The following is a 55387-nucleotide window of genomic DNA, read 5'->3' on the forward strand; positions in this document are numbered from 1 at the left end:
CCCGGCGGGTGATGCCGCCGGGACCGCGATGGTGCGGACCGGTCAGATCACAGGCACAGGAGGTTGCTGTGCGAGCTGTGCTTGTCACAGAGCAGCAGGCTCACGCTGCTCTCGCCGCCACCGCCACCGCCGCCGAAGTCCTCGGACTCCTCGGTCTCAAGCGTCTGAAGGTCGAGCAGTGTCATGGTCGTTCCTCTCTCTCAATATCCCTGGGGATGGGTTTTCTTGCGATTCCTTGCGTTTTCTTGCTGCGACCCCCTTGCGGGGGCCGGTCCTAGGGCCGCCGGAGCGGCGGCAGGAAGGGCAGGCCGACCGGTGCGGCGTGCGGCGGCGCGCAGGCCGCGCCGAGCGCGAGCAGGCAGCCCGCGGTTCCGGTGGCCAGATCCATCGAAAGGCGCATCATCTGCTCGCCGGGGAAGGCCAGTTGGCCCTGGTACGGCACGGCGTACCAGCCCAGGCCCGCGATCTGCGCGGCGAGCCGTTCGGGCGCGAGGTCCGGGGTGGTGGTGCGGGCGAGGTGCAGGACCATCCCGGCGCGGCCGTTGAACAGCCCCGGCTGGGCGTAGTAGCGCAGCGACGCCGCGGCCGCGATGCCGCCGCGTACCGCCTCGAAGTCGTCGTCGGCGCGGTGCGCGAGCCAGCTGTCGAGGACCATCCCGATCCCGACGCTTCCCGTGCCCAGGTACGGCATGCTGCGGAACCCCTCGTCGACGAGCAGGGTGCCGTGCCGGTCCCGGACGCAGCGGTCCAGGTCCTGGCGGAGCACGGTGGCGGCGAGGTCGAGCAGCGCCGGGTCTCCGGAGTGCTCGTACAGCCGCAGGAAGAGCAGCGCCGGGCCGGTCGCGCCGTGCAGCAGCCCGGCCCGCTTGCCGGTCAGCCGCGCCCCGGCTGCCCCGGCGGCCCTGGCTGCCCCTGCCGCCCCTGTTGCCCCGTCCAGCCGGTCGGCGAGCAGCCGCGCCGCTTCGTCGGCCCGCTCGCGCAGCCCCGCCTCGCCGGTCGCCCGGGCGAGGTGGTCCAGCGTCAGGCCGACGCCCGCGAGGCCACCGTGCAGATCCGGCGCAAGCCGCTGCCACTTCTCGTCGAGTACCCGCTCGACGATCTCCAGCGCGCGCTCGGTGTGGCCGAGCCGTTCCAGGACGTACGCCACGCCCGCCAGCCCGTCGTAGAAGCCGAGCGGGGTGCCGCGCGGGGGCGGGGCGGTGTGCTCGAGCAGCCACTCCTCCCCCGCCTCGAACCGCCCGGCGCCGGTCCGGTCGAGCACGTGGAGCACACCCGCCGCGCCGTGCGCCACCCCGAGCCCGCCGCCGTCGGCGAACTGGCCGATGTCGCCCGGGAAGAGCCGGTCGTCGCGCTCGGGCGTGGCCGAGGCGCGGATGGCGCGGGCCATCGAGTCTCGGCTGCGGGGCCAGTCCGCGGGGTCCACGGGCACGTACGAACCGCCGCCGCGGCCCGTCGCCCCCGTGGACCCTGCCGCCCCCGTCGTCCCCGTCGTCCCCGCCGTACCCGTCGTCCCCGCGGCGATCACCTCCACCGCCTCGTCCAGGAAGGCCCGGTCCACCGGGAACTGCCCGGCCGCCACCTCCGCCAGATGCGCCGCCTTCCCGCGGTCCACCACCAGCAGCGTGGTCATCGGTACGAAGAGGGCGAGCCGTAGACACGCGAGGGCGTAGCGGTCCACCTCGAAGCCGCGGCGGTCGAGCGGGGCGACGAAGCCGGGGTGGGCGATGGCCTGCCGCCGCCCCTCGCCGATATGTGCGGCCGCCTCGAAGTCCAGCAGCATCACGGACAACTCGTCAGGGCTGACCATGATGTTGAACATGTGCAGGTCGTTGAAGACCACCCCGCGCCCATGGACCGCGGCGACGGCCTCCTCGACCGCGCTGTGGATCCGCAGCGCCCAGCGGGTGTACTCGGCGACCGCGGCCGGATCCGGCTCGGCGGCCAGCAGCGGATGGCGCTGCGCGAAGAAGGAGTTGAGGGTGCGGCCCGCGATGTGGTCCATCACCAGGAAGCGGTGGTCGCCGAGGGTGAACCAGTCGCGTACCTCGGGCGCCACGCCAAGACCCGACAGCCGCTCCAGCGCGGCCTTCTCCCGCTCCAGGCGGGTGACGGCGTCCGCCCCGTCGGAGGCGAGCCCGGCGTACGGGCGGGCCTCTTTGAGGACCACCTTCGCGCCGGTGCGGGTGTCCGTCCCCACATAGACCCCGCCGCCGTTGGAGAAGTGCAGGGCCTTCTCGATGCGGTACGGGAGGTCGGCGACCGTGGTGGCGTTGCGGGCGGCCAGCTGCGGCGCGAGGAAGTCGGGCAGCGTCACCCACTCGGGGACGTGGAAGGCGGGGTCGCGGCGGTCCGGGACGAGCCTGCCGGACGGGTCCTCGATGGCGGGCACCAGCGTGCCGCCGGCGCCGGAGCCATCGGCATCAGCCGCGTCGTCGACGCAGAAGCGCTGCGCGAAGCCGCCGTATCGCACATACAGCGGGCCTTCCTGCCAGCGCAGATCGGTCAGGATGTACGGACCGGGCTCGCCCGCCAGCAGCTCGCCCAATTCATGGAGAATGGTGTGGAGTTCTGCCTCGCCGGCCGGGTAGATGGTGGCGAACTTCCCACTGGAGCCGCGTCCCGCGTATTTGGAATTGCGCAGGTGCAGCGCATGCGCGGTGGGCACGAATTTAAAAGGTATTTCCCGTGGAACGCAGTAGTCCCAGACCTTGGCCGCGGTCTTTTCCGCATTGTCGAGACAGGCCGAGACATGGACCTTCCAGCCCTGGTTCGGCCGGCCCGGCCGAGGGGTCCCATCCTCCCGTACGGGGTTGACGTGCAGCCAGTCCCCGGAGACGAAGGTCTCCCACCCCTCGGGGGCGGCCCGCTGGGCGGCCTCGTAGCGGGATCCGGAATCCCCGGCATCGGCGGACAGTCGGTCCGGGGTCTCATAGAAATATCTGTCGGCAAGACAGAAGACCTCATACCTCTTGTCCATCGCGTCCCCCTCGGCGTGATGGGCTAGACATTTCCACGCCACCACCGAGGGGGAACAGTCACATCCGTCATGAAGAGACCGTGCAATACGCATGAGTAAGTTCGATGAACTGAAGTTCGAAACTGTGAACTACAGTTCGACACTACGGTTCGACATTACTACTCGTCCGGGGGGAATACCTGCTCGCCGCCGATGAGCCGGATGGCGATGGCCTCGACCGGGCATCCCTCGGCCGCCGCCAGCACCGCCTCCGACGCGTCCGTCTCCGCCGCGACCGGATGCGACTGCCGGGCCCCGTCGAGCCGGAACCCGCCGGGCGCGAAGCCCACACACAGCCCCGAGCCGATGCAGACGTCGCGGTCCACCTCGACATGCCAGCGATCGCCCATCAGCCCTGCTCCCCGTCCCAGCCCTGCGGCAGATGGATCATCTTGTGCTCCAGGAACGAGGAGAAGCCCTCGGGCCCGAACTCCCGCCCCAGACCGGAGTTCTTGTAGCCGCCGAACGGCCCGAGCATGTCGAGGCTGAAGGTGTTGACGGAGTACGTACCGGTGCGGATCCGCCGCGCGATCTCGATGCCGTGCGCCACGTCCGCGGTCCATACGCTGCCGGACAGGCCGTAGTCGGAGTCGTCGGCGATGCGCACCGCCTCCTCCTCGTCCCCGTACGGCAGCAGGCAGATCACCGGTCCGAAGATCTCCTCGCGGGCGATGCGCATACCGTTGTCGACGTCGCCGAACAGCGTCGGCTCGACGTACCAGCCCTTCTCCTGGGCCGCTGGGCGCCCGCCGCCCGTCAGCACCTTGGCGCCCTCCCGCTGCCCGGTGGCGATGTAGTCGAGCGACCGCTGCTGCTGGCGCCGCGCCACCAGCGGGCCGACCTGGGTCGCGGGGTCCAGCGGGTCGCCGACGACCAGGGCCGAGGCGGCGGCGGCGAAGCGGTCGGCGATCTCGTCGTAGTGGCCGCGCGGGGCGAGGATACGGGTCTGGGCGACGCACGCCTGGCCGTTGTTCATCCACGCGTTGGGCACGATCCCGGCGACCGCCGCGTCCAGGTCGGCGTCGGGCAGGATCACCGCGGCGGACTTCCCGCCCAGCTCCAGCGTCACCCGGGTCAGATTGCGCGAGGCGACCTCCATGACCCGCTTGCCGCCCGCGACCGAGCCGGTGAAGGACACCTTGTCCACGCCCGGGTGCCCGACCAGGTACTCGCTGACCTCGCGGTCCGCCGGGAGGATCGACAGCACCCCCTCCGGCAGCCCGGCCTCGGCGACGATCTCCGCCAGGATGTAGGAGTCCAGCGGGGTCTCGGGCGACGGCTTGAGGATCACCGAACACCCGGCCAGCAGCGCGGGCGCCAGCTTCGCCGCCGCCGTGAACTGCGGAACGTTCCACGGCACCACCGCCGCGACCACCCCGACCGGCTCGCGCCGCACCAGCAGCGGCCCCAGGACCCCGGCCCGCCGCTCCTCGAAGACGAAGTCGCGCGCCACCGTGATCGCGGAGTCCCACACCATCAGCGCGCCGAGCGCCTGGCCCAGCACGCTCCAGGAGTACGGAGAGCCGTTCTGCGCGCTGATGGCCTTGGCGATCTCCTCGTGGCGGACGGCGACGGCGTCCTTGATACGGGTGACGACCGCGATCCGCTCCTCCAGCGACGCCCGGGCCCAGGGCCCCTGCTCGAAGGCGGTGCGCGCCGCCGCGACCGCCCGGTCCACGTCCTCGCGCGAGGCGTGCGGCACCCGACCGATGACCGCCTCGGTGTGCGGCGAGACGACCTCGATCACATCCGTGCCGGCCGGATCGGCCAACGCGCCGCCGATGAAGAGCTGTCCGTGCTCGATGAGGTCGCTCATCGCCGGGCCTCCCGCCGCTCGTCTGGATCTGACGCTGCATCAGAACTGATACCAGTTCTAGTTATAGTGGGCAATGCTTGCGATGCTTGCGTTGCTCGCAGCAGCGGTCTGAGAGGGGGCGTCCATGACGGGGGCAGAGGCAGCGGGACCAACAGGAGCGGCAGCAGAGGTGACGGACCACGGCGGCGGGGTGTGGAGCATCCCGGTCCCCATCCCGGACAACCCCCTCGGCCACACCCTCGTCCACCTCCTGGACACCGACCGCGGCCCGGTCCTCGTCGACACCGGCTGGGACGACCCGACGGCCTGGGACACCCTCACCGCCGGCCTCGCCGCCTGCGGCACCTCCGTTTCCGACGTCCACGGCGTCCTCATCACCCACCACCACCCCGACCACCACGGGCTGTCCGCCCAGGTGCGCGAGGCTTCCGGCGCGTGGATCGCCATGCACGCCGCCGACGCCGAGGTCGTACGCCGCACCCGCGAGGCCGAGCCCACCCGCTGGCTCGACTACCTCGCCGTGAAGCTCGCCGCCGCCGGAGCCCCCGAGGAACACCTCGCCCCGCTCCGCGCCGCCCGCGCGTCCGGCGGCAGAGGCGCCCTCCCCGGCAGGCGCGCCGCCCAGCCCGACCGCCACCTCACCCCCGGGGAACTCCTCGATCTGCCCGGCCGCCGGCTGCGCGCCATCTGGACCCCGGGCCACACCCCCGGCCACGTCTGTCTGCACCTCGAAGAGGCCCATCCGGCGGCCGGTGAAGGCCTGGCCAGTGAGGGCCTGACCGGCCATGGCCGACTGTTCTCGGGCGACCATCTGCTCCCCGAGATCAGCCCGCATATCGGCCTGTACGAGGACCCCGACGACACCACCGTCACCGACCCCCTCGGCGACTACCTGGACTCCCTGAGACGCATCGCCGCCCTCGACCCGGCCGAAGTGTTCCCCGCCCATCAGTACGCCTTCACCGACGCCCCGGGCCGGGTCCGGGCGCTGCTGCGCCACCACGAGGAGCGCCTGGCCGGGCTGCGCGCCCTGCTGCTCGGAGCGCCGCTGACGCCTTGGCAGTTGGCCGAGTCCATGCAGTGGAACCGCCCCTGGGCCGAGATCCCGTACGGATCGCGCAACATCGCGGTCTCGGAGGCCGAGGCGCATCTGCGCCGCTTGGTGAAGCAGGGCCGGGCGGAGCCGGTGCCGGGCACGGACCCGGTGGCGTACCAGGCGGTTTGAGTCTCGCTCAGGGGTGGAGGCACCGGTGATCCGCAGCTAGCCTTACCCCGCCCGGTCGGGCCGTACGGCGTGGTTGCCGTACGGAATCGAGCCGCGCCCACCCCCCGCCATGACGCTGTCATGCCCTGTTCATCCCAGCACCATCCAGGAGTACGTGTGCCGACCTCCACCCCTGACTCCGGTCCGACCCCGCCCCCCGGCTGCCCCGCCCACACCGGGCAGGGCCGGGCACCGGGGCTGCCCGAGTCGCTGTACGGCGCCGAGTTCGCCGAAAACCCGTCCGCCGTCTATGCGCGGCTGCGCGCGTACGGGCCCGTCGCGCCCGTGGAGATCTCCCCCGGCGTCCACGCCTCGCTCGTCACCAGCTACTCCACCGCCCTGGAGGTCATGCGCAACACCGAGACCTTCCCCAGGGACCCGCGCCGCTGGGAAGCGCTCAACAACGGCACGATCCCCATGGACAGCCCCGTCGTGCCGATGATGATGTACCGGCCCAACCCCATGTACACCGACGGCGAGGAGCACGACCGGTACCGCGGCGCGGTCTCCGACACCCTCAACCGGCTGAACCCGCACGCCCTGCGCACCTACGTCGAGGAGAGCGCCGACCTGCTCATCGACCTCTTCGGTCCCGAGGGCGAGGCCGAACTGCTCAGCGAGTACTGCGCCCGGCTGCCGCTGCTGGTCTTCAACCAGCTCTTCGGCTGCCCGCCCGAGCTGAGCGAGAAGCTGGTCAAGGGCATGGCCTCGCTGCTGGACGCGGGCGAGGACGCGGTGGAGGCCAACAACGTCCTCATCGAGACCATGCTCGCGCTGATCACCCTGAAGCGGCGCGAGCCCGGCGCGGACATCACCTCCTGGCTGCTGGCCCATCCCGCCCGGCTCAACGACGAGGAGATGATCAGTCAGCTGATCCTCCTCACGGGCGGCGGTGTCGAGCCCGTGAAGAACCTGATCTGCAACGCGCTGCGGCTGCTGCTGTCCGACGACCGGTTCGCGGGCGATCTGTCGGGCGGCACCATGCCGGTCGACGAAGCGCTCGACGAGGCGCTGTGGACCGATCCGCCGCTCGCCAACTACGCCACCCACTTCCCGGTCCGCGACGTCACCATCGCCGGACACCGGGTGGGCAAGGGCACCCCCGTCCTCATCAGCATGGCCGCCGCCAACAACGATCCCCAGCTGATCTCCGACCGCCGCGGCAACCGCGCCCATCTGGCGTTCGGCGCGGGCCCGCACGCCTGCCCCGCGAAGGACCCGGCGCGGATCATCGCCTCCACCGCCGTCGAGAAGCTTCTCGACCGTGTCCCGGACATCGAGTTGGCTGTCGACGCCGATCAACTGCTGTGGCGCCCGGGCCCATTTCACCGTGCTTTGGTCGCTCTGCCTGTGCGTTTCCCGCCGGTGGCCGCCAAGTACGATGCGACGGGCGCCGCCGTGAACGACCCGACCACGGGAGACAACGCATGGAGCAGCAGCCCAGATCCCTCGACCACAGCCCCCTTGTCCTCGACCCCCAGGGGCGCGACGTCCACGGGGAGGGGGCCCGGCTCCGGGAGCGCGGCCCAGCGACCCTGGTGGAACTCCCTGATCACGTGGTGGCGTGGGCGATAACCGACCCCACCCTCCTCAAGCAGCTGGTCACCGACCCGCGCGTCTCCAAGGACCCCCGGCAGCACTGGCCGAAGTTCATCAACGGTGAGATCCCCGCGACCTGGCCCCTGATCGCCTGGGTCGCGGTGGAGAACATGTTCACCGCGTACGGCGCCGACCACACCCGGCTGCGCAGGCTCGTCGCCAAGGCCTTCACCGGCCGCCGCACCGCCGCCCTGCGCCCCCGTATCGAGCACCTGGTATCCCGTTTCCTCGACGACATCGCAGCCCTCGCAGCCGGCGGGCCCGACACCGCGGTCGACCTCAAGGCGGCGTACTGCCACCCGATCCCCATAGAGGTCATCTGCGAACTGCTCGGTGTCCCCGAGGGCGAGATGCGCGAGCGCGAGCTGGAATTCGTCAGCACCTTCTTCCGTACGAACGCGGCGCCCGAGGAGGCCGACGCCGCCTACCAGGGCCACCAGGCGCTGCTGCGCGAACTGGTCGCGCTCAAGCGGCACTCGCCGGGTGACGACATCACCAGCGACCTCATCGCCGTCCGTGACGAGGACGGTTCGCACCTCAACGAGCAGGAACTCGCCGACACCGTCGGCGTGTTGATCGCCGGGGGGTTCGAGACCACCGTCCAGCTGCTCGGCAACGCCGTCCACGCCATGCTGACCCACCCCGACCAGCTCGCCCTGGTCCGCTCGGGCCAGGCCTCCTGGGACGACGTGATCGAGGAGACCCTGCGCGCCCAGCCGCCGCTGGTCAATGTGCCGCTGCGGTACGCCGTCGAGGACATCGGGCTCGAGGGCGTCACCATCAAGCAGGGCGACGCGATCATCCTCTCCCTGACCGCCGTCAACCGCCACCCCGAGGTAAACGGCGAGGACGCCGACCGCTTCGACATCACCCGTGCCGTCAAGGAGCACCTGGCCTTCGGCCACGGCGTCCACTACTGCCTGGGCGCCCCGCTGGCCCGCCTCGAAGCCCGTATCGCCCTCCCGGCGCTCTTCGACCGCTTCCCGGAGCTCCGACTCGCGGTCCCCGCACAGGATCTCCGCCCCGTGCCCACCCTCATCTCCAACGGCCACCAGGCCCTTCCGGTGCGCCTGAGCGGGGAAGCGGAGCTGACGGGCTGACAGCACGTCCGCGTCCGTCGCGGCCGTGGCTGCCACAGCCATGGCCGTCACGGACGCGGGAAGGCGCGCAGCTCGGACGCGGTTGCTACGATCACACCGACGCGAGAGACGCGTGATCACGTCACGAGGAGGTTGATGAATATGGCCGCCGTCGGCCCTCATCGGCATGTCCTCGTCCGGCCCGCGCCGTAGCGGAGCGCGGCCCGGGTCGTTCCAACAACCAGGAGTGACACGTGTCTTCCACTCTCTCGACTTCTCACGACGATCTGACCACCGACCGCCTCGTCCTTCAGCGGTGGAGCATCATCGAGGCCGCCGCGGTCATCGACAACACCAGGTCGGCGTACTGGGCGGACGACTTCCCCGCCGACGGCGACCGGGTGATCGCGAACCTCTTCGAGCAGCACCCGGACTGGCTCGGCGCATACGGCCACCGCCTGATCATCGAGCGTGACAGCGGCTTGACGGTGGGCTCGCTCGGCCTGTTCTGGCCGCCCAGCGAGGGAATCCTCGAAATCGGATACGGCATCGTGGCCTCCCGCCGCGGCCGGGGCTACGCCACCGAGGCCACCCGGGCCCTGGCGGAGTTCGCCCTCACCGCGCCGGATGTGCACACCGTCTCCGCCGCCGTGGAGCTGCCGAACCCGTCGTCCCTCCGTGTGCTGGAGAAGGCGGGCTTCCACCATGTGGCCACCGAGGAGGACGTGGCCCGGTTCAGGCTCACGAAGCCCGACCTCGACCGGCAGTGACCCGGTAGGGCGCGGTGGGGCCGGCGGCATGCCGTCGGCCGTCGGCCCCACCGCGGCCGCGGTCAGCCGTCCGCATCGGCACAGTCGGCGAGCCGGCGGGCCAGGGCGCGTACGTGGTCACGTAGCGCGTCCGGATGCTCGATCGCGAACGGAAGGTCCAGCCAGGCGAGCACGGAGGCGACCCAGTCCAGCCGCTCGGCGCGCAACAGGATCCGTACCCACCTGACGTCCTCCCCCGCCTCGGGGTCGGCCGGGAGTTCCCGTACGGTGGCGATCCCGGCCGGGAGCCGGGAGCGGACCTGCTCGGCGGTGCCCCGGACCCGCAGCGACACCTCGTGCAGATACGGCACCTCGGCGAGCCCGGACAGCACCCGGTCCGTCGCGTCGAACCCCACGGGCACCTCGTACGACCCCGGCAGCTCCGTCGCCGCCTCGATCCGGTCCAGCCGGAACGTACGCACCTCGCCGCTGGCCGAGTCCGCCCCCGTCACATACCAGCGCCCGGAGTGGGCGACGATCCCGTACGGGTGCACGGTGCGCTCGCTGCGCCGCCCGCTCCAGGCGGTGTAGGTGAGTGCGATCGGCCGGCGGTGCCGCACGGCCTCCGCGAGCTTCAGCAGCACGCCCGTCTCCGGGGTGGTCACGGGGCGGGCCGGGGCGGTGAAGTCGGCGGTGGCCAGCAGCGCGTCCAGACGGCGGCCAAGCGCCTCGGGCAGCACCCGGCGCACCTTGGCGGCGGCGCTCTCCGTCGCCGCGACGGACGTGGTCACAAGACCGGCCCGGCGGCCGGCGACCAGGCCGAGCAGGACGGCCAGCGCCTCCTCGTCGGTGAGCATCAGCGGCGGCATCCGGTAGCCGGGGGCGAGCCGGTAGCCCCCGTACCGGCCACGCACCGACCGGACCGGGACGTCCAGGTCGATCAGGTGGTCGACGTAGCGCCGGACGGTGCGCTCGTCCACGCCGAGCCGGTCGGCCAGGTCGGCGACGGTGCGGGTGCCGCCGGTCTGAAGGATCTCCAGCAGGGCGAGCACTCGGGCGGTCGGTCGGGTCATGCGCAAAAGTCTCCCGCGTATACCGGGCGGATCCTGTCCGGTATCCCTCCTAGCGTGTGGGCCATGGCAACTTACGTACTGCTCCCCGGGCTCTGGCTCGGGGCCTGGGCCTGGCGCCCGGTGACAGCCGAGCTGCGCCGCCGCGGGCACGACGTCCACCCGCTCAGCCTGACCGGCCTGGCCGAGCGCGCACACCTGGCCCGGCCCGACACCGGCCTGGAGACGCACATCACCGATGTGCTCAACCTGATCCGCTACGAGGACCTGCACGATGTGGTGCTGGTCGGGCACAGCTACGCCGGTTCGGTGGTGATCCCGAGCGTGGCGGACCGGATGCCGGAACGGATCGCTCAGCTGGTGTTCATCGACAGCGGGCCGCTGCCGGACGGGATGTCCCAAGCGCAGTTCTCCCCGCCCGAGGACCAGGCGCGCAACGCCGAACTGGTACGCACCGCGGGGCACGGCTGGCAACTGCCACCGCCGCCATGGGAGGAGCTGGCCGCCAAGGCGCCCGAACCGCCCGCGCTCCCCGACGGCACGTACGAGCGCCTGGCCCGGCTGTCGACACCACAGCCCTGGGCCACCGTCACCACCCCGGTCCGGCTGACCGGCGCCTGGGAGAAGCTGCCGCGGCTGCACGTACTGTGCAGCTTCGGGATCGAACAGGTCCACGCGATGGCCGCCACCGTCCCCGCCTTCCGGCACATGGCGGACGACGGCTGGACCCACCGGGACCTGCCCGGCTGGCACTGGCCGATGTTCGACCAGCCCGCCGAGCTGGCGGCGGTCCTGGACGAGGCTGCCGAGGCGCACTGAAGCGCCGAAGCGGCCGTACGCCGAGACGGTTGGCGCCCGGTCCTGCTACAGCACCGGGCTGTTTGATCACAGCTCAGTCGGGTCTCTCCACCAGACGAACACCTCGGTGCTCGGCCGGCGTTCGGAGAACCGGCCCGACGGGGAGGCCTCGCGGAGGAGGCGGCGCAGATCCGCCTCGAAGTCGTCGAGGCGCGAGCCGAACAGATGCGGAGCGGAGAACGACATGGAGAACACCCCCGCGACCGCGTCGTCCCACGTACGCACCAGCGCCTGCCCGCCGGGGACGACAAGGCGCTGAGGGCCGGAGAATCCCGCCCGGGCGAACACCGCCGCCTCACCGCCGGGCGTCCCCTGCGGCAGCAGCCCCTGGCCGGCCCGTCGGACCGGCCCCAGGTAGCGCCTGACCAGCTCGTCCATCGCGGCGTAGGGCACGGGCGGGTGGGGAAGGCCGTCGGTGGTTCGGGGCTCGTTCTTCAAGTCCGAGATGTGTACGAGCGCCCCGCCGGGGCGGAGCATGCCCCTGATGGTTGCCGCGACCAGGTCGCGATCCATCCAGTGGAAGGACTGGGCGAAGGTCGCGACGGTGAAGGTGCCAAGGCCCGCGGGCAGTTCCTCGGCGCGCGCCCGCACCCACCGCGTCTTGTCGGCGACTCCCGCCAGCGCGGCCTCGCGCCCGGCTTCGTCGATCATCCCGCTGTCCGGGTCCACGCCGACGACCTCATGGAACAGCCGCGCCAGGCTCAGGGCGACGATGCCTGGGCCGCATCCCACATCGATGAGCCGGCCCCGTCCGTCGAGTTGAAGTGCCTCGGCGAGCGCGTCCGCCAGCCCGGGGGCGTACGGGAGCCTCCCGCGCTGGTAGTAGGCGGCCGTGCCCGAGAACAGCGTGTCGTCCCACTTCCAGCCCGCGGCCATGCCCTCACCCTTACGTTTCGCAGAGAACGAAGGACAGAGAACAGGAATACCTGTCTACTAGGCACCCGGTTTTCTGTGACTCAGTCCTCGAAGCCGTTGTCGCTCAGGATCTTGTCGATACGGGCGCGGTGCGCCGCCTCCCACGCGTCGAGGGATTCGTCGGCCTCCTTGGCCAACTTCGCCTGCGCGGCGAGCCGCACCTCCTCTTGGCGGGCGCGGGGAGTGACCACGATGCCCTCCTCATCGGCCACCACGATGTCACCGGCGTTCACCTCGACACCGCCGCACCGGACCTGGACATTGAGCGGCTGAGCCGCCGCCTTGGTGCCCGGGATGGGGATGACTCCCCTGGCGAAGACGGGGAAGCCCATCTCGCGCACCTCGCCGATGTCGCGTATCACTCCGTCGAGCACGAACGCCGCGATACCGCGGCGCCGCGCGACGGCGCAGACGTTTCCTCCGGCGAGGGCGTAATCCACGTCTCCCGACTCGACGACGATGACCGAGCCGGGCTCCGCACGGTGGATGGCGGCGTGGAGCATGAGGTTGTCGCCGGGAGGGCACCGCACGGTGAACGCGGGGCCGGCGATGCGCGGCGTCGGGGACCAGAGCGGGCCGATGCCGATGTCCATGACCTGGCCGCGGCCCAGGATGTCGGCGAGGGTGGTCGGGGGGACGTTCTCGAAGCCGGTGGCATCGGTCATGCTCTGCCTTCTTCCATCTGCTGCCATGGACGAGGGGGTCCGGCGGACCACCCTCGCCCATGATCGCCCATGGCGGTGGCTATATGACGGCGGTCAGCGGACCGGCTCGTTGTGCCGCTCGAAGCCCGGCAGGGACGGGGGGACGGCGAGCGCTCCGTCGCTCCAGCCGACCTGGTAGCGGGCGGTGCCACCCGAGGGGCAGCAGTTCGGATCGCTGTCGTTGTAGATGGGGCGGGCGAGCGTCACCGTCTTGCCGTCCTGCGCCTCGACCGCCATCGCCCCTGGTCCGTTCGCCTGGCCCACGAACCGGTTTCCGTGGAAGAAGAACACGGCCGCGCAGTTCCCGTCGTAGCTGCCGGTGCACATCCCCCTGACGGCGCGCAGCGGGCCGGGGAGAGCGCCGAGCGCATCGGCCGTGAGGTCGGGGGTGTGGCTGGTGTTCTCGATGAGCCTCAGCGCGGCCGTAGCGTCCAACTGGTCCTGATCACCCTGCGGTTGCGCGGTGCAGCCGACGAAGGAGATCAGCCCGGCCGGGGGCTTCGTCCCGCGGAGGGTTTCGCAGTCACGGAGCCAGTCGGGGTCGTACGGGTCGTCCATGACGGGCAGCAGATGAACACCCGGGAGGAAGTGGCGGGCGTTGCGCTTGAAGACGCTGATCGTCACGGAGTCCGAGTGCGGTGTGTCGGACCAGACGACGGCCGCCCACCCGGGCCAGCACTTCGTCGCGCCCAGATCCACGTTGGCGACGTTGCCGGTGACGGCTGCGACTTCCCTGGTCATCCACGCCTGGGAGGGGCAGGCCACCGCCTTGTTGACGTCGATCTTCTTCGCCTTGGCCTTGACTTCGCCCGGGGCGGATTCCCAGAGCGTACGCGGTTTGGTCACGGGAAACCCCACGTTGATGTCACGACCTCCAGGGGGTATACCGAGCAGGAGACCCGCATCACCAGGTTTGATACTGGCCCCGACCACTAGCTCCTGAAAGTGTCTGACCTTGGCTGAGTCGTTCTTGACATCGATCTTTCCTTCGACAGGCCAGGCGTAGTCGACATAGACGGAGCCGACCAAGAAGTCGATGACGGGGCTCACCTTTAGTTTTACGCGAGCGCCGACCTTCGCCTTCGCCGTGAGATCGGCTACCCCGACCAGCTTGGCCGTGGCCTTCGGAGGCCAGCCGGTGGCGTCGGCCGTAGGCTTCCGGGTCAGGCTCAGCCGCGCATTTCCCTGAAGGTCCACGGGGCTCTCGATTTCCAGCTTTGCTCCGACCGATCCCTTGATCTTCACATTGAGAAACGCAACCAATTCGGGATCCAGGGTGAAAGGCCCGACCCTGAGAAGCTTCACGGGGATGGAGCGCAGGGTCAGCGCGGGAAACTCTTGGTCGTAGATGCACTGTGCGCCCGCCGGAGTACCGACCGTCAGCTTGTACTTCTGCTGCATCTGGAGGTCCACCTTGCTCCAGACGCCCTCCCGCTTGTTCCACCCGAACGTCGAGCCTGCCATGCCGAATTGCATCTGGCTGTGCTCGAATCTGATGAGCGGCATCCCGTTCCCGCATTTCAGATTCTGGCCGAACTTCCCTTTCCCCTGCCAGGTGTCGACCCTGATGGAGAGCTCGGACTGGCTATCGGGCTCGGGGCTGGAGGAGGCAGCCGCCGCAGGCATCCGATAGGCCGCCGGCTGCATCGCGTCCTTTGTCCCGCTCGAGGGGTCCTCGACCCGCAGCACGGCCTTGGGCATCGCCTGCTGAAGCGTGACGTCCTTGGTCCGGACGACGATCCGGTCCTTCTCCCGGGTCACCCCGCGCACCTCGCGCACCAGCCCCTGCGGCGTCCGCTCGCTCTCCGGCGCGACGATGAAAGCGCCCTTCTTCAGTTTGCGCGCCTGCGCCGAGCCCGCGGCGAAGACCAGCTCCGACTTGCCGGGGCGCTTGAGGAGTCCGGAGTCGGCGGAGTCCGGGGCACTCAGGACCGTGGTCTTCTCGGAGAGGGCCACGGCGTAATCGATCACCGCCCGCTCGGTCTCACCGCTGCCCACCGTCCAGGTCGTGGTCTCGTCCGCCGTGTAGTAGATATTTCCCTTCGCATGGCCCGCCTTCGCCGTGATGCGGTAATCACCGGGATCGACGGAGAACGTCTTGTCGCTCGTCAGCTCTTCACTGAACCCGTTCGCCCCGCTGATATGGAGGGTGAAACGCGCCTTGGCCGGAAGGCCCGTGACCTTGACGGCCAGTTTTCCCGGCCGATTGGCCGCCATCTGCCACGCGGTGAGCAGGCCGGCCGAGACGGCCAGCGCGATCCCGGCCGACAGCAAGATACGCAACGACCGCCTGCGCGGCCACCATTTCGACATTCGATGCCCCCGATGTGCTCTGCTCGCGCGCCTGCTACTGGAAATCGCCGGTCTGGAAGTTTCCGCGGAGCACGAAGTCGTCCCCCACCCCCTGCGGAAGCGGCCCCAGCTCCTCCGGCTCCCCGGGCGACGTCAAGCTGGCCCGATACAGCTTGATGCCGCCGTCGTCCAGAGTGTCTTCCGATGCGATGTAGAGATATTGACGATCCGCGGACATGGCCACGGAAAGAATCGTGTTATCCGTCTCGGGGGCGATCTCCGCCTTCACCCGGGCCTCCAGCGGGCCGTCGGGCTTTTTCCCCAGCTCGCTCGCGTCGGCCCGGACGGAGAAGAAGGTGTCGGACGCCCCCTCGCAGAGGATGTCGTCGGCGTTGATCCAGGCCACGGGGTCGCAGTCGCGTACGTCGTCGCCGTCGCGCACGACCATCTGGTCGGTGGGGTCACCGAAGGCCGTGTCGTCGTCGAGCCGGTCCATCTGGGGTGCCAGGAGATCGAGGTCGAACCCGTCGTACGAGTCGATGCCGTCGATGATGGTGCCGGGAGAGACAGCGAACTTCCCGCTCGGGTGGATGAGGCGCGGACAGGTGACGGCCGCCGAGTTCACCGGGCGGTAGAAGCCGTCGTTCCCGGATCGCTCGTCATGGCACGCCTTGCTGATCGGGTGCCGGGAGAGGCTGCCGTTCTCATCCGCCGAGTAGTACGCCTGCTCGTCCCGCAGGAACCACAGCGATCCGTCCGGGGCGAATCCAGGGAACTCGTCGGAGTGTGTCTCCGGGCTGTAGCCCCCTTTCCGCGCGGCCTGGGTGATGTCCGTGAACTCCCCCGTGGCCAGGTCAAGCCACCCCACATGCGACGAGGTGAGGGCGCCCGCCTCGTCCGTGACCACCTCGACCGCGACGCGCCGCCCATCCGGCGAGACCGGGCTGACCCCCAAGTCCGCCGCGCTCTTGCCGTACTGCTGCTTCCCGCAGAGGCTGCGTACGAACGCCCGGTCCGCGTCCCCCTCCTCGGCGATCTCGGCGAGCCGGGACAACAGCGGCTCCTCGGAGTACGTGGCGACCCGCTTGCTGAACGTGTCGTCGAAGGCCGCGACGTGCTCACCCTTGCCGTCGTCGTCATCCCAGCAGATCACCGGCCCGGTGGCCGAGGCCACACGGGAGAGGTCCCTCATCGCCCCGGCGAACCCGGATCCCGCCGCCTCCCCTGAATCCCCTGAATCCCCCGCATCCCCCGAATTCGCCGCGCCCGCCCCCGACTTGCGCCCGCCGCCGTCCGAGACGCCGGATCGCCCGCCGCCCTTCCCCGAGTCGTCGGACGCGCCGCACGCGGTCACGCCTCCCACCGCGAGAACGGTCGCCGCCGCCACCGCGGCCCACCCGCGTACCCCGGCCACATACGCCTTGCTCACCCAGCTCTCCGCCTTCCCCCAAGCGTGACTGCTCTTAGAAACGAGAATAGTATTAACCATGCGACGCACCTTCACGGCAAGTCGGTTGCCCAGTACGTCCGACCGCCGATGAAGGATCATTGGGGCGCACCCGACCACGACCAAGGAGGCGACGGTGTCCGGCACAGACCGAGACGGGGGCGGAGGCGCGCGCATGGCAGGGCTGACCCGGCGGGAGCGGCTACGCGCGGAGCTCGAGCGCGACGCCAAGGCCGCCGCACGCCGGATCACCGCCGCGGAGGGCGTCGAAGGTCTCACCGTGGCCGCCGTGGCCCGCAGCGTCGGCGTGACCTCACCCGCCCTCTACCGCTACTTCGAGGGCAGGGACGGGCTCATCCGCGCCGTCTACGACGATGTGATGGCGGAGTTCATGCAGGTGGTCGCGGCGGCGGTGGAACGGCAGGACCCCGACGACATCAGCGCCCGGCTGCACGCCGCCACCCGGGCCGTATTCGACTGGTCAGTGGGCAATCCGGCGGAGTTCAACCTGCTCATGGGCGCCGCCTACCCCATGGCGGCCGCCGCGTCCGCCGACGACATCCCGCACGCCATATTGCGTGATCTGGGCGGGATGTACGGGCAGCTCTTCACCCGGCTGTGGCGCGAGCAGCAGCTCGCCCACCCGTCCGACGACGAGATCGACCCGGTCCTGGCGCGGCAGTTGCGGACGTACCGCGAGGCCATGGGCATCGAAGTCCCCATCGGTGTCGCGCTCCTGATGATCACCTGCTGGCGCCAGATCTACGGCATGCTCTGCCTGGCCGTCTACAGCCACATGTCCTACGCCCTGGATGACCCGGTGCCGCTGTTCGAGGACATGATGGACCGTCTCCTCGGCATCCTCGGCCTCACCCGCAGTCCTCGCCTGGTGATCTGAGAAGCGGTGATCTGAGGAGCGCCGCCGCGCCCGCCCGTACGGCGGCCCAGTCGGTGGCGTACGCATACCGCCGCGCCCGCTCCAGCCACCCCGCCCGGTCCCGGTGCTGGCCGCGCAGCTGCTCCAGGTCGAGCTCGACCCCCGGCGGCGGCCCCGCCGCCTCCAACTCGCCGATCCGCCGCTCCATCGCCTCCAGCAGCGCGCGGTCGAGCTCGGTCACGGCGGCGACGAAGGCGCTGGTCGGCACGGTGACCAGGCCCGTGGCCGGGCCGGCGAACTCGATCTCGCCCTCGGGGTCGGGCTGGTGCGCCCAGCTGACGTTCACAACGTCCTCCCCCGCGACCGTCCGCCAGCAGCGGATGTACGGCTCGACGCGCAGATATCCCATGTTCAGAGTGCGATCGCCGTGCCACCCCGCCGCGGTCTCGGCCTCCGGGGTGTCCTCCCAGTACCAGTCGGAGGAGTCACTGGCCACGAAGTCGGCCAGGTCCTCGGGCACGGGCTCCAGCGCCGCCGGCAGCAGCGCGAGCAGGTCCTCCCACAGCCGGACCACGTAGTAGTCCACGTACGGATGGGACGGCCCCCCGTCACCCCGTAGCTGCCGCACCGTGCGCTCCGAGTACCGCAGCAGCTCATGCTCGCCGAGGTCGATCACGTACCAGCCGTCGGTCAGCCCGAACCAGTGCAGTACGGGGTGCTCGGGCCGCCCCCACGGCCGTACCTCGGCCAAGGGGGTCAGACCGAAGCGGAACCGGATGTCCTGATCCATACGGAGAGTATGGGCCCGCCCCGCAGCCCGCCCTCAAGGGCCCGACCGCCGTGGAACGTCCCGGTTCGGCGCCGGATAAGGTATCCGTGAAAACTTCATCCGCGTCCGATCGGGGGAAGCCGGTGAGAACCCGGCGCTGACCCGCAACCGTGAGTACGGGCTGCGTACCGCAGCGCGTACGAGCCGGAGCACCTGATCTGGCGCACCGCAGGCTCCCGCCGTCGGCCCGCCCGGCGGCGGCACCGTCGAGGTATGCGGAGCTGAGCCCGGTGTCATCGCGTTCGTACGTCCCTCGGCGTGCGGGGTGGGCGGCCGTGCGTGGCCGCGTACCGATGTCCAGTCACCGCCGAGACCATCGACCGAGAGGCACCCGTCGCCATGAACGTACGCCGCAGCGCCACGGCTCTGGCCGCCCTGGCCGCCCTGTGCACGGCCGCCGCCCCCGCCGCGTTCGCCGACGCCTCGCCCTCCCCCAAACCGTCCGGCGGCTCGGCGGCGCTGCCCAAGGGGCTGTACGGCGCCAAGGACCCCAAGTTCGACGGGGTGTGGCGGCAGTCACTCGCGCTGCTCGCCCAGGACGCGGTCGGGGTCACCCCGGCGAGGTCGGCCATCGACTGGCTGGCCGGGCAGCAGTGCGAGGACGGCGGCTTCGCCGCGTACCGCGCGGACGCCTCCGCGACCTGCGACCCGAAGAAGGGCGAGTTCACCGACGCGACCGCGGCGGCGGTACAGGCGCTGGCCGCGGTCGGTGGGCGCAGCGCCTCGGTCGAGAAGGGCATCGGCTGGCTGAAGAAGCACCAGAACGACGACGGCGGCTGGGGCCTGAACCCGGGCAGCCCGAGCGACGCCAACTCCACCTCCGCCGCCGTCGGCGCCTTCGCCGCCACCGGCCAGGACCCGAAGCAGGTGAAGTCGGCCAAGGGCGGCAAGACGCCGTACGACGTGCTGCTTGGCCTGCAACTGGGGTGCGACGCGAAGGAGGGGCAGCGCGGGGCGTTCGCCTATACGGCGGACAAGGGCAGCGGCAAGCCGGTCGCCAACGACCTCGCGACCGCGGCAGCCGCGCTGGCCACCGAGGGCAAGGGCTTTGTCTTCGAACCGGCCGGCAAGGACGCAGGCAAGGCCCCGAAGCCGCTGGACTGCGGCGGAGGCAAGGGCAGTGACGAACCGGATGGGGCGGCCGAGGCCGCGCAGGCCGCCGCCGCCTATCTGTCGGAGACCATGGCCGGGCACGGCAACCACCTGCTGTCCGCCATGCCCGGCGCCAAGGCCCAGCCCGACTTCGGCAGCACGGCGGACGCGATCGTCGCACTGGCCGCCGGGGAGCACAGCGCGACCGCGGCCAAGCCCCTGCAGTGGCTGCAGAGCGAGAAGAACGGCGCGCTGGCGTGGGCGAAGGGCGACCCGGGCGCCCTGGGCAAGCTGGTCCTGGCGGCACACGCGGCCGGTGCGGACCCGCGCAGCTTCGGCGGCGTGGACCTCGTCCAGCAGCTGAACGTCACGGGCCCGAAGCCGGAGTCGGCCTCCGCGGCCGGGGCGGAGTCGGGCAAGGACGCGGACTCGGCCTCCGGTAAGGAGAAGAGCGACGACAAGGGGGGTGTCGGCGGCGTCTGGTGGACGGTGGGCGTCTTCCTGGTGGCCGGCATCGGCATCGGCTTCCTGATCAGCGGCCGGAAGAAGCAGCAGCTCTGATGGGCCGGCGCGCCGCCCTCCTCTGCGCAGTGCTCCTGTCCGCGTTGGTGTCCGTGGTCGCGCTCGGCACCTCGCCCGCGCAGGCCGCGGGCTACCGCTACTGGTCGTTCTGGCAGCGGGAGCGGGGCGCCGGCGGCTGGACGTACGCCACGCAGGGGCCCGCCACGGCCCGGCCGGGCGACGGCGACATGATCGGGTTCCGGTTCGCGGTGAGCGAGGACTCCGGGGACGCCACCCAGCCGCGCGACTCGGCCGACTTCAAGACGGTCTGCGCGCACACCCCGGCGGAGGACGGCACCAAACGCGTCGCGGTGGTCCTGGACTTCGGCACGGCCGCCGACGCCCCCGACCACCGCACCCCGCCCGAGCCCCGTACGGACTGCGCGCGGGTCGGCCAGGACGCGAGCGCCGGGGACGCGCTGGCGGCCGTCGCCAAACCGCTGCGCTACAACTCCTCCGCCCTGCTGTGCGCCATCGCCGGCTACCCCGCCAAGGGCTGCGGCGAGCAGGTCGGTAGCAGTAGTAGTAGTGGCGGGGACGGCGGGCAGGGCGGACAGGGCGGCGGAGGCGGCCCGTCGGCCGGTCTTGTCGGCGGTCTGGCCGCCGTGGTCGCGCTGGGGGCCGCCGCCGTATGGCAGGCGCGCCGCCACCACCGGCGATGAGCGGCACCGACCGGGCCGCCGCCGCCGGACATCCGCGCACCGCCGGGCACCCGGGCGCCGCCGGGCATCCAGACACCGCCGGACACCCGCGCACCGCGCGCGGCGGGCTGCACGCCGGGGCCTGGTGGCTGTGGGCCCTCGGGCTGGCCACGGCCGCCTCCCGCACCACCAATCCGCTACTGCTGGGGCTGCTCGTCGCCGTCGCGGGCTATGTGGTCGCCACGCGCCGTACGGACGCGCCGTGGGCACGCTCGTACGGCGCGTTCCTCAAGCTGGGTCTTGTGGTGCTGGCGATCCGGCTGTGCTTCGCGGTCCTCCTCGGCTCGCCGATCCCCGGTACGCACGTACTGGTCACGCTCCCCGAAGTCCCGCTCCCCGACTGGGCGCAGGGCGTACGGATCGGCGGCCGGGTCACCGCCGAGGGGCTGACCTTCGCGCTGTACGACGGGCTGAAGCTGGCCACCCTCCTGATCTGCGTCGGCGCGGCGAACGCGCTCGCCAACCCCGCCCGGCTGCTCAAGTCCCTGCCCGGCGCGCTGTACGAGGCGGGCGTCGCGGTCGTCGTCGCGATGTCCTTCGCCCCCAACCTGGTCTCCGACGTCCAGCGGCTGCGCGCCGCCCGCCGGCTGCGTGGCCGCCCCGACCGCGGGGTACGCGCCCTGCTGCAGGTCGGGCTGCCGGTCCTGGAGGGCGCGTTGGAGCGTTCGGTGGCGCTCGCGGCCGCGATGGACGCTCGCGGCTACGGCCGCACCGCCCACGTCCCGCCCGCCGTCGCCCGCGCCACCGCCGTCCTCACCCTCGGCGGGCTGCTCGGCGTCTGCGCCGGTACGTACGGGCTGCTGGCGGCGCAGGGCGCGGGCTTCGGCCTGCCGGTGCTGCTCGCCGGGCTCGCCGCCGCGCTCGGCGGGCTGTGGCTGGGCGGCCGCCGTTCGGTGCGCAGCCGCTACCGGCCGGACCGGTGGAGCGCGCGGGCGTGGCTGGTGTCCGGGTCGGGGGTGGCGGTCGCGGGCCTGATGATCTGGGCCGCCTCGTACGCCCCAGAGGCCCTGAACCCGCCCGCCGTTCCGCTCACCGCGCCCGTGCTGCCGCTGTGGCCCGCGGCCGGGGTGCTGGTCGGGCTGCTCCCGGCGGTCGTGGCCCCGGCGCCCGGGCCGGGGCCGGCCCCGGCAGTGCCCTCAGCCCGGAAGACCATTCAGGAGGCCACACGGTGATCCGCTTCGAGCAGGTGTCCGTCACCTACGACGACGCGGCGCGACCCGCCCTCCAGGGCGTGGATCTGACCGTTCCGGAGGGGGAGCTGTGTCTGCTCGTCGGCCCCTCGGGAGTCGGCAAGTCGACTCTCCTGGGCGCCGTCTCCGGTCTGGTGCCGCACTTCACGGGCGGCACGCTGCGCGGGCGGGTCACCGTGGCGGGCCGCGACACCCGTACCCACAAGCCGCGCGAACTGGCCGATGTCGTGGGCACGGTGGGCCAGGACCCGCTGGCCCACTTCGTCACGGACACCGTCGAGGACGAACTCGCCTACGGCATGGAGTCGCTGGGCGTCCCCCCGGACACCATGCGCCGCCGGGTCGAGGAGACCCTGGACCTGCTCGGCCTCGCCGCGCTGCGCGACCGGCCCATCGCGACGCTCTCCGGCGGACAGCGGCAGCGGGTCGCCATCGGCTCGGTGCTCACCACACACCCGCGCGTCCTGGTCCTCGACGAGCCGACATCGGCGCTCGACCCCGCGGCGGCCGAGGAAGTCCTTGCGGTGCTGCAGCGGCTCGTACACGACCTCGGCACGACTGTGCTGATGGCCGAACACCGCCTGGAGCGGGTGGTCCAGTACGCGGATCAGGTGATCCTGCTGCCCTCCCCCGGCGCGGCCCCCGTCGTCGGGGACCCGGCCGAGGTGATGGCGGTCTCGCCCGTCCAGCCGCCCGTGGTCGAGCTCGGCCGCCTCGCGGGCTGGACCCCCCTCCCGCTGTCCATACGGGACGCCCGCCGCAAGGCGGCCCCGCTGCGGGAGCGGCTGACACCGCTGACACCGCTCACGCCGCTCACGCCGCTCACGCTGGGCGAAGATCCGCACGAGGGAGGCGGTGAGCCCGTCGCCGAGGCGGTGCGGCTGTCCGTACGCCGCGGTCGAATCGAGGCGCTGCGCGGCGTGGACCTGACAGTGCGGCCGGGCGAAACGGTGGCGCTGATGGGCCGCAACGGGGCGGGAAAGTCCACCTTGCTGTCCACGCTGGTGGGGATGCACACGCCCGCCTCCGGTTCGGTACGCGTCGGGGGCGGCGGAGGTGGCGGGCGTGGCGGAGGTGGCGGGCGTGGCCGGGGCGTCGACAGCCGCGGCGTCGTACCGCACCGCACCCGACCCGCCGAACTGCTGCGCCACGTCGGCCTCGTACCGCAGGAGCCGCGCGACCTGCTCTACGCCGACACCGTCGCGGCGGAGTGCGCGGCGGCCGACCGCGACGCGGGCGCGGCCCCGGGCAGCTGCCGCGAGCTGGTCGGCCAGCTGCTGCCCGGCGTGGCGGACTCGGCGCACCCCCGCGATCTGTCGGAGGGCCAGCGGCTGGCGCTCGCGCTGTCGGTCGTCCTCACCGCGCGCCCGCCGCTGCTCCTGCTCGACGAGCCGACCCGCGGCCTGGACTACGCGGCGAAGGCCCGCCTGATCGAGATCCTGCGCGCGCTGGCCGCCGACGGCCACGCCACCGTCCTGGCCACGCACGACGTGGAGCTGGCCGCCGAACTCGCCCACCGGGTGGTGATCCTGGCCGACGGCGAGGTCGTGGCCGACGGCCCGACGGCGGAGGTGGTGGTGTCCTCCCCCGCGTTCGCCCCTCAGGTCGCCAAGGTGCTGGCCCCGCTGCCGTGGCTGACGGTCCGGCAGGTACGGCGAGCCCTGGAGGACCGGGAGCGGGCGACATGAGGCCACGTGGCGGCGCCGCCGGGCCGGACCGACCCGGCGCGCGGAGCGAGCCCGGCGCCGACCGTCAGGGCGGCCGCGCGGGGGCGTGCGGGCCTGGCCAAGCGAACGAGGCGGCCGGTGCGAGCGGTGCGGCCGGCGCGAACGAGGCGGCCGGTGCGAACGAGGCGGCCGGTGCGAACGGTGCGGCCGGCCGGACGCGCGCGGTCCGCCTCGGCCCCCGCTCCGTCGCCGCCCTCGCCCTCGTCTCCGCGATCGGCGTCGCCGCGTTCGGCTGGCCGCTGCTGGCCGACTCCGCCTCCGGACTGGCCCACTCCGCCGACGCGCCGTGGCTGTTCGCCGCGCTGCTGCCGCTCCTGCTGGCCGTCGTCGTGGCGACGATCGCCGACACCGGTCTCGACTCCAAGGCCGTCGCGATGCTGGGGGTGCTGGCCGCCGCCGGGGCCGCGCTGCGGCCGCTGGGCGCGGGGACGGCGGGCATCGAGCCGATGTTCTTCCTGATGGTGCTGTCCGGGCGGGTGCTGGGCCCCGGGTTCGGCTTCGTACTCGGCGCGGTGTCGATGTTCGCCTCCGCGCTGCTGACGGGCGGGGTCGGGCCGTGGATGCCGTTCCAGATGCTGTCCATGGGGTGGGTGGGCATGGGCGCGGGCCTGCTGCCGGGGGCGGATCGGCTGCGCGGGCGCGGGGAGCTGTTCCTGCTCGCCGGGTACGGGGCGGTCGCGTCCGTCCTGTACGGCACGGTGATGAACTTGCAGGGCTGGCCCTATATCGCGGGGATGGCTTCGGGCGTGTCGTTCGTACCGGGCGATCCGCTGTCGCACAACCTGGCCCGCTTCGTCGCGTACTGCCTGGCGACGTCCCTCGGCTGGGACCTCCCGCGCGCGGTGGTGACGGTGGTGCTCACCCTCACCCTCGGCCGTACGGTGCTCAGGGCCCTGCGCCGTGCGACCCGCCGGGCGGCCTTCGACGCGCCGGTCGCCTTCAAGGAGCCGTGAAGCCGTGAAGCCGCGAACGGGCGGTACCGATGAGCGTGCATCGGTACCACCCGCGACTTCCGGGAGCGGCTAGCCCTGGTGGTACACGTTCACCGACCAGTCAGCGATCCACTTCCCGTCCCCGTACTGCAGCTTCGCCGTGCACTTGTACGTGTTGCCGTCACAGGTCAGCCCCGTGACCGGCACCGGCGCCGCCGCACTCCGCACCGACGACGGCCCCGACGCCACGCCCTGGTGGTACACGTTCACCGACCAGTCAGCGATCCACTTCCCGTCCCCGTACTGCAGCTTCGCCGTGCACTTGTACGTGTTGCCGTCACAGGTCAGCCCCGTGACCGGCACCGGCGCCGCCGCGCCCCGCGCCGACGACGACTCCGACCCCGACCCCACACCCTGGTGGTACACGTTCACCGACCAGTCGGCCAACCACTTCCCGTCCCCGTACTGCAGATTGGCCGCGCACTTGTAGGTGTTGCCGTCGCAGTTGAGCGCCGTGACCGGCACCGGCGCGGCGACGGCCGCCGGGGCCAGGGCGGATGTGGTCATGAGCAGGGCTCCAAGCCCCAGAAACGTACCGGTGAGCATGCGGCGAGCTGACATGTTTGTCGCTTCCCTTCGACTCGGTCGGCGTTGACCAAGGCGTAAGGAAGCAGACGGCCCTCGCGACCGACTCGAGCCCCCGGGCGACTGCCGTGCTGACCGGCGGCGCTATCCGCCGAGCGCGGCGACGAGGTCCGGCAGGCGGTCGGTGGCAGCGGCGACGCCGAGTCCGTCCATGTAGTCGCGGGTGTGGACGATCAGACCGTCCCGGACCCGGATCACCAGGATCCCCGGGACGGTGACGGGGCGGCCGGTCGGCGCCAGCGCCCCGACCACGGTCTGCTCGACGACGACCGTGCCCGCCTCGGCGGTCTCGTGGATCGCCACATCGCGGATCGTCTCGGGCTCCACGGGGGTCGCGCCCCACATCGCCCGGTAGCCCGCCCGGATCTCCTCGCGCCCGTCGAAGCAGGTGGGCAGCCCGGGGAACAGAAACGGGAACTCATGGCGGGCGTCGACCGCGTACAGATCGGCGAGGTCGTCAGCGGACTTGTTCAGCATCGCGCGATGGAAGCGCTCGACGATCTCACGCGGCGCGGCGGCGGTGGTTTCGGGCATGACGATGCGCTCCGTTCACTCGTACAGGTTCGCTCAACGTGTGTTGACTCAACGAGTGTAGAGCGAGGGTGCCGCCCTCAGTCAACAGCCGTAGAGCGATCGGTAGAGTCGGAGACATGACCGCAGCAGCCGGACCCACCCGCGCCGAGCGCCGCCGCAACACCGAGCAGCGCATCCTCGCCGCCGCCCGCGAGCTGTTCGCCGAGCGCGGCTTCGAGCGGACCACGATCCGCGCGGTCGCCTCGGCGGCGCAGATCGACCCCGCGCTGGTCATGCAGTACTTCGGCTCGAAGCAGGAGCTGTTCTCCCAGGCCGTACGGATCTCGGTCGCGGGGGCGGGGGCAGGGGCAGGGGCGGAGGGTCGGCCGCGGAGCGGCGACCCCGAGGCGCTGACGGATTCGCTGCTGGCGTCGCTGGAGTTGAAGATCGGCGGGCTGCCGGAGGCCTCGCTGGCGATGCTGCGCTCCATGCTCACCCACCCGGAGGCGGCGGAGGCGGCCCGCGCCGCCCTCGGCCATCAGATCACCGAGGTCGCGGCCGCCATCTCAGCCGGGCACGAGGGCGAGCATCAAGACGGGCACCACCGGGCCGAGGACGACGCCCGGCTGCACGCCGCGCTGGCCGTCGCCACCATGGTCGGGGTGACCATCGGCCATCAGCTGCTCGGCATCGACGATCTGCGCCGCGCCTCCCCGGAGCAGATCGCCGCCGCCCTGCGGCCCGCCCTGCACGCCCTGGTCACAGGCACTGAATGAGCGTCGGTCAAAGGCGCTGAATGATCGTCCCGGTCGCCAAGGCGCCACCCGCGCACATCGTGATCAGCGCGAACTCCTTGTCCGCCCGCTCCAGTTCATGCAGCGCCGTGGTGATCAGCCGGGCGCCGGTGGCCCCCACGGGGTGCCCCAGCGCTATCGCGCCGCCGTTGACGTTCACCTTCTCCAGGTCCTGTTCGAAGACCTGCGCCCACGACAACACCACCGACGCGAACGCCTCGTTGATCTCGACGACGTCGATGTCCTTGAGCGTCATCCCCGCCTTGCCGAGCACCGCGCGCGTCGCGTCGATCGGCCCGTCCAGGTGGTAGTGCGGATCGGCGCCGACCAGCGCCTGGGCGACGATCCGCGCGCGCGGCTTGAGTTTGAGCGCCCGCGCCATACGCTTGGACGCCCACATCACCGCGGCCGCGCCGTCCGAGATCTGGGAGGAGTTGCCCGCGGTGTGCACGGCGGTCGGCATGACCGGCTTGAGCCCGCCGAGCGCTTCCATGCTGGTGTCGCGCAGCCCCTCGTCGCGGTCGACGAGCCGCCACATGCCCTGTCCGGCCGCCTGTTCGTCCTCGGTCGTCGGCACCTGCACCGCGAAGGTCTCGCGCTTGAAGCGCTCCTCCGCCCACGCCCGGGCGGCCCGCTCCTGCGAGAGGAGGCCGAGGGCGTCGACCTTCTCCCGGGTGAGCCCGCGGCGGCGCGCGATCCGCTCCGCCGCCTCGAACTGGTTGGGCAGATCGACGTTCCACTCGTCCGGAAACGGCTTACCGGGCCCGTGCTTGGAGCCGCTGCCGAGCGGCACCCGCGACATGGCCTCGACGCCGCAGCCGATGCCGACGTCGATGACGCCGGTCGCGACCATGTTGGCCACCATGTGGTTGGCCTGCTGCGAGGAGCCGCACTGGCAGTCGACGGTCGTGGCCGCGGTCTCGTACGGCAGGCCGCAGGCCAGCCAGGCGTTACGGGCGGGGTTCATCGACTGCTCGCCGGCGTGGGTGACCGTGCCGCCGACGATCTGTTCGACGCAGTCGGGCTGGATACCGGTACGGGCGAGGAGTTCGCGGTATGTCTCACCGAGCAGATAGGCGGGGTGCAGATTGGCGAGTGACCCTCCGCGCTTGCCGATGGGCGTGCGTACGGCTTCGACGATGACGGGTTCCGCGGCCATGACTCGTCCGTCCTCTCTGATTCCGCGGGGCTCCCGGCAGCGCCCGCGACAGAACTAGTACGCGTTCTAGTTCTTCAATCAGTCTGCTGAGACCCGGCCCGGCGACGCAAGGGGCTTGCATGCCCGTTATTGAGCCGCCCCTCACGCATGTGCGCCCGTTGTGCGCAACAAAGGCGGCCATGACACTTGCCACTTGTAGAACCCGTTACTACCTTCTCCGACACTTCTGATAGACCGTCAGATCTGGAGTGGCCGATGTCCTGCCCAGCGCTTCCCGAAGGATTCGACTTCACCGACCCCGACCTCTACCAGCAGCGTCTGCCGTTCCCGGAGTTCGCTCAGCTGCGGCAGACCGCCAAGGTGTGGTGGATCCCCCAGCCACACGGAGTCGCGGGCTTCGACGACGACGGGTACTGGGCCGTCACCCGCCACGCCGACGTCAAAGAGGTGTCGACCAAGCCGGAGATCTTCTCCTCCCACCTCAACACCGCGATCATCCGCTTCAATGAGCACATCCACCGCGACCAGATCGACGTCCAGAAGCTGATCATGCTCAACATGGACCCGCCCGAGCACACCCGGGTCCGCCAGATCGTCCAGCGCGGCTTCACCCCGCGCGCGATCCGCGCGCTGGAGAACGCGCTGCGCGAGCGCGCCACGCGGATCGTGGCCAGGGCCAAGGAGGACGGCAGCGGGGACTTCGTCACCGATGTGGCCTGCGAACTGCCGCTGCAGGCCATCGCCGAGCTGATCGGCGTTCCCCAGCAGGACCGCACCAAGATCTTCGACTGGTCCAACAAGATGGTGGCGTACGACGACCCGGAGCTCGCCATCACCGAGGAGATCGGCGCGGAGTCGGCCATGGAGCTGATCTCGTACGCCATGAACCTGGCCGCCGACCGCAAGGCCTGCCCGGCCAAGGACATCGTCAGCCAGCTGGTCGCCGCCGAGGACCAGGGCAATCTGGCCTCCGACGAGTTCGGCTTCTTCGTCCTGCTCCTCGCGGTCGCGGGCAACGAGACCACCCGTAACGCCATCAGCCACGGTATGCACGCCTTCCTCACCCACCCCGACCAGTGGGAGCTGTTCAAGCGCGAACGCCCGGCCACCGCCGCGGACGAGATCGTACGGTGGGCCACCCCGGTCATGTCCTTCCAGCGCACCACCACCCAGGACACCGAACTGGGCGGACAGCGGATCGCGGCCGGTCAGCGGGTCGGCATCTTCTACTCCTCCGCCAACCACGACCCGGAGGTCTTCGACCGGCCCGAGGACTTCGACATCACCCGCGACCCCAACCCCCACCTGGGCTTCGGCGGCGGAGGCCCGCACTTCTGCCTCGGCAAGAGCCTCGCGGAGCTGGAGATCCGCCTGATCTTCAACGCGATCGCGGACGCCATGCCGGACATCCGGCTCGCGGGCGATCCGAGGCGGCTGCGGTCGCCCTGGCTGAACGGAATCAAGGAGCTGCAGGTGAACTACGGCTGACCGCCGGTGACCCCTGACGCCCCGCCCCGCCCCGGGAGTGCCGCTGCAGCCCCGCACGGGGGCACACTGTCCGCCATGAACGACACGAGCGGCACGAGCGGCACGCCCGGCGCACAGCATGAGCACGAGTTTCGAAGACTCTTCGACTTCATCGCCTTCACGGCCCGGCTACGGGAGATCGAGCGCCCCAACAACGCCACGCCGACGCGCCGGGAGAGCGTGGCCGAGCACTCCTGGCATCTGGCGATGGTCAGCTGGATACTGCACGCCGAGTTCGAGCGGGAGGCCGGCCACTGCCTCGACCTGACCAAGATGCTCAAGCTCTGCCTGATGCACGACCTGGTCGAACTCGACGCTTCAGCCGATCCCAATGCCGCGGATGACGTCACTGAAGACCCCTTCGCCTCGCTGCCGGGCGCGCTGCGCCCCGAGTTCCTCGCCCTGTGGCACGAGTACGAGGAGGGCCGTACGCCCGAGGCCTGCCTGGTGCGCGGGGTGGACCGGCTCAACCCCGCGCTGATGCGGTACCTCACCGGCCAGGGCTGGCACGATGTCCCCACCGACACCAACGCCGCCATGGACGCCGACGCCCTGGACCGGCTGCAACTCCCGCGGGTGGCCGTCAGCGAGACGCTGCGCGCGCTGTACGAGGAGGTCCGCGACGCGTCGGTGCGGCGCGGGCTGCTGACCCCCGCGCCGCTGACGCCTTGACGCGCGTGCCTTGACACAGGCCTTGACGCGTTATCCCTTGAACGGCACCTTCACGCACGCCACCCGCGCGCCCGCCTCCCCGGCATGCCCCTTGTGCGTGGCGGTCGCATGCTCGTGGAAGACGAGGGAGCGCGCCTCCGAGTCCCGGAAGCGCCAGTTCACATGGGTCATGGCGTGGCCGTCGCCGTCCTTGTCGGTGGTGACCTGCAGCCACACCTCGTTGTGGGGATTGGCGTACTTCGGGTTGGTCGACGGCTGCTTCGGGTCCTTCATGTTCTGATAGTGCGGGCCCGAGTCATTGGGCATGGTCCCGCAGGTCTTCGTATGGACATGCACCCCGAAGGTGTGGTTCGCCTTGAGGCCGCGCACCCACACCATGACCCGGGTGCCCTTGCCCTCGCCCTGCGTACCGTGCGGGCTCGGCGTACCCGTCGGGCTCGGTGAGGTTTGCGTGCCGGTCGGGCTGGGCGTGGTCGGGGTGCCCGTCGGGCTCGGTGTGGTCTGTGCGGCCTGGGGGGCGCCTTGCCATTGATGGTGGTGGCGGTATTCGCCCCCACCGTGCCACTTACCCAGGAACTGCACGACGACGACCTTGGCGGAGACGGGCACCAGTTTGGTGTTGTACGTCACCGCCTTGTGGCTACTGGCCTCTGCGGCCGGTGCGAACTTCGCGTGGACCACCACGAAGGGACAGGGCGACACCGCAGGGGATACCGCGACCATCGATGCCGCGGCCGCCGCCGTGACCGCCATGGCAAGAGACATGGGGGATCACTCCTCCAAGCGTGGGCCCCCCTTGATTGGCCCCCGGGCGCGGGCCCCGCGCCACATCCCGCCCGGCCGGACCCGTCCCCTGCTTTCCACGCTAAGGCCGTTCGTCACACCCTTCAACGCGAGCCCGGCCCGGCCACCTCTGTCGGCTCGGCGGTCTCGGGGAGGACGGGCGCCTTGGCCTGCCCCGGCACCGAGGCGACGGGCGCGGAAGCAGACTCCTCCGCGGGCTCCGGCTCCCGCTTGCGGAGCCTGGGGAGCCTGGGGAGCGGCGGCCACAGCGGACCGGCGGCCTCTTCCTTGGGCCGTTTCCCGACGCCGAACAGCAGATACTGCAGCCCGAACCCGGCCGCCACGACCACCCCACCGCCGACCGCGTCCAGCACCCAGTGGTTCGCCGTACCGACGATCACCGCGGTGGTCATCAGCGGATACATCAGCCCGAGGATCTTCATCCACAGATACGGCGCCACCAGCGCGATCACCACCCCGCACCACAGCGACCACCCCACATGCAGCGAGGGCATGGCCGCGTACTGGTTGGACAGCTTGGTCAGCGCGCCGAAGTCCGGATTGTCCAGGTCCTGCGGACCGTGTGCGGTGTCGATGAAGCCGAGGCCCATCAGCCGGGGCGGGGCGGTCGGGTAGAGCCAGAAGCCGACCAGCGCAAGGAGCGTGGCGAAGGCGAGCGGGGTGCGGGCCCAGCGGTAGGTGACGGGGCGGCGCAGATACAGCCAGGCCAGCAGGGACAGCGGGACCAGGAAGTGGAAGGTGTTGTAGTACCAGTTCATGCTGTCCCTCAGCCATGGCGTGTCCGCCACCACGCCGTTGAACCAGTGCTCGATGTCGATATGCAGCCACTTCTCGGCGGTGAGGACCTGGTGTCCATGGCTCTCCGCGAGGGTCCGCGAGTCGGGGGCGTGCGCGCGGACGTAGGAGTACCCGAAGTAACCGATACGGATGAACATCAACTCGAGCATGAGGTTCGGGCGGGACAGCGGCCGCCGTACGAAGCGCAGCAGCGGCACCCAGGCGAAGCGCCCCTGGACCGGTTCCACGACCGGGGTCGGGTCCGGGTTGTCCCACGCCGGGGAGGTGCGGGACAGGAAGGGCACCAGGCAGGCGGCGGCGAGAGCCGCCAGCAGCGGTGCGTTATATCCGATATGACCCAGAATGTCGATATCGGGCAGCAGCGCCTCGCGGTTGAGGGTCATCGCCAGCACCACCAGCGCCGGCCACACCAGCCGGTCCGAGGCGCGCTTGCCGACCCGCCCGACGACGGCCAGCAGGATCCACAGCTGCTGGTACTGCCAGGACGTGGGCGAAATCGCCAGCGCCACACTGCCGGTGATCGCCGCCGCCAGCAGCAGCTGCCCGTCCTCGGCGTAGTGCGCGGCGCGCCGCAGACCGACCACGGCCACCGCCACCGCGAGCACCGCGAGCACCGCCAGCTCGGCCGGGCCCGAGAAGCCGACCCTCAGCAGCAGCCCGTGCAGGGACTGGTTGGCCAGGCCGTCCGGGGGCCCGCCGAGCCCGGCGCCGCCGAAGTGGTGGATCCAGTACGTCCATGAGTCATGCGGCATCAGGGCCCAGGCCAGCGCGGAGCAGGCGGCGAAGGTGGCGCCCGCGACGGCCGCCGTATGCCGCCGCCCGATGAGCCACAGGACCACCCCGAACAGCAGCAGCGCGGGCTGCAGCGCCGAGGCGACCCCGATCAGCACACCCGTCTGCCGCTCCGAGGTCCTGGGCAGCACGGTGAACAGCACCAGTAGCACCGGGATGATGCTGGTCTGGCCGAGCGTGAAGGTGTTCCGTACCGGCAGGGACAGCACCAGCAGGCTGATCGCCACCGGCGCGGCGAGCAGCGAGGTGCGCCGGGAGACGGGGCCGGGCAGGGAGCGCGCCGCGACCAGACCGAGCACCACGACCAGCAGCAGGGTGCCGAAGGTCCAGGCGTAGCCGAGGCTCTGCTCGGCGGCGCGCGTCAGCGGCTTGAGGACCAGCCCGGAGAACGGCGTCCCGGTGAACGCGTCCCCGTCGTACAGCGATCCGCGCACATGGAGGACGCCCTCCTCACCGATCCAGGTCTCGAGGTCGGTGAGCCGCTCGTCGGGTGGCAGCCGCAGCACGGCCGCGGCCTGACGGACGGCCAGCACACCGGCGAGGAGCCACAGTGCTCCCAGCACCAGTGCGTTCCGTGACATCCGTGCCCCGACGGGACCGGGGCGGGGCCCCGTATCCGGAGTTCTCCCCGGTCCGCTTCGCTCCACGTTCGTCACGCCCTGCTGCTCCCCCACTCGCCCTTGTCATTCGGTCGGGATATTTGAGACCTTACTGAGCCCTGTACTCAGACGCGGAACACCCCCTCGTCACCTGACCGTCGTCGAGGATTGTCCGAAAAGTACCGCTCGGTCGACGGGATGAATCCGTGAGGTATGAACTCGTGAGGTCTGCCCCAATTTCATCAGGCGTTCGGTCCGCACCGCGAATGTGACCCGCGGCACCCGTTGACGGTCCCGGCGTCGAAGGCCCGACCCGCGTAGCGTTCTGACGCAGACATACGAGGCGCAAGAGGAGCGAGTGACGCCTATGACCGATGCACACGGAACAATTGTCGATATTCCCACCCCGGACGGCACCGCCGACGCCTATCTGACCCACCCCGTCGACGACACCCCCCATCCCGCCGTACTGCTCTACATGGACATCTTCGGGCCGCGCCCGCACCTGTGGAAGATGGCCGACCACCTGGCCGAGGCGGGCTACACCGTGCTGATCCCCAACGTCTTCTACCGCCACGGCCGCGCACCGCTGGTGGAGCTCCCCGACTTCATCGGCCATGACACACGCCCCGAGGTCTTCCAGGAGCTCATGTCCTTCCTCCCGTCGCTCACCCCCGAGGCGGCCATGCGCGACGCCGATGCCTATCTGCGCTGGCTGGCCGACTGTCCGCAGGCCACGGACGGGCCGGTCGGCGTCACCGGCTACTGCATGGGCGCCCGCCTGGCCCTGCGTACGGCCGGCGCGTTCCCCGAGCGGGTCGCGGCGATGGCCGGCTTCCACGGCGGAGACCTGGCCACCGAAGCCCCCGACAGCCCGCACCTGGTCGCCGACCGCATCACCGCCGAGGTGTACTTCGCCCACGCCGACCAGGACTCCTCGATGCCGCCCGAGCAGATGGACCGCCTCGACGCGGCGCTCACGGCCGCGGGCGTACGCCACCGCAGCGAGGTCTATCCGGGCGCGCAGCACGGCTTCACCCAGGCCGACACCGCCGCGTACAACGAGGACGGGGCCAAGCGCCACTGGGAAGCGCTGCTGGACCTCTTCGGCCGCACGCTCTGACCGCGCCCTCCGGTGTGCCTCGCGGCACGCCGACGGTTCGCCGCCGGATCGCCGCCGGATCGAGTGGGTTCGATGAGTTTGGCGCGGCCCGGCGGTCTTTATCGCCGTAAGCCACGCAACGACCAGGAGGAGCGAGTCCCGTGCGCATCGTGATCAGTGAATTCATCAGCCTCGACGGCGTCGTACAGGCCCCGGGCGGCCCCGAGGAGGACACCGAGGGCGGCTTCGCGCACGGCGGCTGGACCCACCCGTTCTTCGACCCGGAGGTGATGGGCGGCGCCATCACGGACGCGCTGTCCAAGGCCGACGCGCTGCTGTTCGGGCGCCGCACCTGGCAGACGATGGCCGCGGCGTGGCCCGAGCGGCCCGACGACCCGTTCGCCGACCAGATGAACTCCATCCGGAAGTACGTGGTGTCCCAGACCCTCGGCGACGACCAGCTGACCTGGAACAACACCACACGCATCGCCGGCGGCGAGGCCGTCGCCCGCATCCGCGAGCTGCACGGTGCCGAAGGCGGCGACCTGTTGGTCATGGGCAGCCCCACGCTTGTCCGCACTCTCCTGCACGAGGGGCTGTTCGACGAGCTGCTGTTGATGCACATGCCGGTGATCCTCGGCGGCGGAAAGACCATCTTCCCCGTCGACGGAATGCTGCGCACGCTGGAACTGGCATCCACGGCCACCAGCGGCACGGGCGTACAGGTGTGCACGTACCGGCCGGCCGCCGGGTAGGCCACCTCCGGCCAGGCCGTCAATCCTTCGTGATCGAGGTTCACCCGGACGGAGTGGCCGGAACGGACGGCGTGGATGGCCCGGGCGACGCGGCCGACGGGCACGATGCTCGGCGGTCGGATCAACTCCGCGCCGCTCCCCTGCTGGACGAGTCAGTCCGAAGTCCCGCCTGTCGCGTACAGCTCAGTGCGGATCCGCTGGGCGGTCCGCGCGGCGAGGGAGATGCCGGTTTTCTTGTCACCGCCGGACGTCACGATGGCGAGCACGCCTCCGACGCGGACGTCGACGGCGTAGGACGGAGAGCCGTCGTACTCGTCACCGCCGGTTTGCCGCGAGATCTCCAGCAGCGCCTCGTCGCCGAGGGCAGCGACCTCCCGGGCCTCGTGGTGCTCCTGGAAGGGGGCGGCCTCCGTGTCGACGCTGACGTCCGGACAGGCTTCGTGGAGCCGGCGCCGGATCTCCAGATAGCGCTCGGTGCGCCCGGCGGGCATCGACACCAGCTGTACGGTGATGTTCCGGCCGTTCTCCGCGGCGCGTGCAAGATGCACGGTCTGCTGGGCGCTGGCCCCCTCGAAACCCCTCATCTCCACGCGCAATTCTTCCCCGGGCTCGCACTGGGTCCAGTCGCCTCCCCCGTACCGGCCGAAGAGCCCCAGGTACGTCCCGGTGACCTTCGCGTGCCTGCCCAACGCCCCGGCGGGCAGAAGCGCAGCTTTCAGCTCGGTTTCGGTGAAGACCTGTTCCGGGTCGACATCGCCGTCGACGCCGGGCGCCGTGGAGGGGGCGCCCGACGGGCCCCCCGTCGCGGCGGGACGCCCCGGATCAGGCGACGCGTCCGTGCCGCCGCACCCGGTGAGAAGGACCGTCAGCATGACGGCATGGCCCGCTATTCCCGCGCGTACGGCCGCTCGCACGGCACCTCCCCCAGTTCGGTGAACAGTTCGACCGGACACCCTAGACGAATGAGTTGGAAACACTGCTCGCCTACGCCCACTGACCAGGGCTTCGGCCCGACCCGCCGGCCTGACCTGTCGGCACCCCTCACGCCGAGGCGGCGGCGACGCAGAACTCGTTGCCCTCAGGGTCGGCCATGAAGATGTGATGCCCGTCGAACTCCGCCACCACCGTCCCACCCGCCTTCACCAACCGCTCCGCCTCCACCCTGATCCGCGCCCACCGCTCCTCGGCACCGCCATGGACCGGCACCCGGATATCCATGTGGAGCCGGTTCTTCGCCGTCTTGGGCTCCGGCACCTTCAGGATCGACAGCCGGGGCCCGACACCCTCCGGATCACAGAGCCAAGCCCCGTCGTCCGCGGAGTCGTCCTCCGGCAGATCGAACTGCGCCAGCCACTCCTCGCGCGTCTTGAAGGGAGCAGGCGGCGGCTCGTCGACATAGCCCAGCGCGGTCTTCCAGAACTCGGCGAGGAGCTGGGCGTCCGTGCAGTCGAAGGTCAGATCAATTGTGGCTGCCATGATCGGACCGTACTGCGCGCCTCTGACAATCGACGCACAGTCCAGCCCGAAGGCAAACGCTTAGAAAGTTTCAGGGGCGGGTTGCGCCTTCGCTTCCTCAGGGAATTTGACGTTCCGGGAGTCGGTCGTCCATTCCTGCCCGCCTCTCGGCTCCTTCACGCGGGCACCCCCCATTGGGCCGCCCGCTCCGGCTGGGCGTGAGACGGGTGACGACGCCGCAAGATCTCGTACGTGGTCGCCTTGCCGTAGTCCCCGTCCTGCTTGGCCTTCTCGCGCAGCGCGGTGTACGCCCGGCACTTCGCACAGGCCCGGGTTTCGTCGGTCATACCCCGTCCTGCCCTACCGCCGCAGTTCGCACCGTGAACGACTTCACCGTCGTGTCCCCCGGTCCAGGTGCTTGCGGATCTCCTTGCTCAGAGCTTCCGCGCGCTGCTCCAGTTCTTGGGGAGTGGGGCGCGGGCCGGAGCCCTGCGGTGTCTCCTGAGGAGGCGTATCCGCGCTCACCGCTCCGCCGTCCTCGTCCACTCGTCATGTTCCACTGCTTCACTCCCCGGTTGCTCGGCACTGACGCCGGGTGGTCACCTGGCACGCACTACGCAACTACGGGGCGTGATCCAGCGGTACCGTGTGAGTAGTCCCAAAGCTTGCACGGCTTGAAAGTTCGGGAGCTGATGCCCATGGCGGAGCGTCAGGCCAATGAGGCTCTGGCAAGACTGCTGGTCGAGGCACGCTGGGAGACGAACCGCCAGTTCGTCGCGGCCGTGAACCGGGTGGGCGCAGAGATGGACCTTGCCCTGCGCTACGACGGGTCCGCCGTTACGCACTGGCTGAGGGGGGTTACCCCACAGCGGAAGGCGCGGTCCGCCATCCTGGAAGCGCTGTCGCGGCGCCTTGGCCGACCGGTCACCAGCGCGGAAGCCGGGTTCGGCGCTCCGCTCCTGGTTGGGCCCGAGGCGCCCTCCTACTCAACCGCTGACCCCATTGAGGGGTTGGTTGACACCGGAAGGGCAGACATGGACCCCTCGCGCCGCGCGGTGCTGACGGCCGCCCTGTATGCCGCCGCCCTCCCCATCCCGGTCTACGAGGACCTGACGAAGCGCGTGCGGCACCAAACCACGGGGCGCACCACCCGGATCGGGGCCGGTGAGGTGAACACGGTGCGCATCATGACGGAGCGCATCGCCGACATCCTTGACGAGTCGGGAGGCGCACATGCCCGCCCCATGGCAGCGGCCTTCCTGGTCAATACCGTGACTCCCTGGCTCAGGGCAGGAGCCTCGGACGCCGTCAGGTCGGACATGCTCTCCGCCGCGTCCGACCTGGTCTATCTGACTGGCTGGATGGCCATGTATGAGAAGGCTCACGGCCTCGGCCAGCGGTACTACGTCAAGGCGCTCGAGCTGGCCGCCGCAGCGGAGGATCACGTCACGTACTGCCGCACTCTGCGCGGCATGGCATTACAAGCGGCGAACCTCAAGCACGCCAGGAAGGCTCTGGAGCTGGCCGACTCGGCCGCGGAGGCAGCGCCGGCCGCTGGGCCCCGCTTGCGCGCCTTCCTCACGGGACAGCAGGCGCACGGTGCCGCGCTCGTAGGCGATCGTAAGCAGGCTTTCGCCCGTCTCTCCGAGACGGAGAGCGCGCTGTCAAAGGCGGACAACCGCCGGGATGCCATCGGCCGATACGACCAGGCCGCGTACCACTTCCACGTATCGAGTGTCCTCTATGCGCTGGGGGACGTACCGGGGTCCGTCAAGGCCATGAAGGATTCCAACCGCGTGCGCCCGGCTGTGGAGCGGCAGGGCCGCGCCCACGCGAACGGATTACTCGCCCAGCGGCAGCTTGAAATGGGCCATCTAGAAGCGGCCTGCGCCACGTGGGGACATTTTTTGGACGACTACGAGCGTCTGTCTTCCGCGCGTGCTGACGAGCATTTCGTCACCATGCGGCGACGCCTCCGGCCGCATCAGGCGAACCGGTATGTCCGGGACCTCACCGGCCGTGCCCAGGAGATCGTTCGGCGGAACGCATTGGTCTGAGCATGCCCGACCTGATGTGGCCGTCTCGACGTGGGCACCGGCACGAGCGAGACGGCCGGGGCGCTGACACACCGCTGTGACGGTCGTAACGTCGCCATGGACAGCGGGGGTGGCTGGACGACCCGGCCGACTCCTGGTCTGTGTGACCCCGGCCGGGTCCCGCCCGGGGTCGGTGGGGCGCTGAGGCAGGATGGATCCATGAGCATCGTGAAGATCAATGTGCTGACGGTCCCCGACGAGCAGCGCGAGGTGCTGGAGAAGCGCTTCGCGTCGCGGGCGGGAGCGGTCGAGAACTCCGACGGGTTCGAGTGGTTCGAACTGCTGCGGCCGGTGGAGGGCACCGACCAGTACCTCGTCTATACGCGCTGGCGCAGCGAGGAGGACTTCCAGGCGTGGATGGAGGGCCCGATGAAGGCCGCCCATCAGCGCGGCGGCGAGGGCGCGCCGCAGCAGAAGCCCGCCGCTTCCGGGTCGACGCTGTGGTCCTTCGAGGTCGTACAGCAGGCCGGACCCAAGCAGGGCTGACCGCCCCCATAGGGCGTCCGGTGAGGAGGTAGGTCATTGCGCGGGGAGCTGACGGCGAAGGGGAAGGCGACCCGGGGCCGGATCGTCGAGGGGGCCGCGGCGGTGCTGCGGGAGATGGGCGTCGCCTCAGCGACGCTGGACGACATCATGGCGCGGACCAGCACCAGCAAGGGCCAGCTGTTCCACTACTTCCCGGCCGGGAAGGATGAACTGCTCGTCGCGGTGGCCCAGTTCGAGGCGGATCAGGTCCTGGAGGACCAGCAGCCCTATCTCGGGTGTCTCGACTCCTGGGATGCCTGGGAGCAGTGGCGGGACGTGGTGATGACGCGCTACGAGACCCAGGGGGACCAGTGTCCGCTGGGGTCGCTGTTCCTTCAGATCGGGCGTTCGACTCCCGGGACGCGGGCGATCGTGATCGAGCTGATGCGCCGCTGGCAGGAGAGCCTGGCGACGGGCATCCGGGCGCTGCAGGCGAACGGCAGGCTTCCTGCCGATGTCGATGTCGACGCGCGGGCCGCGGCGCTGCTGGCCGCGGTCCAAGGGGGGCGTGTCGATCCTGCTGTCGACGGGGCAGTCCCACCATTTGCGTGCCGCTCTCGATCAGGGGATCGCGGATCTGCGCCACGCGGGCCGCGCTGCGGCGTGACCCGCCGCGGTGTGATCTGCCGTCCTGCCGTCGGGTATGAGACGCAGGTGGGCGGTAACGGGGGTGGGGTGGGCGGTTTCGGCGAAACCGCCCACCCCCACCCCCGCCCCCTCAGGCGGCGATGACTGCGACGGTGCCCCGGCCGCCGTCGACGTCGAGCACGATGCCGTGGACGAATGAGGACTCGTCGGCGGCCAGGTACACCGCGGCGCTCGCGATGGCGTCGGGGGTGCCCATTCGGCCCGCTGGGGTGCCCTTCATCATGACCTCGGCGGCGTGAGCCTCTCCGGTGTCCGGCGCCAGCACCACGCCCGGGGAGATCGCGTTCACACGTATGCCCTGCGGCCCGAACTCCGCGGCCCAGGCCCGGGTCAGGGTCTCCATGGCTCCCTTGGTGGAGCTGTACAGGGCGCCGACGGGAACACCCAGCCGGGCGACCCAGGAGCCCAGGTTGATGATCGCTCCGCCGCCGGACTCCGCCATGGCGGGGGCGACGGCCGCGGTCAGGAAGAACGGGGCCTTCACATTGACCGTGTAGACCCGGTCGAAGGTCTTCTCGTCGGTGGCCGCGGTCGCGTCACCGGGGTAGATGCCGGCGTTGTTGACCAGGACGTCGATACGGCCGCCGAGGACCCGCGTCGCCTCCTGGGCCAGCGCCTGCGAGGCGGCGGCGCTACCGTCCAGGTCGGCCCGTACGAAGTCGGCGCGGCCGCCGCGGGCGCGGATGCCGTCGACGACCTCCTGGCCGCGCTCGGCGCTGCGGCCCGAGACGACGACGTATGCCCCCTCGGCGGCGAACGCCTCCGCGATCGCCCGCCCGATGTTGCTGGTCGCGCCGGTCACCAGCGCGGTCTTGCCCGCAAGCCGCATCGACATGGTCCACTCCGTTGCTTGATCTTGCTTGAAATCCACCGTGAACCCGCGCGGCCGAACCGCATGCGGCCTCCGGCCGGACGGGCCCTGGACTGCCAGGGCGCAGTGCCCACTGTGCGAGGCCGAAATTGGACCCACAAGTCCAAAGTTCGGTGTGTGCCGGCCCGCTGCCCCTGCCCAACGCCCGGCGAAGATCTCAGGCCATGAAGTCCCCTCGGCCGGGACGCCCGGCGTGGCAGCATGACACCCGCGAAGTGCCGTTTCAGCGATCACTCGGGGGACAGTGGGATGACATCGCTTGAGCTGAAGCCCGCGACACACCTGTTGCAGCGTTGGGCGCCCGAACATCCTGGGACCGGGTATCCCGCGTACTGGTCGATGCCGGTGACGGGGAGCGCGCCGTCGCCGAGCGAGCGGCCGTGGGACTCATCGCCGACGCCGCCGGAGATTGCCGAATACGGCCGGTTCCCGGGTACGTTCCCGGGCGAGGGGACATCGGGGCACCGTCATCCGGTGGCCGTCGAGGTGCTGAACCATGCGATCGAGCACCCGGGAGTGCCATGGACGAGCGCGCGCCCGGATGGAGAAGTGGCCGAAGAGGTCCACCGGCTGCTGATCGACACGTTCTCTTCGGGGTCGGACGCGCCGGACGACCGGGCTCGCGAGCTGATCGCCGCACTGGCCAGGAAGCTGGCGGGGGCCTTCCGCGATCTGGTGCGGGTCACGGTCGCCGCGGAGCCGGGTGGCCGTCCGCTCGGCGATGAGCTGCATCTGCTCGGCCGGGATCTCGGCGGGGACACGTTCCGGCTGTCCATAGCCCCCTCGGCGGCCCCGCCGCCCTCCGATGGGCTGTGGCCGGACCCTTCCCGTGCGCTGGACGGCAAGATCGCCGCGCCCCCGACCCTCACCGAGGACGAGTACCGGCAGGCGGATCTGGCCGTCCGCGCCGGCTGCGCCGCGAAGCTGCTCGGCGAGTTCGTCTGGCTGACCAACAACGACCGCATGGAAGTCGACGTCAAGGTCCAACCACACGGCCTCGACCTGGACTTCGCCGACCCGGGCGCCGTCGATGCCGCCGATGCCGCGTTCCGCGCGTGGTGGCCGAAGTCGGACCGCTGGGCGGAGCTGGTGGACGACGAGTGGTGGGAGGAGGACGAAGCCGATCTCCGCCGGCTGGACGCCGAGACTCTGGCGACGGTCCAGACGGAGTTCGAAGAGCACAATCTGGAGCAGGCCAGGACCGGGGCCTGGGCCATGGGAGAGATCGACGACTACGACCCCGACGACGACCCTCAGCCCCGCTTCCCAGGCGATCAGCTGGTGGCCTTCCTCGGCCGGGACGTGTTCGACACCGTCACCGCACAGGTCACTGACGGCCCAGGTGATATGGATCCGCCGGCGTACGGGATCGGCCTTCCGGTCGACGTCTCGGGTGAGGACTACGGCTTCCAGGCCTGTCTGCTGCTTGTCGGAGCCGAGTCCGTCGGCATCGTCACAATCGACGCGTCGGCCTGACGCGGGGGCTACGCTCACTCGGATGATCACTACTTGGGAGCCCACGGCGGCGGGCGTGCTGCGGCTGCCTTCGGGTCGACTCGTACGGGGCAGGGGGCTGCGCCGCCCCCTGCCGGCCGGGCCGGAGCCCGGCTTCGCGCTGTATCTGCTGGGCAAGGAGCCGCCCGCCGTCTCCTGGGAGGCGCGCTGGGTCCGCTGGCCGGACTTCCGGCTGCCGTCCGACCGTGCCGCCGCCGGGGAGGCGCTGCGCGAGGCGTGGGAGCGCGCCGCGGGCGAACGCGTCGAGGTCGCCTGCGGCGGCGGGGTCGGGCGTACCGGTACGGCGCTGGCCTGCCTCGCCGTGCTGGACGGGGTCCCGGGCCACGAGGCGGTCGGCTACGTCAGGGAGCACTACGCGCCGCGCGCCGTGGAGACGCCTTGGCAGCGCCGGTTCGTGGCCCGCTTCACCGCGTGACCCAACCCGTTCAGTCGTTCAGACGCTCAGCAGCCGCTCCAGGACGTTGCGGTAGCCGCGCATGGCCAGCCGCAGGTCTTCCGTCCGTACGGTGCCCGACTCGTTCTCCCGCCAGGCGTCTTTGAGCGTACGGCGGCGGTCTGCGAGGAGGTCGGTGAGGCGGCTGGACAGCTCGTCGAGGAGCAGGTCGGCCTCTTCCACCGCGTCGCGCGGGGCGTCCACGAAGCCGCCGACCGCGTGCCGCAGGCGGTGGGCCAGCTCGTCCTGTTCGCTCGGCGGGAGGACCGGGAAGGTGGGGCCGTTGGGGATGGCTCCTTCAGCTCTCGCGGCGTTCGCGGCCTTGGCGGCCTTGGCGCTTACGGCGCGTGGAGCCGGGATCGCACCGTGGATCTCGGGCATCAGATGTCACCCCGTCCCGGATTCCCGCCGCGCATCGCCCACGGCGCGTGCGTAGGCGTAGGCGTAGCGGTATGCGCGTGCGTATGCGTTGGCGTATGCGGCCGGGTGCCGTCGGCGCCGTGGTGCGGGGGCTTCACCAAGTCCTCGAAGAGGACCCGTCCGTGCACCACGGCCTCGCGCAGCTCTTCGGTGTCCGCCCGGCCCTCGCGGGCCCGCAGGGCGGCGGCGTGGAGCTGGCGGTAGCCCTGCACGCTGCCCGCATGGTGCACCGACAGGGCCGCGACCTGTTCGTCGTAGCGGTCGGAGGGGTAGCCGCGGTCGTGGGCGAGACGGGCCAGCAGCTGGTCGGCGTCGGCCGTGGCGCGGGCCGGCTGCTCGATGAACTCCTCCTGCACCCAGGCCCATTCGGCCACGTACCGCTCGCGCAGCTCGCCGGAGAGCGGCTGGGTCTTGAGGCGGCCGTGCCGCCGCAGCCGCTCGTCGAGCTCCCGCTCCGCCGCTCTCGTATCGCCCGAGTGGCGGGCGACCGTCAGGTCGTACTCGGGCCCGAAGCGGCGTCGCAGAGCGCGGTTCCGGCCTCCGTCGCGCGCTCGGACGAATCCCGCGGCGAGCGCGGCCGCGAGCGCGGCGACGAGGACGACGGCGGCGACAACCACGGTGATGCTCGCGCCAGTTGACATGGTCTGCTTCTGCCTTCCACCCGTGCCCCCTTCCGTCCGGGGGCCGTTCCCCGCCGGGTTGCCCGCTTCGCCGCCCTCAAACTCAGGTGCGCGGGGCGGCGGCGGCTGTCACGATGCCCGCCATGAGCACCAGCACGCCCCGCACCCGCGCCCCCTGGACGGTCGCCCCGCACCCGGTCGACGACCCCGTCTCGGCCGGGCTGCTGCGCGACTACCTCGTCGATGTCGCCGACCGCTGGTACGAGCTCCATGAGGGGCGCTCCACGACCCCCGAGGAGATCGACAAGCATCTCGCCGAGATGCCGAGCGACGACCTCGCCCCGCCGCACGGCGTGTTCCTGGTGGCCCACCACGACGGCGAGCTCGCAGGCTGCGCGGGCGTACGGCTGCTGGCCGGCGGCGGTACGGCGGGTCCCGGGCCCGGCCGTACGGCGGAGCTCAAGCGGATGTTCGTACGGCCGGCCAAGCGCGGCCTGGGCGCGGCCGGCGTGCTCCTCGCGGCGGCCGAGGCGGCCGCGCGTGAGCTGGGCGCCGGGCGGATCGTGCTGGAGACGCGGCTGGACCTGCGCGAGGCGCGGGCCCTGTACGCACGGCACGGGTACGCGGACGTGCCGCCGTTCTGCGAGGGTCCGTACTCGGAGGTCTGGCTGGGCAAGGAGCTGGACGGGGCGGCGGACAGGGAGGCAGGCAAGGAGCCCGGCGACCGCGTCGCCGGCTGACCGCCAGGGCGGCGCCCCCGCGGGGTGCCCAACCCGGGGGCGGGGGTGCCCAACCGGCAGCGGCCCACCCGGCGCAGGGCCCACCCCGGCGGGGTGCCCACCCGGCGGAGGCACCCGGCAGGGGCGCCCACCCGGCGCGGGCGCCCGCCCGGCAGGGCCCAGCCGCCGGGGATGCCCACCCGACGCAGCCGCTACGCGATCCCGCCTACACCGTCCGCGGCGGTCCCGGGCGCCGGGCGCCGCCGTCGTCCGGCTGTTCCGCGTCCGAGCCGCACAGTTCCCGGTTCAGCACCCGCACCAGCTCCATCAGGTCGGTCGGCCGGTCCGGGGACCACCAGTCGCCCAGGAGCTCCGCCAGCGACTCCCCCCGGGCGCGGTAGAGCCGTTCCGCCACCCTTCGTCCTTCCTCGGTCGGCACGAGCGACACTCCGTCGCGCGCGCCCAGCCCCCGCTCCTCGATCTGCCGGGCCGCCTCGGTGATGACCCACGGCGCTGCGGTCGAGCGCTCGGCCAGCAGGTAGGGCGCGACCGCGCCGTAGTGGGTCATCCGCAGCAGCATCCAGCTCACGGCCGGTCTGAGGTCGAGGCCGGCGCGTTTGGCGATGTCCTCGTAGACCTGTTTGCGGCCCTTGCGGCAGCCCAGCAGCGAGAGGGCGCGGGCGACCTCGTCGTGCGAGGAGCGCTCGACGGGGTTGCTGGCGACCACCTCGCCGGCCTCGGGCGCGGTGACGCTGGCCCGCAGCGGTTCCTCGTGCAGGAACCAGGCCAGGACGAAGGCGATCACCACGAACGGCGCCGCGTACAGGAACACATCGGTGATGGAGACGGAGTACGCGTCCAGCACCCTCGCCCGCAGCGCGTCCGGCAGCAGCCGGACCCCTCGGGGGTCGGCGCTCAGCGCGCTGGGGTCGACGCCGGGGGGCAGCCGCTGTCCGGCCAGCACATTGGCGAGGTGGGGGGCGAGGCTGTTGGCGAAGATCGTGCCGAAGACGGAGACGCCGAAGGAGCCGCCGATGGAGCGGAAGAAGGTGTTGCCGGAGGTGGCGACGCCGAGGTCCTGGTAGCGGACGGAGTTCTGCACGATGGTCACCAGGACCTGCATGACCAGGCCGAGCCCGAAGCCGAAGACGAAGAAGTACACGCTGGTCTCGGCCACGCCGGTGGACGGCCGCAGCTGGTGCAGAAGCAGCAGGCCGACAGCGGTGACGCCGGTGCCGAGGATCGGGAAGACCTTGTAGTGGCCGGTACGGCTGACGACCTGGCCGGAGCCGGTGGAGGCGAGCAGCATCCCGAAGACCATCGGCAGCATGTGGACGCCGGACAGGGTCGGGCTGACGCCCTGTACGACCTGCAAGAACGTCGGCAGATAGGTCATGCTGCCGAACATCGCGAAGCCGACCACGAAGCCGATGACCGAGCAGACCGCGAAGGAGCGGCTGCGGAAGAGATACAGCGGCAGCACGGGTTCGGCGGCGCGCCCCTCCACCCGTACGAAGGCCACCAGCAGCACCGCGCCCAGCAGCGCGAGCCCGACGATCTGCCAGGAGCCCCAGGGATAGGTCACACCGCCGAGGGAGGTCATCAGCACCAGCGCGGCGGCGACGGAGGCGATGAGGAGGGTGCCGAGGTAGTCGATGGTGTGGCGGGCGCCGCGGACCGGGATGTGCAGAACGGTGGCGATGACGGCGAGGGCGATGATGCCGAGGGGGATGTTGATGTAGAAGACCCAGCGCCAGCTGAGGTGGTCGACGAAGAGCCCGCCCAGCAGCGGCCCGAGGACGCTCGTGGCGCCGAAGACCGCGCCGAAGAGCCCTTGGTAGCGGCCGCGTTCGCGGGGCGGGACGATGTCGCCGACGATCGCCATCGACAGCACGATCAGCCCGCCGCCGCCCAGCCCCTGGAGCCCACGGAAGACGATCAGCTCCGGCATGTTCCGGGCGAGCCCGCACAGCGCCGAGCCGATGAGGAAGATGACGATGGCGGCCTGGAAGAGTTTCTTGCGCCCGTATTGGTCGCCGAGTTTGCCCCACAGCGGGGTGGCGGCGGTCGAGGCGAGCAGATACGCGGTGACGACCCAGGACAGATGCGACAGTCCGCCGAGATCGCTGACGATCGTGGGCAGGGCCGTGGCGACGATCGTCTGGTCGAGGGCGGCGAGCATCAGTCCGAGCATCAGGGCGCCGATCGCCACGAGGACCGTACGCTTCGTACGGCCCTCCCCCGGGCCGAGCGCCACAGGGCCCGGGGCCGGGGTCGAGGGGCTCGCGTCCTGCGCCATGGGTGACTCCGTACCTAGTCAGCGCGCGGCAGCCCGCGCGCGGGCCTCCGCGCTCCGTCCTCGACCAGCCGCCGACTCGTCCCTGACTCGCCGTCTTTGTCCCGGTCCGCGCTCTTCACCCCCATCCTCGCCTTTATGTCTCGTTACGGCCTGCCGAGAAGGCCCACACTCATTGGGAAGCGCTGCGCGGAACATGACAGGCTCTGCATAATCGCTGCGACTCCAGGAAGGGAAAGACCCGTGACGGCAGACCTCTGCCCGCACTGCTTCGCGCCGGCGCGCGACAACGGCCGCCCCGGTTGCGCGTGTGCAGCGCGCGCCGCCGCGGCTGCCGCGGCGGCGGGCGACAGCGAGGACCACATACGCGACGACCGCGACGGCATCCGCGACAGCCTGCGTGAGAACACGCGCGAGGGCATGCGCGAGAGCATGCGTGAGGACGCGCGCGACGGCTTCGACGACGAGATACGCGACGACCCCATGGGCCCACGCCCGTACGTCACGTTCGCCGGCGAAGAGCGCCGCAAGGGCCCCGAGCTCCGCGACATACGGCTGTTCGAGCGCATGACGACCCGCAGATCCGCCCGCGAGGACCACGACGCCCACGATGCGGACGCGGAACTCGAACAGGCCGACAGAGACCAGGCCGACAGAGACCAGGCCGGCAGAGACCAGGCCGGGAGAGCGGACGGCGCGGACCGAGCAGCGGCCGGAGCGGCCGGAGCGGGCAGAGCGCGCAGAGACGCGGGCAGAGACGACAGAACCCCCGCGGCCGCGGGGGCCGCCGCGGTGACCCAGGCGTTCGAGCCCGTCACGCAGCCCATCGACCGGATCAGCCCGGTCAGCCGGACCGACCGGACCGACCGGATCGGGGCGGCCGAGGCCGCGCGGACCGAGGCCGACGCGTCCGCTCCCGCCGGGGGCGGGACCGGGGCCGGGGGCGGGGCGGGCGCCGGGCGCCACCGGAAGAGCCGCAGAGGCCCGGTGGTGGCGGTGCTCTCGGGGGCCGCGGCGGTGGCGGTGGCGAGCACGCTGGCCTTCGGCACCGGCTTACTGGGCGGCGACAAGAAGCACGACCAGGAAGCCGACCGAACGCTCTCCGACCCGAGCTCCAGCACACCGGACGACGACCCGTCGACCAAGGACGACAAGTCGCCCGACAAGAAGCCCTCGCCTTCGGCGTCGTCCACCACCCCCGCCACGACGCCTTCCGCCTCCAAGAAGGAGAGCGCGAGCCCGCGGCCCAGCCACTCGCCGTCGGCCTCGAAGTCGAAGGAACCCTCCAAGTCGGCCACCTCGCCCACCCCCTCGGCGACCGACGCGACCGGCAGCGTCTCCCCCGGCCCGACCGAAACCCCGCCCCCCACCGGCCCGCCCGTACTGCAGGAGGGCGACAGCGGCTCCGAGGTGGTCGAGCTCCAGAAGCGGCTGGGCCAGCTGCTGCTCTACCTGGGGTCGTCGGACGGCGAGTACGACGACGGCGTACGGAACGCGGTGACCAGCTTCCAGAACACCTACGGGGTGGACGGCGACCCGAAGGGGGTCTACGGGCCGAATACGCGCCGTGCCCTGGAGTCGCGAACCGACGAACCGTAAAAGCGAAGGCCCCGCCGGTGCCACTGGCGCACCGGCGAAGGTCTTTGTATCGTGGAGGAACAAAGTGGTTCCGCCCGCACTCCCTGACCGGCGGGCGGAGCCACTTGTCTCTTTTCCCGCGCCTTGGAGTACGTCGATGCCGGCCACCGCCCCGTTCACCGCCCGCGCCCTTCTCCTCGACATGGACGGCACCCTCGTGAACTCCGACGCCGTGGTGGAGCGCTGCTGGCGCCGCTGGGCCGCCGAGCACGGACTCGATGCGACCAGCATGCTCAAGGTCGTACACGGGCGGCAGGGGCACGCCACCATGGCGGTACTGCTCCCCGAGCGGCCCATGGAGGAGAACCTGGCGGACAACCGGCGGATGCTGGAGTGGGAGACCTCGGACGTCGACGGCGTCGTGCCCATCCCCGGCGCCCCCGCCTTCCTGGCCTCGCTCGCGGACCTGCCGCACGCCCTGGTCACCTCCGCCGACGAGGGGCTGGCCCGCGCCCGGATGGGCGCGACGGGGCTGCCGATGCCGAGCGTGCGGGTCACGGCGGAGTGCGTCGGGGCGAGCAAGCCGGACCCCGAGGGCTTCCTCAAGGGCGCGGCCGAACTGGGCTTCGACCCCGAGGACTGCGTCGTCTTCGAGGACTCCGAGGCGGGCATCGCGGCGGGCCGGGCGGCCGGTATGCGGGTCGTCGGGGTCGGCCCCCGGGCCGCGGCCCACGCCCCCGACGTGCACGTACGGGACCTGGAGCAGATCCGCGTCGAGGCGCTGCCGGACGGCACCCTGCGTCTGCACTTCACCGACTGACGACACAGCCCGGTCAGCACAGCGTGAGACCCCCGGCTCGCGGGCCGGGGGTCTCACGCTGTCGCGTACGGGCCGGGGTACGGCGAGCCGTCAGGCCGCCACCGCCTCGTACAAGCTGAACCCCGCCAGCGCCAGCATCACCAGCGCCGCCACCTTCGTGATCAGCCGCAGCGGTACGTACCGCATCAGCGTGCGGCCGCCCAGGATGCCGAGCCCCGCGACCGCCCACAGGGCGAGCACCGCGCCGAGGCCGACCGACAGCGGGTCGTCGTAGCGGGCGGCCAGGTTGGCCGTCATGATCTGGGTCAGGTCGCCGAACTCCGCGACCAGGATGAGCATGAACCCCGCCCCCGAGACCTTCCAGAAGCTCTGGTCGGCGGGCTTGCGGATCTCTTCCTCCCCGTCGTCCTTCTTCAGCAGCAGCACCGCCGCGCCCCCGAGGAAGAGCACTCCGACGATCGTCTGGACGAGGCGGTGCGGGAGCAGCCCGAGCACGCTGCCCGCCGCGATCGCGAGTACGACATGGACCGCGAAGGCGGCGGCGACCCCGACGAAGACGTACGAGGCGCGGTAGCGGGTGCCGAGCATCAGCCCGGCGAGGGCGGTCTTGTCGGGCAGCTCGGCCAGGAAGACGACGCCGAAGACGACGGCGGCGACGGTGAGACTGATCACAGGTGGTTACCTCAAGGGGCTCGGGCCGCACCGAGAGGGCCCTTGGGGAGGGGTCGCTTCGGCACGGCAGCGTCGGACACTGCGGCCGAAGGTCTCGCTGGCGTACGCACCTCCCCATCGGGACGGGTGCCATACGCTCCGGGCGCCGGCCCGCACCACGAGGGGCGGGCAGTATGTCGACGGTCCGGCGAAGAGCTACTCCCCTTCTGCTGTTCGCAAGGATACGCGACGCGCCCGGTACGGGGGCCGGAGAGGCCGGGAGCGGGGGCCAGGGAGGCCGGGAGCAGGGGCCGGGGAGGCCCGGCGCGGGGGCCGGCCCCATGGAATTGGCGGGCTCGAACCCCTCGACATGACGTGTTCATGTCGCCAATCTGTTACCTGTCGCATTCCGGAGAGAAACGTTCCGGCGACAGCATTAACTCCGCGTTACCCGGCTCCCACCGGGCCGAACCGTCCCCCACTCCAAGGGAGTTCGCATGTCCCGAATACGCAATGCCTTCGCCCGGCGCGGCTTCTACGCGCGTCGACGGCTGAGCGTACTGGCCGCGGCCACCGGTCTGATGGCCCTGGCGGGCCTCTTCAACGGCCCGGCCGCCCAGGCGGCACTGCCCACCCCCGTAAGCGCCGCCACCGCCCGCACCTATCTCGCCTCGCTGACCGTGGCGACGGAGGACCGCACGGGCTACGACCGTGATCTCTTCCCCCACTGGATCACCCAGAGCGGCGCCTGCAACACCCGTGAGGTCGTCCTCAAGCGCGACGGCACCAACGTGCAGCAGGACTCCAGCTGCGCCGCGGTCAGCGGCACCTGGCACTCCGTCTACGACAACGCCACCTGGACCGCCGCCTCCGACCTGGACATCGACCACCTCGTCCCGCTCGCCGAGGCCTGGGACTCCGGCGCGAGCGGGTGGACCACCGCCCGCCGCCAGTCGTTCGCCAACGACCTGACCCGTCCGCAGCTGATCGCCGTCACGGACAACGTGAACCAGGCGAAGGGCGACAAGGACCCGGCCGAGTGGCTGCCGTCGGTCACCTCGTACCGCTGCACCTACGCCCGCGCCTGGGTGCAGGTGAAGTACTACTACGGCCTGTCCGTCGACTCCGCCGAGAAGAGCGCCCTCAGCTCCATCCTCAACGGCTGCTGAGGCCCCGGCTCCGCACCGGAACCACCGCGCCCTCCTTCGTCGTTCCGTACCGTAAGGCCTTGCACGCCACCAAGCGACGACGGAGGAGGGCCGGATGGCCGGGTTGCGTCTGGGACCGCTGCTGCGCCATGTCGACTGGGAAACCGGCACCAGCGCGACGGTCTGGATCGAGGCCGACCGGCCTTGCGAGGCCGAGGTACGCTGCGCCGGCGGCGCGGGTGGCGCGGCCCGCACCTGGTCGATCGCCGGCCATCACTACGCGCTGATCCCGGTCACCGGACTGCGGCCGGGCGGCGAGACGGCCTACCGCGTGCTGCTGGACGGCGAGCAGGTGTGGCCGCTGCCCGACTCCCGCTTCCCGGATTCCACGATCCGCACCCCCGCCCGGCCCTCCGCCTCCGATGCCGATACAGGCTCCGCCCCCGATGCCTCCGCAGAGCCCGAGCCCGCCGCCGTGCGCGTCGCGTTCGGCTCCTGCCGGTGGGCCGCGCCGCCCGCCGACTCCTCGGCCGATCCGATGGGCCCCGATGCCCTGGACACCCTGGCGCACACCCTCGCCCACACCCCCAGGGCCGAGCGCCCCGACGTGCTCGTCCTGCTGGGCGACCAGGTCTACGCGGACGAGACCTCCGAGGAGACCCGCCGCTGGCTCGCCGCGCGGCGCGATGTGACCCAGCCCCCGTGGCAGCAGGTCGCCGACTACGAGGAGTACACCCGGCTCTACTACGAGTCCTGGCTGGACCCCGAAGTGCGCTGGCTGCTGTCCACCGTCCCCAGCTGCATGATCTTCGACGACCATGACGTCATCGACGACTGGAACACCAGTGAGGCATGGCAGCGGGAGATGCGCGCCACCCCGTGGTGGCAGGAGCGGATCCTCAGCGGTCTGATGTCGTACTGGGTCCATCAGCACCTGGGCAATCTCTCCCCCGCCGAGCTGGCCGCCGACGAGTTGTACGCGGCGGTGCGGGCCGCGCCCGAGGGCGGCGGCACGGGTCTGCTGCGGGAGTTCGCCGCCCGCGCCGACGCCGACCCCACGTACGCCCGCTGGAGCTACCGCCGCGACTTCGGGCGGGTGCGGCTGCTGATGGTCGACACCCGGGCCGCGCGGGTGCTGGAGGAGGGCGCGCGGGCGATGGTCGCCGAGCCCGAGCTGGCGTGGCTGCGCGAGCAGGCGCTGGAGGGCACGGACAGCTACGCCACGAGCGGCCGCGCCGGACCGTACGACCACCTCCTGATCGGCACCTCGCTGCCCTGGCTGCTGCCGCATTTCGTCCATGACGTGGAGGCGTGGAACGCCGCGGTGTGCCGCGGCAAGCGCGGCCCGCGCTGGGCGCGGATCGCGGAAGACCTGCGGCAGCGCGGCGACTTGGAGCACTGGGCCGCCTTCCCCGCGTCCTTCGACGCGCTGACCGAGCTGATCGCGAAGGTCGGCGGCGGGCCCGCGGCGCCGGCGACGATCAGCGTGCTGTCCGGCGATGTGCACCATGCGTATGTCGCCGAGCCCGACTGGTCGCGCTGGCCGCAGCCGCCGGACAGCCAGGTGCGGCAGCTGACGTGTTCGCCCGTGCACAACCGCACTTACGCCTCGATCCGGCTCGGTTTCCGGTTCGGCTGGAGCCGGGCGGGCCGCCGACTCGGCCGCGCCTTCGCCCGGCACGGACGAGTCACCCCGAGCCGGCTCGACTGGCGCAAGACGGGCGGCCCGTGGTTCGGCAACCAGCTGATGACGCTGACGCTGCGCGGGCGTTCCGCGCGGCTGCGGCTCGACCAGGCACAGCCCGATCCGTCGGGCGGCGGGGCGCGGCTGGTCACGGCACTGGAAGCGGACTGGCCCGAGGGCTGACCCGCGCCCCCCCCGCAGTCGATTTACGCCTCCCGCAGTCGAATGGCGGCCGTGCGTCAAAACACCGACCCGGCGTGATCCCTCCCACAACGGAGGCCGGAGTTCCCTGCCTCGGCGCGATTCCCGGGAGCCGAGCGGCATGATGGGCGAACCCTGAGTCACATCTGCCCCGGGAGACACAATCTTGGCCGGAGACCCCCACGCCATAGCCGTCGTCGGTGCCGGTCCCCGCGGCACCAGCGTGCTCGAGCGGCTATGCGCCTCGGCCCCAGAACTCGCGCCCCACGCGCGGCTCACCGTCCACATGGTGGATCCGTCCCCGCCCGGCGCCGGCCGGGTGTGGCGTACGGCCCAGCCGGGCGAGTTGCTGATGAACACCGTGGCCTCACAGGTCACCCTCTTCACCGACGCCAGCGTCGAATGCGAGGGGCCGGTCCGCACCGGGCCGAGCCTGCACGAGTGGGTCGCCGCCCACGGGCTCGACCCCGCCCTCGGCCCGGACGACTACCCCAGCCGCGCGCTCTACGGCCGCTATCTGGAGTGGGTGTTCGGGGAGGTGGTGCGAGGCGCGCCGGACACGGTGACCGTCCAGGTGCACACCGCGCGCGCCGTACGCCTCGAGGAACGCCCGGGCGGCGAGCAGGTGCTGACCCTGGAGGACGGCAGCCGGCTCGACGGGCTGCGGGCGGTCGTACTCGCCCAGGGCCATCTGCCGACGGTGGCGGACGCGGCGGAGGAACGGTTCGCCGCCCATGCCGAGCGCCACGGGTTGCGCTACTACCCGCCCGCCAACCCGGCCGACGTCGACCTGTCGGCCATCGCGCCTGGCGAGCCCGTACTGCTGCGCGGCCTGGGCCTCAACTTCTTCGACCACATGGCGCTGCTGACGGTCGGCCGCGGCGGCAGCTTCGCACCGAGCGACGGCGACGGCGATAGCGAGGGCAACAGCGAGGGCGAGGGCAACAGCGACAGCGAGGGCGGCAAGCTGGTGTATCGCCCCTCGGGGCGTGAGCCACGGCTGTACGCGAGCTCCCGGCGCGGCATTCCGTACCACGCGCGGGGCGACAACGCGAAGGGTGCCCACGGGCGCCACCATCCGCTGCTGCTGACGCCCGAGGTGATCAGCCACTTCCGCAAGCGCGCGGAATCCGGCGATCCGCCGGACTTCCTGACCGAGGTCTGGCCGATGGTCGCCAAGGAGGCCGAGACGGTCTACTACGAAGCGCTGCTGGACCGCTCGGACCACCCGGACCGCTCGGACCACCCGGACCTGCCGGGCCGGCAGGGGCAGTCGGGTGAATCGAGCCAGCAGAGTCGGCCGGGACTCCAGGGATCTACGGGCCCCACGAGCTTCAGGGGGCGTTTTCTGGCCACCGAGCACGGCGGGGCGGAAGAGGCGGCGGTGCTGGACGATTTCGGCATCGCACCGGCCGACCGATGGTGCTGGGATTCGGTGGCCCATCCGCACCGGGGCCGGGACTTCACCGGGCGGGAGGACTTCCGGCGGTGGCTGTTGGGATACGCGCGCGAGGACGTGGCCCACGCCCGGCTCGGGAATGTGTCGGGCCCCGTCAAGGCGGCCCTCGACGTATTTCGTGATCTGCGCAATGAGCTGCGGCAAATCGTCGACCACGGGGGTCTGTCGGGGCTGTCCCGGCGGTCCCATCTCGATCGCTGGTACACCCCGCTCAACGCCTTTTTGTCGATCGGCCCGCCGCGCCGCCGCATCGAGGAGATGGTCGCGCTGATCGAGGCGGGGGTGCTGGACGTTCTCGGTCCGCATCTGGAGGTGACCGAAGTGACCGCCGCTGAGCCGGGTGGAACCCCCGGTTTCGGGGGGCACTCGGCGCGGGTGCCGGGCCCTGTGGTGATCGCGACGACGCTGATCGAGGCGCGGCTGCCGGAGCCCGATCTGCGGCGGACGGCGGACCCGCTGCTGGACCGGCTGCTGCGCACCGGGGGGTGCCGTCCACACCGGGTGGAGGGCTACGAGACGGGGGGTCTGGATGTCACCCCGAGCCCATATCGCCTGGTGGACGCGGAGGGGCGGCCCCATCCCCGGCGCTTTGCGATCGGGGTGCCGACGGAGGGCGTGCACTGGGTGACGGCGGCGGGCGCGCGGCCCGGGGTCAACTCGGTGACCTTGTGCGACACCGATGCGGTGGCCCGTGCGGCGCTGCGCGCGGCGGGCGCAAAGTTGGCGGAACTTGAACTTGCAACAAAAGGTAAGGGGAACCTAACCTGACTGTCCCATTGTTTCCCGTCCCCGGAACAAGGAGCAGTCCCCATGTCCCCGTCCGCCACCCCCCAAGGTCTTGCCGATCGCCTGGACGGCACGAGACCGTATGTCCTCTCGCTCTTCCGCATAGTCGTCGGCCTGCTCTTCTTCTGCCACGGCGCCTCCTCGCTGCTGGGCTGGTTCGGCGGCCTCATGGGCACCGGCAAGACCGTCGACGCCGGCACCTGGCCCGGCTGGTACGCGGCCGTGATCCAGCTCGTCGGCGGCGGCCTGGTGCTGCTCGGCCTGGGCACCCGCAGCGCGGCGTTCATCAGCTCCGGCTCGATGGCGTACGCGTACTTCCACGAGCACCAGCCCGAGAAGCTGTGGCCCATCCAGAACGGCGGCGAGGCGGCCGCGATGTTCTGCTGGGCGTTCCTGCTCATCGTCTTCACCGGCCCCGGCCCCTGGGCCCTCGACCGCTACCTCGGCTCGGCGCGCCAGACCGTCACCGCCCCCGAGACACACCGTCAGCCGACCGCGGTCTGAACCGTCGCCCGAGCAGTCGCCTGAGCAGTCGCCCGAGCATCTGCCTGAACGTCCGCTCCAAGCAGCAGATCACGTTATGC

Annotated in this window: 51 protein-coding genes, 1 pseudogene and 1 riboswitch; of the genes and pseudogenes, 28 read left to right on the forward strand and 24 right to left on the reverse strand. The window is 71.3% G+C overall.

All coding sequences use genetic code 11. The features are described 5' to 3' along the window. Positions 1 to 47 precede the first annotated feature (47 nt). From ACWDSL_RS10455 to ACWDSL_RS10470, 4 genes are all read right to left on the reverse strand, one after another. On the reverse strand, positions 48 to 185 hold the full coding sequence (locus tag ACWDSL_RS10455) for a SapB/AmfS family lanthipeptide (protein ID WP_450483721.1): 138 nt from the start codon (positions 183 to 185) through the stop codon (positions 48 to 50). 89 nt (positions 186 to 274) lie between these two features. Beyond that, positions 275 to 2977 carry a class III lanthionine synthetase LanKC gene (gene lanKC, locus ACWDSL_RS10460; protein WP_450483723.1) on the reverse strand — a complete coding sequence of 901 codons (2703 nt, stop codon included), beginning with the start codon at positions 2975 to 2977 and terminating at the stop codon, positions 275 to 277. Between the two features lie 158 nt (positions 2978 to 3135). Then, positions 3136 to 3366 (reverse strand): ferredoxin, encoded by a 231-nt coding sequence (locus tag ACWDSL_RS10465; RefSeq protein ID WP_450483725.1) that lies wholly within the window; start codon positions 3364 to 3366, stop codon positions 3136 to 3138. Further along, positions 3366 to 4832 carry an aldehyde dehydrogenase gene (locus ACWDSL_RS10470; protein WP_450483727.1) on the reverse strand — a complete coding sequence of 489 codons (1467 nt, stop codon included), beginning with the start codon at positions 4830 to 4832 and terminating at the stop codon, positions 3366 to 3368. Before ACWDSL_RS10470 ends, ACWDSL_RS10465 begins: the two co-directional genes overlap by 1 nt. Positions 4833 to 4956: 124 nt before the next feature. On the opposite strand from ACWDSL_RS10470, the gene ACWDSL_RS10475 reads away from it, so the two are divergent. The 4 genes from ACWDSL_RS10475 to ACWDSL_RS10490 all read left to right on the forward strand — a co-directional run bounded on the left by ACWDSL_RS10475 (position 4957) and on the right by ACWDSL_RS10490 (position 9544). Beyond that, positions 4957 to 6057 carry an MBL fold metallo-hydrolase gene (locus ACWDSL_RS10475; protein WP_450483729.1) on the forward strand — a complete coding sequence of 367 codons (1101 nt, stop codon included), beginning with the start codon at positions 4957 to 4959 and terminating at the stop codon, positions 6055 to 6057. 156 nt (positions 6058 to 6213) lie between these two features. Continuing rightward, positions 6214 to 7671, forward strand: a complete 1458-nt coding sequence (locus tag ACWDSL_RS10480) for a cytochrome P450 (protein ID WP_450483731.1) — start codon at positions 6214 to 6216, stop codon at positions 7669 to 7671. Beyond that, positions 7653 to 8795 (forward strand): cytochrome P450 family protein, encoded by a 1143-nt coding sequence (locus ACWDSL_RS10485; protein WP_450483733.1) that lies wholly within the window; start codon positions 7653 to 7655, stop codon positions 8793 to 8795. Before ACWDSL_RS10480 ends, ACWDSL_RS10485 begins: the two co-directional genes overlap by 19 nt. 233 nt (positions 8796 to 9028) lie before the next feature. Further along, the gene (locus ACWDSL_RS10490) at positions 9029 to 9544 is read left to right on the forward strand and encodes a GNAT family N-acetyltransferase (protein WP_450483735.1); all 516 of its coding nucleotides are present in this window, start codon (positions 9029 to 9031) and stop codon (positions 9542 to 9544) included. Positions 9545 to 9606: 62 nt separating this feature from the next. On the opposite strand, the gene ACWDSL_RS10495 is transcribed toward ACWDSL_RS10490, so the two are convergent. Continuing rightward, positions 9607 to 10596, reverse strand: coding sequence for a helix-turn-helix transcriptional regulator (locus ACWDSL_RS10495; protein WP_450483737.1), 990 nt, complete (start codon positions 10594 to 10596; stop codon positions 9607 to 9609). A 63-nt stretch (positions 10597 to 10659) separates the two neighbouring features. On the opposite strand from ACWDSL_RS10495, the gene ACWDSL_RS10500 reads away from it, so the two are divergent. Then, positions 10660 to 11412, forward strand: a complete 753-nt coding sequence (locus ACWDSL_RS10500; RefSeq protein WP_450483739.1) for an alpha/beta fold hydrolase — start codon at positions 10660 to 10662, stop codon at positions 11410 to 11412. A gap of 66 nt (positions 11413 to 11478) precedes the next feature. On the opposite strand, the gene ACWDSL_RS10505 is transcribed toward ACWDSL_RS10500, so the two are convergent. The 4 genes from ACWDSL_RS10505 to ACWDSL_RS10520 form a co-directional block, all read right to left on the reverse strand. After that, the gene (locus ACWDSL_RS10505) at positions 11479 to 12327 is read right to left on the reverse strand and encodes a class I SAM-dependent methyltransferase (protein ID WP_450483741.1); all 849 of its coding nucleotides are present in this window, start codon (positions 12325 to 12327) and stop codon (positions 11479 to 11481) included. Positions 12328 to 12407: 80 nt separating this feature from the next. Further along, complete coding sequence (locus ACWDSL_RS10510; RefSeq protein WP_450483743.1) at positions 12408 to 13031, reverse strand: RraA family protein; 624 nt, start codon at positions 13029 to 13031, stop codon at positions 12408 to 12410. Positions 13032 to 13124: 93 nt separating this feature from the next. After that, entirely contained in the window at positions 13125 to 15353 is a 2229-nt protein-coding gene (locus ACWDSL_RS10515; RefSeq protein WP_450483745.1) for an LppP/LprE family lipoprotein, read from the reverse strand. A 64-nt stretch (positions 15354 to 15417) separates the two neighbouring features. Beyond that, positions 15418 to 16791, reverse strand: a complete 1374-nt coding sequence (locus ACWDSL_RS10520; RefSeq protein ID WP_450483747.1) for a hypothetical protein — start codon at positions 16789 to 16791, stop codon at positions 15418 to 15420. Positions 16792 to 16984: 193 nt separating this feature from the next. On the opposite strand from ACWDSL_RS10520, the gene ACWDSL_RS10525 reads away from it, so the two are divergent. Next, positions 16985 to 17707: a TetR/AcrR family transcriptional regulator gene (locus tag ACWDSL_RS10525; protein ID WP_450483749.1), complete on the forward strand. Its 723-nt coding sequence runs from the start codon at positions 16985 to 16987 to the stop codon at positions 17705 to 17707. On the opposite strand, the gene ACWDSL_RS10530 is transcribed toward ACWDSL_RS10525, so the two are convergent. Next, the gene (locus tag ACWDSL_RS10530; protein WP_450483751.1) at positions 17679 to 18476 is read right to left on the reverse strand and encodes a DUF5984 family protein; all 798 of its coding nucleotides are present in this window, start codon (positions 18474 to 18476) and stop codon (positions 17679 to 17681) included. The two genes, ACWDSL_RS10525 and ACWDSL_RS10530, sit on opposite strands and share 29 nt — an antisense overlap. 61 nt (positions 18477 to 18537) lie before the next feature. Next, a riboswitch (cobalamin riboswitch) is annotated at positions 18538 to 18686 on the forward strand. 168 nt (positions 18687 to 18854) lie between these two features. On the opposite strand from ACWDSL_RS10530, the gene ACWDSL_RS10535 reads away from it, so the two are divergent. From ACWDSL_RS10535 to ACWDSL_RS10555, 5 genes are read left to right on the forward strand one after another with little or no spacing between them, the layout of a single operon-like run. Continuing rightward, positions 18855 to 20168 (forward strand): prenyltransferase/squalene oxidase repeat-containing protein, encoded by a 1314-nt coding sequence (locus tag ACWDSL_RS10535; protein ID WP_450483842.1) that lies wholly within the window; start codon positions 18855 to 18857, stop codon positions 20166 to 20168. After that, positions 20168 to 20830 carry an SCO2322 family protein gene (locus tag ACWDSL_RS10540; RefSeq protein WP_450483753.1) on the forward strand — a complete coding sequence of 221 codons (663 nt, stop codon included), beginning with the start codon at positions 20168 to 20170 and terminating at the stop codon, positions 20828 to 20830. The genes ACWDSL_RS10535 and ACWDSL_RS10540 overlap by 1 nt, the downstream gene beginning before the upstream one ends. Continuing rightward, a complete protein-coding gene (locus tag ACWDSL_RS10545; RefSeq protein ID WP_450483755.1) occupies positions 20827 to 22041 on the forward strand; it encodes a CbiQ family ECF transporter T component in 1215 nt (404 codons plus the stop codon). Before ACWDSL_RS10540 ends, ACWDSL_RS10545 begins: the two co-directional genes overlap by 4 nt. Beyond that, a complete protein-coding gene (locus ACWDSL_RS10550; protein ID WP_450483757.1) occupies positions 22038 to 23747 on the forward strand; it encodes an ABC transporter ATP-binding protein in 1710 nt (569 codons plus the stop codon). The genes ACWDSL_RS10545 and ACWDSL_RS10550 overlap by 4 nt, the downstream gene beginning before the upstream one ends. After that, positions 23744 to 24739 (forward strand): ECF transporter S component, encoded by a 996-nt coding sequence (locus ACWDSL_RS10555; protein WP_450483759.1) that lies wholly within the window; start codon positions 23744 to 23746, stop codon positions 24737 to 24739. Before ACWDSL_RS10550 ends, ACWDSL_RS10555 begins: the two co-directional genes overlap by 4 nt. Before the next feature lie 69 nt (positions 24740 to 24808). On the opposite strand, the gene ACWDSL_RS10560 is transcribed toward ACWDSL_RS10555, so the two are convergent. Next, positions 24809 to 25285, reverse strand: a complete 477-nt coding sequence (locus ACWDSL_RS10560) for a hypothetical protein (RefSeq protein ID WP_450483761.1) — start codon at positions 25283 to 25285, stop codon at positions 24809 to 24811. Positions 25286 to 25447: 162 nt separating this feature from the next. Next, complete coding sequence (locus tag ACWDSL_RS10565; protein ID WP_450483763.1) at positions 25448 to 25897, reverse strand: nuclear transport factor 2 family protein; 450 nt, start codon at positions 25895 to 25897, stop codon at positions 25448 to 25450. A gap of 116 nt (positions 25898 to 26013) precedes the next feature. On the opposite strand from ACWDSL_RS10565, the gene ACWDSL_RS10570 reads away from it, so the two are divergent. Continuing rightward, entirely contained in the window at positions 26014 to 26652 is a 639-nt protein-coding gene (locus ACWDSL_RS10570) for a TetR/AcrR family transcriptional regulator (protein WP_450483765.1), read from the forward strand. Between the two features lie 7 nt (positions 26653 to 26659). On the opposite strand, the gene ACWDSL_RS10575 is transcribed toward ACWDSL_RS10570, so the two are convergent. Next, positions 26660 to 27829, reverse strand: a complete 1170-nt coding sequence (locus ACWDSL_RS10575; protein WP_450483767.1) for a steroid 3-ketoacyl-CoA thiolase — start codon at positions 27827 to 27829, stop codon at positions 26660 to 26662. 255 nt (positions 27830 to 28084) lie between these two features. On the opposite strand from ACWDSL_RS10575, the gene ACWDSL_RS10580 reads away from it, so the two are divergent. Next, a complete protein-coding gene (locus ACWDSL_RS10580) occupies positions 28085 to 29317 on the forward strand; it encodes a cytochrome P450 (RefSeq protein ID WP_450483769.1) in 1233 nt (410 codons plus the stop codon). A gap of 75 nt (positions 29318 to 29392) precedes the next feature. After that, complete coding sequence (locus ACWDSL_RS10585; RefSeq protein ID WP_450483771.1) at positions 29393 to 30028, forward strand: HD domain-containing protein; 636 nt, start codon at positions 29393 to 29395, stop codon at positions 30026 to 30028. Between the two features lie 30 nt (positions 30029 to 30058). On the opposite strand, the gene ACWDSL_RS10590 is transcribed toward ACWDSL_RS10585, so the two are convergent. Beyond that, positions 30059 to 30793 (reverse strand): superoxide dismutase family protein, encoded by a 735-nt coding sequence (locus tag ACWDSL_RS10590; RefSeq protein WP_450483773.1) that lies wholly within the window; start codon positions 30791 to 30793, stop codon positions 30059 to 30061. Between the two features lie 122 nt (positions 30794 to 30915). Then, on the reverse strand, positions 30916 to 33003 hold the full coding sequence (locus tag ACWDSL_RS10595; protein WP_450483775.1) for a bifunctional glycosyltransferase 87/phosphatase PAP2 family protein: 2088 nt from the start codon (positions 33001 to 33003) through the stop codon (positions 30916 to 30918). Between the two features lie 385 nt (positions 33004 to 33388). Here ACWDSL_RS10595 and ACWDSL_RS10600 point away from each other — a divergent pair, with 385 nt between their 5' ends. Beyond that, positions 33389 to 34144 (forward strand): dienelactone hydrolase family protein, encoded by a 756-nt coding sequence (locus tag ACWDSL_RS10600; RefSeq protein WP_450483777.1) that lies wholly within the window; start codon positions 33389 to 33391, stop codon positions 34142 to 34144. A 140-nt stretch (positions 34145 to 34284) separates the two neighbouring features. Continuing rightward, positions 34285 to 34878, forward strand: a complete 594-nt coding sequence (locus ACWDSL_RS10605) for a dihydrofolate reductase family protein (protein ID WP_450483779.1) — start codon at positions 34285 to 34287, stop codon at positions 34876 to 34878. Positions 34879 to 35030: 152 nt separating this feature from the next. Here the strand turns inward: ACWDSL_RS10605 and ACWDSL_RS10610 are convergent, their stop codons facing one another. The 4 genes from ACWDSL_RS10610 to ACWDSL_RS10625 form a co-directional block, all read right to left on the reverse strand. Then, the gene (locus tag ACWDSL_RS10610; protein WP_450483781.1) at positions 35031 to 35750 is read right to left on the reverse strand and encodes a hypothetical protein; all 720 of its coding nucleotides are present in this window, start codon (positions 35748 to 35750) and stop codon (positions 35031 to 35033) included. A gap of 169 nt (positions 35751 to 35919) precedes the next feature. Next, positions 35920 to 36354: a VOC family protein gene (locus tag ACWDSL_RS10615; RefSeq protein WP_450483783.1), complete on the reverse strand. Its 435-nt coding sequence runs from the start codon at positions 36352 to 36354 to the stop codon at positions 35920 to 35922. 155 nt (positions 36355 to 36509) lie between these two features. Beyond that, positions 36510 to 36680, reverse strand: a complete 171-nt coding sequence (locus ACWDSL_RS10620; RefSeq protein WP_450483785.1) for a hypothetical protein — start codon at positions 36678 to 36680, stop codon at positions 36510 to 36512. A 43-nt stretch (positions 36681 to 36723) separates the two neighbouring features. Beyond that, the gene (locus tag ACWDSL_RS10625; protein ID WP_450483787.1) at positions 36724 to 36879 is read right to left on the reverse strand and encodes a hypothetical protein; all 156 of its coding nucleotides are present in this window, start codon (positions 36877 to 36879) and stop codon (positions 36724 to 36726) included. A gap of 152 nt (positions 36880 to 37031) precedes the next feature. Between ACWDSL_RS10625 and ACWDSL_RS10630 the strand changes: the two genes are divergently transcribed. From ACWDSL_RS10630 to ACWDSL_RS10640, 3 genes and pseudogenes are all read left to right on the forward strand, one after another. Beyond that, positions 37032 to 38390 carry a hypothetical protein gene (locus ACWDSL_RS10630; protein WP_450483789.1) on the forward strand — a complete coding sequence of 453 codons (1359 nt, stop codon included), beginning with the start codon at positions 37032 to 37034 and terminating at the stop codon, positions 38388 to 38390. A gap of 198 nt (positions 38391 to 38588) precedes the next feature. Continuing rightward, the gene (locus ACWDSL_RS10635; RefSeq protein WP_450483791.1) at positions 38589 to 38915 is read left to right on the forward strand and encodes an antibiotic biosynthesis monooxygenase family protein; all 327 of its coding nucleotides are present in this window, start codon (positions 38589 to 38591) and stop codon (positions 38913 to 38915) included. Positions 38916 to 38951: 36 nt separating this feature from the next. Next, a pseudogene (locus ACWDSL_RS10640) lies at positions 38952 to 39561 on the forward strand (TetR/AcrR family transcriptional regulator). 111 nt (positions 39562 to 39672) lie between these two features. Here the strand turns inward: ACWDSL_RS10640 and ACWDSL_RS10645 are convergent. Further along, entirely contained in the window at positions 39673 to 40437 is a 765-nt protein-coding gene (locus tag ACWDSL_RS10645; protein WP_450483793.1) for an SDR family NAD(P)-dependent oxidoreductase, read from the reverse strand. 510 nt (positions 40438 to 40947) lie between these two features. On the opposite strand from ACWDSL_RS10645, the gene ACWDSL_RS10650 reads away from it, so the two are divergent. After that, positions 40948 to 41949: a hypothetical protein gene (locus ACWDSL_RS10650; protein WP_450483795.1), complete on the forward strand. Its 1002-nt coding sequence runs from the start codon at positions 40948 to 40950 to the stop codon at positions 41947 to 41949. A 22-nt stretch (positions 41950 to 41971) separates the two neighbouring features. Next, positions 41972 to 42403, forward strand: coding sequence for a protein-tyrosine phosphatase family protein (locus tag ACWDSL_RS10655; protein ID WP_089506440.1), 432 nt, complete (start codon positions 41972 to 41974; stop codon positions 42401 to 42403). 18 nt (positions 42404 to 42421) lie between these two features. Here ACWDSL_RS10655 and ACWDSL_RS10660 read toward each other — a convergent pair whose 3' ends face one another. Together ACWDSL_RS10660 and ACWDSL_RS10665 are read right to left on the reverse strand one after the other, a co-directional pair. Continuing rightward, complete coding sequence (locus ACWDSL_RS10660) at positions 42422 to 42802, reverse strand: hypothetical protein (protein ID WP_450483797.1); 381 nt, start codon at positions 42800 to 42802, stop codon at positions 42422 to 42424. After that, positions 42802 to 43482, reverse strand: a complete 681-nt coding sequence (locus ACWDSL_RS10665) for a hypothetical protein (protein ID WP_450483799.1) — start codon at positions 43480 to 43482, stop codon at positions 42802 to 42804. The genes ACWDSL_RS10660 and ACWDSL_RS10665 overlap by 1 nt, the downstream gene beginning before the upstream one ends. A 122-nt stretch (positions 43483 to 43604) precedes the next feature. On the opposite strand from ACWDSL_RS10665, the gene ACWDSL_RS10670 reads away from it, so the two are divergent. Continuing rightward, positions 43605 to 44201: a GNAT family N-acetyltransferase gene (locus tag ACWDSL_RS10670; RefSeq protein ID WP_450483801.1), complete on the forward strand. Its 597-nt coding sequence runs from the start codon at positions 43605 to 43607 to the stop codon at positions 44199 to 44201. A 205-nt stretch (positions 44202 to 44406) separates the two neighbouring features. On the opposite strand, the gene ACWDSL_RS10675 is transcribed toward ACWDSL_RS10670, so the two are convergent. Next, complete coding sequence (locus ACWDSL_RS10675; RefSeq protein ID WP_450483803.1) at positions 44407 to 46479, reverse strand: DHA2 family efflux MFS transporter permease subunit; 2073 nt, start codon at positions 46477 to 46479, stop codon at positions 44407 to 44409. Positions 46480 to 46719: 240 nt separating this feature from the next. On the opposite strand from ACWDSL_RS10675, the gene ACWDSL_RS10680 reads away from it, so the two are divergent. Both ACWDSL_RS10680 and ACWDSL_RS10685 read left to right on the forward strand, forming a co-directional pair. Further along, positions 46720 to 48075: a peptidoglycan-binding protein gene (locus tag ACWDSL_RS10680; RefSeq protein WP_450483805.1), complete on the forward strand. Its 1356-nt coding sequence runs from the start codon at positions 46720 to 46722 to the stop codon at positions 48073 to 48075. 136 nt (positions 48076 to 48211) lie between these two features. Next, the gene (locus tag ACWDSL_RS10685; RefSeq protein WP_450483807.1) at positions 48212 to 48874 is read left to right on the forward strand and encodes an HAD-IA family hydrolase; all 663 of its coding nucleotides are present in this window, start codon (positions 48212 to 48214) and stop codon (positions 48872 to 48874) included. A 90-nt stretch (positions 48875 to 48964) separates the two neighbouring features. Here ACWDSL_RS10685 and ACWDSL_RS10690 read toward each other — a convergent pair whose 3' ends face one another. Further along, positions 48965 to 49546: a TMEM165/GDT1 family protein gene (locus ACWDSL_RS10690; RefSeq protein ID WP_450483809.1), complete on the reverse strand. Its 582-nt coding sequence runs from the start codon at positions 49544 to 49546 to the stop codon at positions 48965 to 48967. A gap of 476 nt (positions 49547 to 50022) precedes the next feature. Here ACWDSL_RS10690 and ACWDSL_RS10695 point away from each other — a divergent pair, with 476 nt between their 5' ends. The 4 genes from ACWDSL_RS10695 to ACWDSL_RS10710 all read left to right on the forward strand — a co-directional run bounded on the left by ACWDSL_RS10695 (position 50023) and on the right by ACWDSL_RS10710 (position 55307). Then, positions 50023 to 50694 (forward strand): HNH endonuclease family protein, encoded by a 672-nt coding sequence (locus tag ACWDSL_RS10695; RefSeq protein WP_450483811.1) that lies wholly within the window; start codon positions 50023 to 50025, stop codon positions 50692 to 50694. 94 nt (positions 50695 to 50788) lie between these two features. Then, on the forward strand, positions 50789 to 52540 hold the full coding sequence (locus ACWDSL_RS10700) for an alkaline phosphatase D family protein (RefSeq protein WP_450483812.1): 1752 nt from the start codon (positions 50789 to 50791) through the stop codon (positions 52538 to 52540). Positions 52541 to 52724: 184 nt separating this feature from the next. Beyond that, positions 52725 to 54785: an FAD/NAD(P)-binding protein gene (locus ACWDSL_RS10705; protein ID WP_450483814.1), complete on the forward strand. Its 2061-nt coding sequence runs from the start codon at positions 52725 to 52727 to the stop codon at positions 54783 to 54785. Between the two features lie 42 nt (positions 54786 to 54827). Further along, positions 54828 to 55307: a DoxX family protein gene (locus tag ACWDSL_RS10710; RefSeq protein WP_450483816.1), complete on the forward strand. Its 480-nt coding sequence runs from the start codon at positions 54828 to 54830 to the stop codon at positions 55305 to 55307. Positions 55308 to 55387 lie beyond the last annotated feature (80 nt).

It is taken from the genome of Streptomyces sp. NPDC000941 (genome assembly GCF_053599555.1).

Excerpts from the sequence above, each read along its gene's own strand:
- ACWDSL_RS10455 (WP_450483721.1), bottom strand. The coding sequence starts at position 185 with ATGACACTGCTCGACCTTCAGACGCTTGAGACCGAGGAGTCCGAGGAC.
- lanKC (WP_450483723.1), bottom strand. The coding sequence starts at position 2,977 with ATGGACAAGAGGTATGAGGTCTTCTGTCTTGCCGACAGATATTTCTAT.
- ACWDSL_RS10465 (WP_450483725.1), bottom strand. The coding sequence starts at position 3,366 with ATGGGCGATCGCTGGCATGTCGAGGTGGACCGCGACGTCTGCATCGGC.
- ACWDSL_RS10470 (WP_450483727.1), bottom strand. The coding sequence starts at position 4,832 with ATGAGCGACCTCATCGAGCACGGACAGCTCTTCATCGGCGGCGCGTTG.
- ACWDSL_RS10475 (WP_450483729.1), top strand. The coding sequence starts at position 4,957 with ATGACGGGGGCAGAGGCAGCGGGACCAACAGGAGCGGCAGCAGAGGTG.
- ACWDSL_RS10495 (WP_450483737.1), bottom strand. The coding sequence starts at position 10,596 with ATGACCCGACCGACCGCCCGAGTGCTCGCCCTGCTGGAGATCCTTCAG.
- ACWDSL_RS10500 (WP_450483739.1), top strand. The coding sequence starts at position 10,660 with ATGGCAACTTACGTACTGCTCCCCGGGCTCTGGCTCGGGGCCTGGGCC.
- ACWDSL_RS10505 (WP_450483741.1), bottom strand. The coding sequence starts at position 12,327 with ATGGCCGCGGGCTGGAAGTGGGACGACACGCTGTTCTCGGGCACGGCC.
- ACWDSL_RS10510 (WP_450483743.1), bottom strand. The coding sequence starts at position 13,031 with ATGACCGATGCCACCGGCTTCGAGAACGTCCCCCCGACCACCCTCGCC.
- ACWDSL_RS10525 (WP_450483749.1), top strand. The coding sequence starts at position 16,985 with ATGGCAGGGCTGACCCGGCGGGAGCGGCTACGCGCGGAGCTCGAGCGC.
- ACWDSL_RS10530 (WP_450483751.1), bottom strand. The coding sequence starts at position 18,476 with ATGGATCAGGACATCCGGTTCCGCTTCGGTCTGACCCCCTTGGCCGAG.
- ACWDSL_RS10535 (WP_450483842.1), top strand. The coding sequence starts at position 18,855 with ATGAACGTACGCCGCAGCGCCACGGCTCTGGCCGCCCTGGCCGCCCTG.
- ACWDSL_RS10540 (WP_450483753.1), top strand. The coding sequence starts at position 20,168 with ATGGGCCGGCGCGCCGCCCTCCTCTGCGCAGTGCTCCTGTCCGCGTTG.
- ACWDSL_RS10545 (WP_450483755.1), top strand. The coding sequence starts at position 20,827 with ATGAGCGGCACCGACCGGGCCGCCGCCGCCGGACATCCGCGCACCGCC.
- ACWDSL_RS10555 (WP_450483759.1), top strand. The coding sequence starts at position 23,744 with ATGAGGCCACGTGGCGGCGCCGCCGGGCCGGACCGACCCGGCGCGCGG.
- ACWDSL_RS10560 (WP_450483761.1), bottom strand. The coding sequence starts at position 25,285 with ATGACCACATCCGCCCTGGCCCCGGCGGCCGTCGCCGCGCCGGTGCCG.
- ACWDSL_RS10565 (WP_450483763.1), bottom strand. The coding sequence starts at position 25,897 with ATGCCCGAAACCACCGCCGCCGCGCCGCGTGAGATCGTCGAGCGCTTC.
- ACWDSL_RS10570 (WP_450483765.1), top strand. The coding sequence starts at position 26,014 with ATGACCGCAGCAGCCGGACCCACCCGCGCCGAGCGCCGCCGCAACACC.
- ACWDSL_RS10575 (WP_450483767.1), bottom strand. The coding sequence starts at position 27,829 with ATGGCCGCGGAACCCGTCATCGTCGAAGCCGTACGCACGCCCATCGGC.
- ACWDSL_RS10580 (WP_450483769.1), top strand. The coding sequence starts at position 28,085 with ATGTCCTGCCCAGCGCTTCCCGAAGGATTCGACTTCACCGACCCCGAC.
- ACWDSL_RS10585 (WP_450483771.1), top strand. The coding sequence starts at position 29,393 with ATGAACGACACGAGCGGCACGAGCGGCACGCCCGGCGCACAGCATGAG.
- ACWDSL_RS10590 (WP_450483773.1), bottom strand. The coding sequence starts at position 30,793 with ATGTCTCTTGCCATGGCGGTCACGGCGGCGGCCGCGGCATCGATGGTC.
- ACWDSL_RS10595 (WP_450483775.1), bottom strand. The coding sequence starts at position 33,003 with ATGTCACGGAACGCACTGGTGCTGGGAGCACTGTGGCTCCTCGCCGGT.
- ACWDSL_RS10600 (WP_450483777.1), top strand. The coding sequence starts at position 33,389 with ATGACCGATGCACACGGAACAATTGTCGATATTCCCACCCCGGACGGC.
- ACWDSL_RS10610 (WP_450483781.1), bottom strand. The coding sequence starts at position 35,750 with ATGCTGACGGTCCTTCTCACCGGGTGCGGCGGCACGGACGCGTCGCCT.
- ACWDSL_RS10615 (WP_450483783.1), bottom strand. The coding sequence starts at position 36,354 with ATGGCAGCCACAATTGATCTGACCTTCGACTGCACGGACGCCCAGCTC.
- ACWDSL_RS10620 (WP_450483785.1), bottom strand. The coding sequence starts at position 36,680 with ATGACCGACGAAACCCGGGCCTGTGCGAAGTGCCGGGCGTACACCGCG.
- ACWDSL_RS10630 (WP_450483789.1), top strand. The coding sequence starts at position 37,032 with ATGGCGGAGCGTCAGGCCAATGAGGCTCTGGCAAGACTGCTGGTCGAG.
- ACWDSL_RS10635 (WP_450483791.1), top strand. The coding sequence starts at position 38,589 with ATGAGCATCGTGAAGATCAATGTGCTGACGGTCCCCGACGAGCAGCGC.
- ACWDSL_RS10645 (WP_450483793.1), bottom strand. The coding sequence starts at position 40,437 with ATGTCGATGCGGCTTGCGGGCAAGACCGCGCTGGTGACCGGCGCGACC.
- ACWDSL_RS10655 (WP_089506440.1), top strand. The coding sequence starts at position 41,972 with ATGATCACTACTTGGGAGCCCACGGCGGCGGGCGTGCTGCGGCTGCCT.
- ACWDSL_RS10660 (WP_450483797.1), bottom strand. The coding sequence starts at position 42,802 with ATGCCCGAGATCCACGGTGCGATCCCGGCTCCACGCGCCGTAAGCGCC.
- ACWDSL_RS10665 (WP_450483799.1), bottom strand. The coding sequence starts at position 43,482 with ATGTCAACTGGCGCGAGCATCACCGTGGTTGTCGCCGCCGTCGTCCTC.
- ACWDSL_RS10670 (WP_450483801.1), top strand. The coding sequence starts at position 43,605 with ATGAGCACCAGCACGCCCCGCACCCGCGCCCCCTGGACGGTCGCCCCG.
- ACWDSL_RS10675 (WP_450483803.1), bottom strand. The coding sequence starts at position 46,479 with ATGGCGCAGGACGCGAGCCCCTCGACCCCGGCCCCGGGCCCTGTGGCG.
- ACWDSL_RS10685 (WP_450483807.1), top strand. The coding sequence starts at position 48,212 with ATGCCGGCCACCGCCCCGTTCACCGCCCGCGCCCTTCTCCTCGACATG.
- ACWDSL_RS10695 (WP_450483811.1), top strand. The coding sequence starts at position 50,023 with ATGTCCCGAATACGCAATGCCTTCGCCCGGCGCGGCTTCTACGCGCGT.
- ACWDSL_RS10700 (WP_450483812.1), top strand. The coding sequence starts at position 50,789 with ATGGCCGGGTTGCGTCTGGGACCGCTGCTGCGCCATGTCGACTGGGAA.
- ACWDSL_RS10710 (WP_450483816.1), top strand. The coding sequence starts at position 54,828 with ATGTCCCCGTCCGCCACCCCCCAAGGTCTTGCCGATCGCCTGGACGGC.